The organism is Methylophilus sp. 3sh_L (assembly GCF_046766015.1).
In the GTDB taxonomy this organism is placed as follows: Bacteria; Pseudomonadota; Gammaproteobacteria; order Burkholderiales; family Methylophilaceae; genus Methylophilus.
Genome location: NZ_JBKOUF010000008.1, coordinates 57,672 through 115,342, shown reverse-complemented (window position 1 = coordinate 115,342; position 57,671 = coordinate 57,672). Strand labels below are relative to the sequence as shown.

Genomic DNA, 57,671 nt, shown 5'->3' with positions numbered 1-57,671 from the left:
TATTTAAATGCCGAACTGATTGCATCACAAGTGCAATCCGCCCTGGCAGAAGACCTTGGTAGCGGCGACCTGACCGCTGCACTGATCCCTGCAGGGACGCAGGCAAGCGCCACCATCATCAGCCGTGAGGCCGCCATTATCTGTGGCTGTGCCTGGGCACATCAATGCTTCGCCCAACTGGATGCCAGCATCGAGATTACCTGGCTGGTCAAAGATGGTGATCGCGTCAGTCCCAATCAACCCCTGGTCCATATTCATGGCGACGCTCGCGCCATGCTCACTGCAGAGCGTCCTGCCCTCAATTTTTTGCAAACGCTATCTGCCGTCGCCACGCATACCCGCCGCTATGTTGACGCGATTGGTGGACTCCCAACCCAAATCCTCGATACGCGCAAAACCCTGCCTGGCCTGCGCCTGGCACAAAAATATGCGGTCCTCGCTGGTGGTGGCGCCAATCAACGGCTGGCCTTGTACGACGGCATCCTGATCAAGGAAAATCATATCGCTGCCGCCGGCTCGATTGCCGCCGTGCTTAAAGCTGCATTCGCCATGCGCAGCACGGATAACATCCAAATCGAAGTGGAAACGCTGGATGAACTGCAGCAAGCGCTGGATGCAGGCGCAACCAGTATCTTGCTCGATAATTTCACGCTGGAAGACCTGTGCAAAGCTGTCGCAATCAATCAAAAACAAGCCTTGCTGGAAGCATCGGGCAATGTGGATTTAACGACAGTGCGGGCGATTGCGGAAACAGGCGTAGACCGGATTTCGATTGGCGCGCTGACTAAAAATATACAGGCGTTAGATTTGAGTATGCGGATACAGATGAAGAAATAGCACCTCTGAGTAAACCACTTAGATGACTCAAAAAAAGTTATCCTTTAAACATTGGCTAGATTGAATAACTATTACTTTCGCCTTTAGGCGCCCGTTCTTTCCTGTGCCACTCGATTTGCCGGACGGCTATCGAAACTCGCTCTAACAAGCCGCACACGTCGTGGCTTGTTGCGGAACTCGAACAGACGAAGGCTCCCGCCAACCCTGCGTTGCACTCTTTTAATTAAAGCGTGCGGCAGATGCCCCCCCCGAACACCAGATGAGCGTAACGGTCAGTGGCTTGAGTAAAAGAATTGGTTTTTGCAACCTTCCAAACTTCAACAGTGTGAGTTTGACGAGATAAATCCCATCCCATCACGCTGAGTAGCGCAGGTGAAGTGGGAGTTTTCTGCCATCAACTGTTTGAGTTCCGCAGTAGCTTGCGGTTTGTGCAAGCTGCCAGGGCGAGTTTTGATGGCAGCCCACTTTACCGAGCAACGCAAGGCAGCCGAAGGCCGTGATGGCTGGGTGCCCTCTTCTTTGGTTACTTTCTGTGGGGCAAGCAACAGAAAGTGACTCGCCAAGAGGCGAAACAGTCCTTATCAATAAGAGTCTTCACAAGATTCGTCGAAATAAAGAATCCACTTTCATCATAAAACACATTAAAAAAACCTTACCTAGCCATATTCTAAAATCTATCCAATGTGACCATTTCTGCCACCTCCCCATGGCATGACTCTTGCATCATCCGCAGTTAGTCTAGCCAGCATGTGACATGAATAGTCCAATCCCTGTTTCCTTGCCCAAACCCATAGAGAGCCTGCGCCTCTCTGATTTGTTACGCTTGCTGGTTTCTCATGGCCATGCCGAAAAAAACCAGGCTGAAAAGCTTTATAAGGACCGCAAGCGGGATAGCTCCAAAATCCATCCGATTGTGATTGTGGCTGAGCAAAAGTGGCCAGATCTGCAAAATCCGACTCAATTATTGACGGTGGATGTCTTGAGCCGTTTTGTGGCCGAGCAGGCTGCAGTGCCTTATTACCAGATTGACCCCCTCAAGCTAGACTTTAGTGCTGCGGCGCAAATTGTGTCGCAGGCGTATGCCGAGCGCTTGCGCATCATGCCCATTACCGTGAAAAACGGGGTGGCTACGATTGCAACTTCGGACCCGTTCCATCAGGCATGGCTGCTTGATCTGGAGCGCATGCTGAAGCTGCGGATTGAAGTGGTCATGGTGAATCCGCTGGATCTGCAGCGGTATTTACCCGAGGTCTATCAGCTGTCAGCAGCGATTCAATCGGCCAATGCGGCCAAGGCCGGGCAAATTGTCGGGGTTCAAAACTTTGAACAGTTGATTGAACTGGGCAAAGACCGTCAGCTGGATGCGAATGAGCAGCATGTGGTGAGCATTGTCGACTGGTTATTTAAATATGCGTTCGAGCAGCGCGCCAGTGATATCCACCTTGAGCCGCGCCGCAATATGGGCTTGATGCGCTTCCGTATCGACGGGGTTTTGCACCAGGTGTATCAGTTGCCGAGCAATATCATGAATGCGATCACCAGCCGCATCAAGCTGCTGGGACGGATGGACATGGTGGAAAAACGCCGCCCCCAGGATGGCCGGGTCAAAACTGTAGACAGTGATGGCAAGGAGATTGAATTACGTTTATCGACCATGCCGACCGCGTTTGGTGAAAAACTGGTGATGCGAATTTTCAAGCCGGATGTGCTGGTACAGGACTTTCAGCTACTTGGCTTTTCCAAACGCCAGAGTCAACAGTGGGCGCAATGGACACACCAGCCGAACGGGATTATTTTGGTCACCGGCCCCACCGGCTCGGGTAAAACCACCACGCTATACACCACGCTCAAGCAACTGGCGACTGATGAAGTCAATGTATGCACGGTCGAAGACCCGATTGAAATGATAGAGCCTGCCTTTAACCAAATGCAGGTGACGCAGAATATCGGGCTAGGCTTTGCCGAAGGCATACGCACGCTGATGCGTCAGGATCCGGACATTATTATGGTCGGCGAGATCCGCGACCAGGAAACCGCGGATATGGCGATTCAAGCCGCGCTGACCGGCCACCTCGTGCTATCGACTCTGCACACCAACGATGCGCCATCGGCAGTGACCCGTTTGCTGGATTTAGGCGTGCCAGCCTACCTGATACACTCCAGCCTGCTGGGGATTATGGCCCAGCGGTTGGTGCGCACACTGTGCCCGCATTGCAAAACAGAAGCCACCATTACAGAGGCGGAGTGGGCCAGCGTCACCCGCCCATTCAAGGCAACTAAACCGGCAAAAATCATGAAAGCCGTGGGCTGCAAGGAATGCCGCAACACGGGTTACCGTGGCCGTACCGGGATTTATGAAATGCTGACGCTGACGCCAGCAATACGCAAACTGATCACGCCAGAAACCGATTTGATTCAACTGCGGCAAGCGGCCGCACAAGCCGGTATGCAGCCGTTGATGTTGAACGGGGCAGAGAAAGTTGCAGCAGGCCTGACGACCGTAGAAGAAGTGCTGAAAGTAGCGCCGCCTATTGAGGTAGATTAAGCACGTCTAAACGGGCTTATTTGCCTGCATCAAAACGGCCATGCCACATTTGCCGTACCAAGTGCTGCCTGGATACGCGCCCAATCCAAAACACCGCCGCCACATGCAATACGATCACGGCCATCAGCATCCAACTCAAGCACGCATGCATCACAACCGGACCATCCTCGCCCCAAAATGCGTCTGTGCGACTGAGCCAACCGGTCAGTGCCAGTAAAGCGATCAGCGTCCAGATAACATACACCGCCCATTGACCAAGCGGGTTATGTCCAGCGTGCGCAGGCAATGTCGCTTGCTGCAAATGTTGGATATGTGCGCGTATGGCATAGAAGCCCGGCACATGGAAACGCGCACTTTGATGTGCACTAAAACAACCACCTAAAATACGGACCACAATGATTGCCAACACCGTATAACCAACTGCGCGGTGCAGCACATCCGTTTCGTACCACACATGGCTCATCAGCCACAAGGCTACGACCCCTGCGGCCACCAGCCAGTGACTCAGGCGCACCCACCATGGCCAAAGAATTTTGGGCGGCTGCACCATCCGCCGCTTAGTCTTTCAAGCCAATGGCTTTGACAATCGCCAGTGTTTTCATGTCGAAATAAATCTCGACCTTTTTACCCTCTTTGTTGCGGCCATAAATTTCGTAACAATTACCGTCTACTTTAAATTTTTTGATGGTATAGCCTTCTGCTTCCAGTGCTTCTTTGAGGGTATCTTCCGAAGCCCACTCCTCTTTGGGATATGACTTGCAATCTGCCGCAGCCAACGCAGCTTGTGCATGCAGCAGGCCGATTGCCAACAGGAGTGAAAAACCAATTCTTTTCATTTGTATGTCCTTTTCTTTATTCAAACAAACCAACTTGGCGAAGCTCTGACAAATTCGAGACGCCGGTCAATGCCATGGTCATTTCCAGTTCATCACGCAAGGTACGGATGACTTTTGCCACCCCCATTGCACCTTCTGCAGCCAGGCCCCAGATATAAGGGCGACCAATGCAAACCGCATCGGCGCCCATCGCCAGCGCTTTAAATACATCCTGTCCGGAGCGGATGCCACTATCAACCAGCACTTTGCATTGGCTACCTACAGCCGCCACGACTGCAGGCAACACGGCCGCCACAGAAGGCGTGCTATCGAGCACACGGCCGCCATGATTGGAAATGACCACGCCATCACAGCCGTACTCTACCGCTCTTTTGGCGTCATCTACATGCATCAGGCCTTTCAGTAGCAAAGGGATGGGCACTTGCTGCCTGAGCCAGGCGACATCCTCCCAGGTCGGGGCCTGCGTCATCCAGCCATCAAACACTTGGCTTTGACCCATGTGCACAGGACGCATGCTGAGTGGCTGCGCCAGATTGACTGCCGAAATCCCGTCGGGTAAATCAATTAAAGCTTGCTTGACTGGCGCATCGACGGTAAACACAACTGCACTGACACCCGCTGCCAAGGCTTTTTGCAATAACGCCGCGGTCCGCTCGCGGTCACCTTGCCAGTAAAGCTGAAACCAGAGCGGTTGTTGTGCCTGTGTCACAATCTCACTGATCGGTTGACTGGCCAGGCTGCTCACCATCATCTGCCCCTGTTGGGCGTTGCAGGCAACCGCACTGCCAATCTCGCCATCGGCATGAAACAATCGTTGATAAGCGACTGGTGCCAGCAGGAGTGGGTGTGCCCACTGCTCGCTAAACAATTCACAGCGGGTATTGGCTTGCTGCAAAGCGCGCAACGGCCGCGGCAGCAGTTTTTTGCTTTGCCAGCCGAGTTCGTTGACCTGCAGTTGCAAGCCACTCCCGGCATCCGATTGCAGATAATGCCAGACATCCGCTGGCAGCTTGGCTTGCGCCTGTTGGGCAAAATAGGAGAGCAACGGTAAGGGCTGCATGCGCTTAGAGCGCCCACTTGCGCAACAGGTTATGGTAAATGCCGGTTAACTGCACCACTTCAGGCGTTTCCCCATGTTGCTGGCGCAAGCGGACTAACGCCATATCCATATCAAACAGCATGCGCCGTTGTGCGGCATCGCGCACCATGCTCTGGATAAACATAAAGCTGGCCAAACGCTCACCGCGCGTGACAGGCGTCACCGCATGCACAGAACTGGAAGGATAAATGACGATAGCACCGGCTTTAAGCTTGATGCGCTGGTCACCAAACACATCCTGCACCACCAGCTCGCCGCCCTCATACTCTTCTGGATCGCTAAAAAACAGGGTAGCCGAGACATCTGCCCGTACCCGCGCACTGCCATCCGGCATATTACGCATCGCGCTATCGACATGAAACCCGTAGGTATTGGTCTCACCGGCATAACGATTCACAAGTGGCGGCAGGATTTTGTCAGGCAAGGCAGCCGAAAAAAATAAAGGATCGCGCTGCAATGCCTGCATCACGATCCTGCGGATTTTTGCCAGCAACGGGTCGTCTTCGGCCAGTTGCTGGTTATTTTTAACGCTGGCGGCCTGAATACCGGCGGTTGTACGGCCATCCACCCATTGCGCTTGTTTTAGCAAGCTGCGGATAGTGCGCAACTCATCTTCAAGCAAAACCCCCGGTAAACTTAACAGCAAATTAACTCCTAGAACTTGTACTCGGTCGTGACGATGGCTTGACGACGGTTGCCTGGCGTCAAGAAAGCACCGTTATCATAAATCGCATCATAATACGTTTTATCCAGCAAGTTCTTGATATTTAAACGCACCGCCCATTTTGGTTGTTCGTAAGCTGCCATCATATCTACACGTGCATAGCCAGGCGCCGTATTCGGTTTAAACTGACCATTTACAAATGCTGTACTTGTCGTCACTGTAGGGTTATATCCGTAGCGATCCGCTTTGGCCTCAACCCCGCCACCGATTTTCCAACCATTACTCCAGTCGTAAGTTGTCCACAGATTAAAAGTCGTACGCGGCGTGTTTCTAGCGCGCTCACCTGCAAATCTTGGGTCAGCAGCATTAACTTGGCCAATCGTTGAACATGTATTCGATGTTTGCGCACAAATATTTACTGCCGGATTAATAATTGTGGCATCAAGGAAAGCAACACCAGCAAAAATATCCCAATTCTCTGTTACTTTACCAGTGAGTTCGACTTCTAAACCATTTGTACGACGTCTCTTAGTAAGGATTGGCGTATTACCAAAGGAAGCAATATCTGTATTACGCTCCCAATCTTTAGTCGTTGTAAAAATAGCGGTTCTTAAGGCTAAGTCGCCATCTAAGAACAACCATTTGGACCCAATCTCAAGGGTTCGACTACGCTCAGGCGGTTGTTTGACTGTCGTTAACTGATACAAATCCGCTGTTGGGCTGAAGGAGTTGCTGTAAGTGATGTAGTAATGCTGGTTAGCATCTGGTTGCCATGACAAACCACTGCGGTAGCTATTTTGCCCATAATCCAAACTAGAGACTGCAGAAGTATTGTAATCAGCCTTCATTTCATCTCGACGCAGACCTGCCAAAACTGTCCAGTGTGGAATAAACTCTATACTGTCTTGAACATATACAGCATAGTTATCGGCAGAAAACTTCGCAGGCGTTCCAGTCATTGCCTCAAACCCACTAGAGTATGACACACCGTTCGCGGTAATCGCGTTATTCAGTGCATTACCCGTCTGCGTGTATGGAAGCCCTGTATTAGGATTGACTGGTTGCAAAGAGTTTCTATATGAATGCTCATGCAAATATTCAACACCGCTCAGTAGTGAGTGATGCATACCAGCTAAATCAAACTTAGTCGTAAAGTCGGATTGGAGATTATATGTTTGATAAGACTGAGTCCTTGTAACGTTACCACCAGCGCTTTGATTGGCGGTTGGCAATAATGTTGAACTTGGCGTTTTCGCCCAGTATGCGCGTTCATAATCCCCATGTCTTAATTGAGTACGCAGTTGTGTGTCTTCAGTAAACTTGTGGGTGAAAATGGCGGTAGTAATATTGGTATCACTATTGTCAAAATTATTACTACTACCATAGAAGGTCTTATCGTCTACTTTGGTCCCATTAATCGTAGTGTTAATAGGCCGCTCATTTACAAAAGAAACGCCAAAATCCGGGACATCTCGAGTGCGCAAATATTGATGATTTAAGAAGACCTCGTTTTCAGTCCCGATACCAGCCCCAAAACTGACTGCAATCCCCTGACGATCAAACTCGGGATGATCCCCGTTTGCCGGGTTTTTGCGGTAGGTTTCTTCGTGCCTATCCATGACATTGACACGAATCGCCGCCGTGTCTGTGAGCTTTTTATTAAAGTCCCCCGTCGCTTGATGATAATCATAATTACCTAGGCTACCTGTCACGACATTCTTATCGTTTAACTCAGCCATCTTGGTGACCTGGTTAATCACACCACCCGCCTGACCACGCCCAAACAACATCGCCGCAGAACCACGCAGTACATCCACCTGCTCCAAGTTAAATGTCTCGCGGTTGTACTGTGCGGTGTCACGCATGTTATCCAGGTAAATATCGCCAAAGGTATAAAAACCGCGCAGGTTAAAGTTATCGCCAGCACGGCCCCCTTCAGCCGCATTGACTGATAAGCCAACCACATTCCGCAAGGCTTCACGTAGTGAGCTCACTTGCTGATCATGCAGCAATTCTCTGGTTAGCGTAGTGACTGCCTGCGGCACATCTTGCGGATCCTGATAGGTTTTACCGACGCGGGTCTTGGTCGCTTGATAGCCTTTGTTAGGCGCATCTTGAATTCTTTGCGTTTTGACCTTCACTTCGGTCATGGTCTGGGTCGCATCAGCTGTTTTCTCTTCATCTGCCGCGATCGCAATTGCTGGAAGCGCCATCAACAGCGCCAAGGTCATTGTTTTTTTATTAAAGCCGGATGGCATATTTTTTCCCTAATTCAATCTTGTTAAATGAGTTGCTGGCTACTGGAAACAATACTCGTTGGCTTGCAAAATAGAATAAGCACGAATGATAACAATTCTCATTTTTACAATCAATGAAACATAGCGTGAACATTTATTTGTACAAATACAAATAGTCCTCAGGCCTAAGCAAAAAAACTGGCCGTGACCATGCATGGGGAAAGAATTGACGTGTAGCTGGCGGTGGCCCTTAGCACAAAGTGGGCCCAATAAGGGCTAGCGCTTTGATCTTCGTCTCAAAGCGCTAGCATATGAAGAAGTAAGTATTTAAAAATCCAGGCGCAGATTGGCCTGCAAGGTCCTTGGCCGGCCGACGCCCAGTAGGCTGTTGCCTGCGGTACTCCAGTAATCTTTATCTGTGACATTATCGACTACGACCTGGAAGGTTGCTTTTTGCTTGCCAAGTAGCGTCTTGTAGCGTGCCCCCACTGACCCAATGGTGTAGCCTGGGATGCTGGCCTGGTTAAATGCGTTTACCTGTTGTTTACCGCTATAAAACACACCAGCACTCAAAAACAGGCCAGGGATTTGCGGGATCTGGTACTCGCCAAACAAGCTGGCTGTTTTTTCTGGTGTATTTTCTGGCGTATTACCATTGCTGGCTGCATCAGGCGTTTTCAAGGTTGCGTCCATGAGTAAAAATGAGGCTGCGACAGACAGTCGATCAGTCAACTCGCCTGTAGCAGCAAATTCCAAGCCTTGATAATTCGCGTCGCCATTGATCTTAAAAGTATTGGTCACCGGGTTGGTAAACGCAGCAGCACGCTCAATATCAAAATAAGCCAGTTGCAGCAAAAAGCGATTAAACACTTGGGTTTTTACGCCAATTTCTTTTTGTCTGGATTTTGCCGGGTTGAGCAATTCGCCTGCATTCGCACGGTTGGCTGGCGCCTGCCCACTGTCCTCAAAGCCTTCTATATAGCTGGCATACAGTGAAATATTAGGCTGAACCTTGTACATCACTGCCACCGAAGGAATCACTTTTTTAGCGTTGAACCGTGTCGTGGTCTCAGTGCCCGCATTGGTGGCAATGGTCTCGGTATCGTAGCGGCTCTGGCGTGCGCCCATCATCACGGTCCATTGATCTGTCAGTGCCATTTGATCGAACACATACAGCCCGCGATCCAGAATCGTCTGGTCAGAGGAGCGGTTGTTAGAGACCGCGGCAAGCACAGGAACGACTCTGGGGTTGAAATAGTTCTGAGTAACAGAGGTACTGGCAAACATGGGTGTCACCCCTTCGCGCTGATTACTGGTGTAGCCCACGGTCAGCTGATGCTTGATAGGACCCGTTTCCAGCAAACCCAAGAGCTCAGTTCTGAAGTTTGTGTTGGTAAAGACCTGGTTACGCACAAACGAAACCTGTAGCTGTCCTTCACCCGTAAGCGGGTTAAAGTTCTGAAACTGTGAAAAATTACGGTCGCGCTCTGTCTTGGCGCGGCCAGCTTCAAACAGCCAACTCCAGTTATCGCTGATGGCATAATCCGTGCGGAACAGCATATTGGTTGCTTCAGCATCATAGTGTTGCCATTTGCCTGCCAGGTTTTGTGTGGCGGCTGGCACAGGTGGCAGTGTGATTTTACCGTTGACGGCTGCCGGGACAGCAATCGCAGCTTGCTCCGAAACATCTTTGCGGTAATGCTCTAGGTCCAGCTTGAAAGACAGCTTGTCGTTTGCACGCCAGTCCAATGCGGCTGAAACCAAGCCACGGCTGCCGTCATAATGGTCAATGCCAATATCTTCGCTGCCGGTGACCACGTTAAAGCGTGCGCCAAACTGTTGTTCACTGCCAAAACGCTTGCCATAGTCGACATGAGCGCTACGCGCGCCAAATTGATTGGTGGAGAGGGTGAGGCTTTTGTTTGCAACTTTTCCAGCGCGCTTGGTCACTAGGTTGATAATGCCAGAAGGCGGCACCAGGCCGTAATACAGAGATGAAGCCCCTTTGAGCACCTCTACGCGTTCTTTGTTTTCTAGCGGTGTATCAATCAGGTTAATAATTGGCAACGAACCATTGAGCCGGTAGTTGCCACGGTTCTCGACCAGAATGCCGCGGATCGCAATATTGTCATAGGTTGAGCCACTCAATTGCGAGCGCGAAACGCCCGCGGTGTTCCGCAATGCGCCAAACAACGAATTGGTCGCTTGCGCATCCAGCACCTCACGGGTCACCGTATTCACGGTTAAGGGCACATCCAGCGGATCCATATCCCGGAAGGTGCCGACTTGTACGGTGTTGGAATGAAAACTTTGGCGGCGGTTGGTTGAAACCTCAACCTCGCCCAAGGTTTGCTGTTCATCCTGCGTTGTTTTAGACGCAGGTACAGTCGCAGAATTTACTGAATCCCCCTGGGCCCAGGCTGACGACAGCGGCAGGGCTAACAATAACGATAAATAACTGGTTTTTAATCTAAACGGCGTCACACAAGGCTCCCATTAAACAAAGCTGGCTACTGGAGTGCATGACTCGATGGCTGGCAAAAAACGATCAATCTGATTTTATTTTTAAATCCCCGGCCGCCCCTCCCACTCAGGGGCCAGTCAAAGCACGACATTGACTAGGGATGATTGATTAATAACGCCACGTCACGGTGGCTAAGGCACTGGCGGGCGCGGCATAGTAAGCCTGCCCCGCATAGGCATAACGCAAGCTGGAAAGATACTTCTCATTGGTCACGTTATACAGATTCAAAGCCGCATCCCAGTGCGCATCAATCTTGTAATTTGCAACCAGGTTAAGGGTCGCGTAACTGTCTTGGCGATAGCGGAAAGTACCGACATTTTGCAGCGCGATATCGACATGCGTTTCGCTTTGCCAGTACAGATTGGCCCCCAGCTTGAGGTTTTGCACATAGGGCACTTTATACATGGCCGCCACATGGAGCTGATGCCTCGGGGTATAGGGATTCACATTCTGGCCCGCTGAGTTTTTAAGGCTCATCAACCGCGTATACCCGGCATTCATACTCAGCCGCTCGCTCACCTCCCCGGCAATGTCAAACTCATAGCCTTTGCTAATCGCCTCAATGCCCTGGTAAATCGCAGTGGCTCCCTGGGTGCCTACTTGTTGTGGCAAATGTTCTTGTTCAGTTTTAAACACTGCAAAGGTGCTGTTTAATTGGCCATTTAACCATTCACTTTTGAGCCCCGCCTCATAATTCTTGCCTTGCAAAGGCGGCAAGACTTTAAAATCCCGGCCTAGCTCGGCTTGCGGTTTGTAGATGCCGGTATAACTGGCATAGACTGAATGCTGGTCACTGACATCGTATACGGCGCCCAGATAGGGCGTGAGCTTGTTATCCTCTTTGGCCGACTGCGGCACACCATAACTGATCCCCTGCAAGTCATAACTGAGCAAGCTGCCGCCCGCGGTCACTTTCAGGTCATCTCTGACATTCATTTTGGCGGCAAAGTAGGTATTGAGCGTGCGGGTAGAAAAATCAGCGACCTTGCTCTGCGGCCCAAAGGTTGGCAGCGGAAAATCGGCGGCACTGTCAAAGCTTGCCAGTGGCGTACCGATTGGGCCGAATCGTGAGTAATCACGCACATCCGCCTTGCTCCAGGTCGTTCCCAAAACCATTTCGTGTTTGCGCCCGGCCAACTCCAGCGGACCATTCACATAAAAGTCGGCAACATTATCTTCAGTGCGCGTGTGGTACATGCCTGGATAACTTAAAAGCCCCAAGCCAGTCGCTCGCACTTCGTTGCCGTAAATATAGTGAAGCCGTGCGTCAGAGTCCGTTTGCTTATGAGTCATCTGACCTTTGGCCTTCCAGCCATTGTCAAACACATGAGTCAGCTCAGCAAAACTAATATTGGTCCCTGCATCCCAATAACTCCATTTGGCAGCAGTGCTATCAGATCGTTTGTAATGCCTTTCACTTCCATCGGCATACAGCAAGGGCAAGCTCCCCCAGTTATTGCCATTGGAATTATTCTGCTGATAAGTGTGACCCACTGCGAGACTGGTTCGCTCAGAAAGATCTGCCTCAATCACGCCATAAGCCACATTGCGTTCATTGCTATACAGGTCAAGATAGGAGTTCTTTTCCTGATGCGCCATGACCAGACGGCCGCGCACACTGCCATCGGCGTTTAGCGCACCTGACACGTCTGCATCCAGCCGGCGGTTATCCCACGAACCCACCGTGCCATTCAGCTTGGCTTTAAATTCTTTGGTCGGACGCTTGCGGATAAAGTTAATCGTTGCCGAGGGGTTACCGGTAGAAGTGAGCAAGCCATTGGCACCGCGCAAGACCTCTATCCTATCGTAAAGAGCGACATCCAAATCGCCATATTGCGTGCCATAGGTAATCGGCGTACTTAAGCCATCAATTTGAAAGTTAGTAATATTAAAACCGCGCGCCGTGTATTCGCTGCGGTCTGTCTCAAATTGCTCAACACGCACCCCCGTAGCGAGAGATAACGCATCATTGACCGATAGCGCACGAAAATCATCCATCAACTGCCGGGTGATGACCGAAATAGATTGTGGGGTGTCCCGGATACTGGCATTGAGCCGTGTTGCAGTTGCCGTGGCATTCACAGTGTATGACTTGGTTTGTTCGGACGATTGTTTACTGTCCGCTTTGGTAGTCACTTTGACTTCTGGCAGCGCTTCAACTTCAGTATTGATTTGCTCTCCAGCCACCCCCTGGTCGTTGAAAGCACACAATAAGGCGATGGCAATGTAGCGGTAACGCTGACGGTGTATAGAATTTAATTGAGACATGCGATTCCCCTGGCAAACAATTGCTGGCTACAGGAGATATCACTCGGTGGCTTGCATTAAAGCATCAAATGATAACAATTATCATTAACTAAATCAACCTTAGAGACTGGCTAGCAGCCGTGGTGACGATCGTTTGCCCAGTCGCGGTGATGGCACTCACCAGGTTGACCTCGTAGAGGCTTTCTAGCTTGGAGAGGGAAATTTGCGTGCACAAATCATCCCCCATCAGACGCCCGTTTTTAATGAGTAGCAGCCGGTCAAAGCCTTGCAGTGCTTGGTTAATGTCATGCAAGATGGCGATAATCGTATGGCCGCGCTGACGGGCAAATTGATCCATGGCCGCCATCAGCTGCCATTGCAAGCCAGGATCGAGCGCCGCCATCGGCTCATCCACCAGTAACAGGCCTTGTTCGATATCCCACAATTGGGCAAAGACCCTGGCAAGGTGGACGCGCGCTTTTTCACCCCCAGAAAGGGTATCGAACCGCCGTGGCAGCAAGTGCCGGGCGCATGCCAGCTCTGCGGCCTGACACACAATCGTGTTCAAGTCAGGATCGATGCTCCTGGCGACTCGGCCAAGACCAATCACCAGCGCAACCGGTAAACCAAAAGCCACCTCATGTGATTGCGGCAAAACAGCACGTTGCCGGCTTAAATCGGCCAGAGACCACTGCGTTAAACAGCGCTCACGAAGCCGGATCTGACCACTGCCAGGCTGATACTCGCGTGCCAGCAATTTGAGCAGCGTCGACTTACCTGCACCACTGGGCCCCAGCACGGCAATCCGCTCGCCAGCTTGCACCACCAGTGAGAATGGCCCGAAACAATGACCACCCAGGCTGAGCGTGACATTTTCCAGGTCAAGCAAGCTTGAATTGCGCGTAGTCAGAAGCTGCCCCCTTTTCTGAGGCGACCAAGAAGCAGCAGAAAAAACGGCGCCCCTAGCAATGCGGTAAATATGCCTACCGGAATTTCTGCGGGGATCGCCAGCGTTCGGGCGGCTGTATCTGCCAATAGCAACAGAATGGCGCCAACCAGCATGGCGAGTGGCGCCAGACGACGCTGGTCAGGCCCCACCAGCAAGCGCACCAGATGTGGGGCGACCAAGCCAATAAAACCAATCATGCCGCACCAGGCCACCGCGAAGCCGCTTAACAAGGCGACCAGCACAATCACACGACGGCGTAATTGGCGCACGTGTATGCCCACATGCGCGGCGGCAGCCTCACCCAATGCCAGTGCATTCATGGCATTCACCAACCGCTGCATATAAACCAAGGCGACAATTAATAACACCGATAACAAAGCCACCAACTGCCAACTGGCACTTGCCAATGACCCCAAAGTCCAAAATGTCAGGCTACGCAATTGTTCATCGGTCGCCAGATAGGTGCATAAGCCGATGACGGCAGTGGCCAGCGCATTGAGCGCGATCCCGGTCAACAGCAAGCCGGCAATGGAATCTGCGGTCAGCCAGCGCGCCACGCCATCCAGTAAAAAGCAAACGCTGACCGCGCCCACAAACGCTGTCAGTGGTAACAACCAATAACGTAAAGTGATGGGGAGCTCAATGCCCGAGCCAGCCAGCAATACGATCGTTAGCGCCGCTGCACAGGCTGCGCCACTGCTGACGCCCAGCAAACCTGGATCGGCCAGTGGGTTACGAAACAAGCCTTGCGTGAGCGCCCCCGACACGCCCAAGGCAGCGCCAACCAGTGCCGCAAACAGGATACGCGGCAGGCGTAGATTCCATAGCACATAGGCCCCACCCGTGAACGGTTGATCAGCGTCCTGCCACCAATGCGCCGCAAAGTCAGCCAGCGTCACTGGCACGGCGCCGGCACAGGTCGCCAAGGCCATGATCATCAATAACAGCCCCAGCAAGCTCCAGGCTGGATAAGTTGCAACACGATAGACTAGGCGCTGGCCTACCGCCTGACGTGAAAGCGCGGCTGTCATGTCATCATGGCCTTGTTTAACAACTGATCCAGCGCAGTCACTGCTTGAGGCAAGCGTGGCCCAAAACCCAACATAAACATCGCTTCCAGCGCCACAATCCGGCGATGTTGTCCGGCTGGCGTCTGTGCCAGTCCTGGCAACTGCAATGCACCGTCAACGCCCCCGACCACGGTCAAGCCTTGCGCAGTGAACAGCACAACCTCTGGCTGTGCCGCAATCACCGCCTCTGGTGTCAAGGGTTTAAAGCCATGAAACCCCTGCACCGCATTCTGTGCAGCGACATAATGCAACATCGCCTCGGCGCTGCTGCCTTGACCACCGACCATGACTTGGCCCGGCACATGTGATAACACAAACAGCACACGCGGCCCCGAGGCTTTGCGCGCCAAAATGGGTGCACGTGCACGCTGCCAGTCAGTCTTGAACCTCTCTATAAACATGGCCGCCTCTGAATCACGACCGAGTAAACTGCCCAGGCGCTGAATCCGATCTACCACGCCTTCAAATCGGTCATTGGCTGCCAAGATGTGGACTGGCACGCCTGCAGCCTGAATTTGCCGCAATACGGCTGGCGGCCCCGCATCCTCTGTGGCCACCACAAGCGAGGGTGCCAGGGCCAGAATGCCCTCGCTCGATAAGGTGCGTGCATAACCGACACTGGGTAATTTGGTCGCCGCCTCCGGGTAAAGGGAGGTCGTATCCACCCCGACCAAGCCCTGACTGCCGCCAAGGGCATAAATAATCTCGGTTAAGGCGCCACCAATACTCACCATGCGCTTAGCCGGAGCCGCGTTTTCTGCCGCCCACAGTTGTGGCATTGGCCAGGCGGCAGCCATTGCAAGCACACTGGCCTGGCGTAAAAAAACCCGCCTTGCCGCGGGCGAGGACAAAACAGGAGGTGTTTTTTTCATCACGAATGCATCTCTTCCATGTGTTTATTCGAGGCTTGCAACCAAGCACTTACACCAGCTCATCCATGGCCGCCTGACTGGCTTTATCCAGCGGCCGATGACCTTGTTCGTTACGGTGTGCGACCTCTGACAAATCTTGCCCGGTCAAGCGGTAGGCTTTGGCAAAACCAGCCACATAACTGCCCTCGACCGGCGTCAAAGCATACAAATGGAAATCCGTTAGCCTGGCGATGACGTCCATAAACTGGCCAAACTTGTCATGAAACTTGTCCATCACCTGGGTAAAGGTCGCTGAGTCCCGGGGGACTTCCTGCGCGGTGCATTGCAACACCAACCGCTTTCTAGCAAACGGATGGCTGGCTTGCTGCTCGCTTTCAATAAACATCACCGAGCCACGCCCTTGCTGCTGCAAGTTTGCGCAATGTGCCGCTAACTCGCTGACATAAATATAAAAATGGTGCTCGTGTTCAACAAACGTGGCATAACTTGCCTCTGGCATGCCTGCTGCGCTCACTGTTGCTAATTGCAGTGACTGAAATTGACGGTGAAAAGCATTCGCCTCACTGCCCACTGCCTGTAGTTTTTGCGTCTCTTGCATCGTATTCTCCGCTTAAAGATGGATTTTTTTCACTGAGGCAGCCGCGTCGCCCTGATGCGTCTGGGACACAAAAAAAGCGACTGCCTGCGGCTACCCCTCAATGACGTTTGAACCTGCCTTGATTGCCTAGTTGCAATCCTCTGGCTCTGAACCAGAGGGGTCTGCAACCAGCAGGGTCTGCACTGATTAAATCAGCTTGAGGGTGCCTTTCATCATTGAGGCATGGCCGGGGAAAGAGCAGAAGAAGACATAACTGGCTGACGCATCCAGCTGTTTGGGAACCAGGCTGGTTTCAGCGGTTTCGCCGCCCCCAATCACCGGAGTAGAGGCCAATACGCGGCTATCTTGCGGCTTGACAAAGGACTTGGTCACGCCCACTTTCATACCGTCTTGCAGCACGCCTTGCTCATCCGCCTGCTTGCTGACGACCAGGTTGTGGCCCATGATATTTTTTGCCATGGTGCCGGTATGCTTCAAGTGAATGGCGAATGTCGCGCAGCTTTTGGGGACAGCAATTTCCTTGACGTTATAGGTCATGGCATCGGTCGCCTCGACAGTCACCTCACAACGGTCTGCTGCATAGGCCGTGGATTGACACAGCAATACGCCCGCCAGCAATGCCAACGGAGTGGCCTTGAAAAAGGCAGGGACTGAGATAAAACGGGTTGCGCCTGAAGCACGGAAGGTACGGGTGAGTTTCATTGGTTCTCCAATCATCCAATTTAAAAACTGGCTGGCTACTGGAGTGACAACTCGGTGGCTGGCTAAACAAAATATTGCCCGGCAGCCTGCCGGGACAATCAAAAAACAGATTACTTGCGGGATGTGCTCACACGCACTGGCTTTGCTACAGGCCGCTTGCAGAAGTAATAATAAGCGCTGATGAGGATGGGCAGTGCCACGGCGCCATCAGACAGCAGCTCGCGTGCATCATCTACCAACAGGGCGGTGACCAGCCCCAAGCTAGTCACCAGGCCGATGACCAGCGGCCATAAAAAAATTTGTGTGAGAGATTTACTTTGCATAAACAGGTGCGTCACCATGATTCATCTTCGCCTATTGAAACATCGCCGATTAAAAAACGTCTGTTGCTAGACACCTAAACAGCCCGTTAACTTATGAAGCGATGGACAGGCGCTTAACTTGCCTCGCTCAGTAAGATGCGCGTTTGAATATCCGGCACATATTGATGGCGCTTTTTCCACCAGAGCTTGAGCCCAGTCCACAACACGACAATGCTCAACACATCCAGCACCGCCCAAATCCACTTCAAGGTCATGCCGCCATAATCGCCAAAGTGCAAAGGCTGCGACACCAGCAAACCCACCAGATACCAGGGCAAAGGCCGGCTGTCGGTCAGCTGTGCAGTCTGTGCATCCACCAGCACAGGTTTAAACAAGCGCTTGGTAAGCGGACTGTCGCCACGCATAAAAATGCCGTAATGATGCTGGCTGGTGTAAGGCGTCCCCGGAAAAGCGATAAACCCTAATTCCATGTCCGGTTCGGCACGCTGCGCCACCTGCAAGGACTGCTGGAGCGAGGCAAACGCCGTCGGTGCAGGCAGATTTTTATAAGGGGCGACCATTTGCGCCATTTGGTCGAATTGCCAGTATTTGATCAGCAGGTCAGACCAGGCATTAATCACGCCGGTCGCCCCAACCACCAACAGCCAGCTCAGGGTAACAATACCGAGAAAATTGTGGATATCCAGGCGCTTGAGTTTTTCACCTCGCTGATGGCGGATTTCACCAAACGGCAGTTTGCGCATGAATGGCGCATACAGCACTACCCCGGAAATCAGGGCGATCAGCAATAAAAAGCCCATCAAGCCCAAAAACAACATGCCGGGCAAGCCTGCAAACAGGTCCACGTGCAACTTGAACATCACATACAAAAAGCCTTCGTCATCCTTGGGCTCCCCCAACACTTGGGCCGTGCGCGCATCAAGTACCACGTTGTGGGTATTCGCGATGTCAGTCGGCGTCGCACCGAGGCGCACCACCCACTGCAAAGGCTCATCCTCTTCACGGTACATGTATTGTGGCACCAGCTTGGGGTAACGGGCTTTTGCTGCAGCCATCAGGCTATCCATGCTGGCATTGGGGCCAGCATGGCTGATCACCGGGGTTTCAATCTGGTCTCCCAGCAGATGATGCAGTTCATGCATGAATATCAGCGGCAAGCCTGTCAGGCATAACAACAGCATGAAGGCTGTGCAGACCAGGCTGCTCCACTTGTGTATCCATGCCCAGCGGCGGATGGTGAGCTGTTTCATAGGTGGCAATCAGTCAAGTTGTTCACGCACGCACATCAAGGTTGCGGTTGGCTGACAAAGCCCACTTTTTTCATGCCAGCGGTTTGCGCTTTGGCCAAGACCTCAGCCAGGACTTGATAGCGGGTATTTTTATCGGCACGAATCTGCAGTTCAGACTGTTGCTGCTTTGCTGCTTCTTCTTGCAACTTGACAGCGAGGTCAGCCGCCTGAATTTCAGCATCGTTCCAGAACAACTTACCTTCCGCATCCACGGCCAGGTCAATCACCTCTGGTTTTTCTTCAAGCGGTTGCGAGGTCGCCTGTGGCAAATCGATTTTGACCGCATGCGAGAGCAAGGGTGCGGTAATGATGAAAATCACCAGCAACACCAGCATAACATCCACCAGCGGCGTGGTGTTGATTTCACTCATAGGCTGGGTGTGTTCACCCGCGCTAAAGGGATTCTGGCCCATCATAAGTTGCCACCTTTGCTCGCCACTTTAGCGTGCAACTCAGTCACGTTGGCTGGTTTTTGACCCGGTTTAATCATGAGCGGTGCGCCGGTGGTCAACAAGGTATGCAAATCTTGTGCAAAATTCTCCAGCTCAGCCATGATGCCGCGATTCGCTTTGATAAACGCGTTATATGCCAATACTGCCGGAATCGCTACAGCCAAACCAATGGCGGTCATGATCAAAGCCTCACCCACGGGGCCAGCCACTTTATCAATGGTCGCCACGCCAGACTGGCCAATCGCGGTCAGCGCATGATAAATGCCCCATACCGTCCCAAACAGGCCGACGAAAGGTGCCACACTACCAACCGAAGCCAGCACAGACAAGCCACTTTCCATGCCAGCCTGCTCTTGGGACAAGGTACGGCGCAACTGACGTGCAACAAACTCATCCTGGCTGCAAGCGGCCCCCAGAGACTGGCTGGCATGCTGTTGATGGTGCTGGGTAGACTCGACAGCGGTCAGCGCCAGGCGGAAAGCAGGTGATTGCATTTGCGTATCCTGCAAGGCTTCTTGCAAGGTCGCCTTACGCCAGAACTGGCGCACATAGGCCGTCACTTCTCGCTTGTGTTTGAACACTTGCCAGGCTTTCACCACGATAAAATACCAGCTCATGACCGACATGGTGAGCAGCACCAATGCCACGATCACCGAGACGACCCCACCCTCGGTAATAAATGCCAAACCATTAGTTGATTCCATCAAACGTTCCTTTCAATAAAAACTGATTTAATTTTGTGTGAGTGAGAATGACAATGGCACATTCACGTAAGCGCTCAGTGCCTTGCCCCCCTTGCGGGCAGGCTCAAAACGCCATTGCTTGACCGCATTCAGTGCCGCTTTATCCAAACGTTCGTAACCACTGCTTTTAAAGATTTCCACCGACTCAGGATGGCCCTCGGCCGAGACCAGCACCCGCAGCAATACCCGGCCCTCTTCGCCAGCACGCTGCGACAACCTGGGATATTCAGGCGCAGGATTATTCAGGTAAGCCACCCCAAATTTTGGTGGCTCTTCTTTTTCTTCTACCTCTTGCTTGGGCGGTGCTGCAGGTGCAGGTGCCGGCTTGCTGGGTGCGGCCGCTTGCGGCGCTTCTAGCGGGGGTGCCGCAGGCTGCGTGCTGGCCTCAAACTTCGGCTGATCTGGGGCCGCTTCCGTAATACGCTCCACCACGGGCGCCGGGCGCTCTATGGGTTTGACTGGCGTTTCCTTAGGCTTGACCACTGGTTTTACAACAGGTTGCTGCTTGACGATGGGCACCACTTCAGGCGCAGGTGCCTCTTCTTTTTTTGCAGGCAAAGTAATCAATGACACCGTGATAGGCTCCGGCTTGGGCAGCGTGATCAACTCTTCCTCGTACAGCAAAAAACTGGCAATCACCAACGCATGCAAGGCAACCACCAGCAACATGCCCACGGCATGCCATCCCTGACGGCGGTCACGCATGAGCCACTGCTCAGTTGCCAGCCCAGACCAGCGGAACACGCCCGCCAGCTCACCCAATTGCCGCCTGTGCAAGCTTAGCTCCGGCAACTGCGGGGCGGATATACGGTCAGGTTTCAACGACAACCCCCGTAAAAAATCACGTTGCACCATTAGCATCCATCTCCTACAAAAATTCTGTTTCTTAAAGCATTGAAGGCAACCCACCGGTTGCCTGCTTCATCCTGCCCTACATCCACCAATCTCACTACGGTCATGAAGAGAGCCCCTGACTCAAGCCGTCATGGCATTTGGTCAATAACAATTTATTCTGCCTGGTCCGGGTCAAGCGGTATTCATCACGGCCATGCATAATGGCAACCACGCCATGCTTACCCAGCAATTGATTGGCATCCACCACAGGCACGCCAGCATGGGCCTCGGCGGCTGCATTCTGCACTTGATTCAGCTGCGGCTGCAAGCGATTCGTCATTTACCATCCAGTCCAAAAAAAAGCCGACTTACATGCTTACGCACTGCGGCATCAGATTTCAAGGAACACCCTTACCAGGGGTAATTTGGCGCATAAAAGCACGCCCATTTGAGCAGTGACATGTTGGGGTTAGGAGCACCACTCAAATCTGTTAGCCTGCAGGCTTACCAACCTGCACGCAAAATTAAACACGGTTAGCGTAATATTCAACCACTTGCTGCACTTCAATCGGGAACGGCACATCCTCAATCGATGGCAAGTGGCCAAGCTTTGCCGAGGCCGCCCCCGCATCCACAGACAACCATTCGGGGATGCTCAGACTGGGCGTTGCCATCGCCTCTACCACCATCGGGATTTTGCGGCTCTTCTCTTTGAGCGAGACCACATCGCCCACTTTCAAACGTACAGAAGCAATATTGACCGGCTTGCCGTTTAACAACACATGCCCGTGATTCACTAGTTGCCGCGCCGCAATGCCGGTCGGCGCAAAACCCGCCCTAAACACCACGTTATCCAAACGGCGCTCAAGCAAAGACATCAGTTTGTCACCGGTCGGCTCAGTGCCTTTACGCGCTTCCAGCATTAGCTTGCGCATCTGCTTTTCACTCACGCCATAGTTAAACCGGATTTTCTGTTTTTCAACCAACTTGACAGCAAAATCTGAGCGGCGGCGGCGCGAAGCCTGCTGACCATGCTGACCGGGCGGGTTAGGCCTATCTTCAATCGACTTACGCGACAGGCCTGGCAACTCTACGCCCAGGGCGCGCATAATCTTGAGTCTAGGTCCGGTGGTTCTTGCCATTTGCTTACTGCCTTTCTTAATCTTATGCTTATATATCTGTTCTATTAAATGCGGCGGATATACAGGATTTTCATCCGCACTGCCTCGCCAATTACTGCAAGGTGGCCGACGGCGTTACAAACTCTGACACCGCCTGCTGCATGGCAAAGGTTTGATGCGCTTGCAGCAAATCCCGCCACTCGCGCAATAACTGCCTGGCAGCAGAGGTAATCAAGCCACTCTCTGCATATTCCGGCGCATTCAAGGTTTGAGCCAAGCTGCAGCCCAACAAAGCCAAATCTTCAGAGGGATTCATGGCATAACGCGTCGCCACACAACTCAGCGAAACCAGCACCGCGCTTGCGGTTGGCAGGTCAGGATCGAACAACTGACTGGGTGATGCGCCGTGTGAGCTTTGCATGGCGTGAATGTCTCTCGTTAACTGTTATGCAAATGATAATGTTTCTCATTTATAAAGTCAACCATTGATTACAGAGATTTTGTCATTCATATCATTGGGGCCGAATCAAGGGCGCCGTCAGCGCGAAATCTTGACCAAATTAGTAAAGCAAGTTAATGTATAGGGTTCAACATTTATTAGTCGAAAAATCAAGGTTTTATGGACGCCTCAGCCCACTCTGCGACAGACACCCACGCCAAATCCATGACAGGTGCGGACATTGTTGTCTCCTGCCTGAATGAAGAAAAAGTCAAATTCGTGTTTGGCTACCCAGGTGGCGCGGTCTTGCATATTTATGATGCCTTATATAAACAGAATGGCTTCAAGCATATTCTGGTGCGTCACGAGCAAGCGGCTGTCCATGCGGCAGATGCGTATTCGCGTGCAACAGGGGATGTGGGCGTTGCCTTGGTGACCAGTGGCCCAGGCGCCACCAATGCCATCACCGGCATTGCTACCGCTTATATGGACTCTATCCCATTGGTTGTGATCAGTGGACAGGTACCCGTCCCCGCCATCGGCATGGACGCCTTCCAGGAAGTCGACATGGTTGGCGTGACCCGTCCATGTGTAAAACACAACTTTTTGGTGAAGCACGTCAAAGACATTGCACCTACCATCAAGAAAGCTTTCTTTATTGCCAAAACCGGCCGTCCAGGTCCGGTGGTCGTAGATATCCCTAAAGATATCACTGCGCACGTGGCTGACTTCATCTACCCTAAAACGGTAGAGATGCGTTCTTACAACCCGATCCTTAAAGGTCACAACGGCCAAATCAAGAAAGCGGTCAAACTGCTGGTGGGCGCCAAGCGCCCGATGATTTACACCGGTGGCGGCCTGGTATTGGGTAACGGCGCAGCCGAGCTGGTAAAACTGGCCAAAGCCTTGAATTTCCCAGTGACGAACACCTTGATGGGTTTGGGCGGCTACCCTGCCACCGACAAACAATTTGTCGGCATGCTGGGCATGCATGGTTCTTATGAAGCAAACATGGCGATGCAGCACTGTGATGTGTTGCTGGCGGTGGGCGCGCGTTTTGACGACCGCGTGATTGGCAACCCCAAGCACTTTAGCAGCCACAAACGCACCATCATTCATATTGATGTCGACCCCTCCAGCATCTCCAAACGCGTGAAGGTAGACGTGCCGATTGTCGGCGACGTACAGTCCGTGCTGTCCGACATGAACGAGATTCTGGCACAAGAAGAAAACCAGACTACGGATACGGCTGACTGGTGGTCACAAATCAATGAATGGCGTGGCATCCAGTCACTGGATTATGCGTATTCGGACAGCGTGATCAAGCCACAGTACGTGATTCAGAAATTATGGGAAGTCACCAAGGGTGAGGCCTATGTGACCTCTGACGTCGGCCAACACCAGATGTGGGCTGCGCAGTACTACAAGTTTGACAAGCCACGTCGCTGGATCAACTCCGGTGGCCTGGGCACCATGGGCGTCGGCTTGCCATACGCCATGGGCTGCCAGTTTGCCGACAAGCACGCGCAAGTCGCCTGTGTGACCGGCGAAGGCAGTATCCAGATGAACATCCAGGAACTGTCGACCTGTGCGCAATATGGCCTGCCGATCAAGGTGATCCTGCTGAATAACCGTTACCTGGGCATGGTGCGCCAGTGGCAAGAGTTCTTCTATGAGAACCGCTACTCAGAGTCTTACATGGACAGCCTGCCTGACTTCGTCAAGCTGGCAGAGTCTTATGGCCACATTGGCATGCGCATCACCAACCCGGCAGATGTAGAAGGCGCCCTCAAAGAAGCGTTTGATAGAAAAGATAAATTTGTATTTATGGACTTTTTAACCGACCAAACAGAAAATGTCTTCCCGATGGTTGAAAACGGTAAGGGCCTGTCAGAAATGGTATTGAGCCCCCGCACCGCCAGCCGCCTGAAAGGGGAAGAATAATGCGTCACATTATTTCACTACTGATGGAAAACGAAGCAGGCGCCCTGTCACGCGTGGCTGGCCTGTTTTCTGCGCGCGGTTACAACATTGAATCACTCACCGTGGCGGTCACCGAGGACCCTACCCTGTCGCGCATGACCATTGTGACGACAGGCTCTGATGATGTGATTGAACAAATTATCAAGCAACTCAACAAGTTGATTGACGTGGTCAAAGTGCTGGACCTCAACGATGGCAAGCACATTGAACGCGAACTGATGCTGGTTAAGGTTAAAGCCACCGGCGTTTACAAAGACGAAATGAAGCGCATGTGCGACATTTTCCGCGGCCGTATTATCGATGTGGCCGACAATAGCTACACCATTGAGCTTACCGGCTCTTGCAGCAAACTGGATGCGTTTATTGAAGCCATAGACCGCAGCGCGATTCTTGAAACCGTGCGTACGGGTGCTTCCGGCATTGGTCGTGGTGACCGCATCCTCAAGGTTTAACCGGGATTATTTTTTACAGACAAAAGCATTTGTATTGAAAGGCAAAAGCAGAGATGAACGTTTATTACGACAAGGACGCCGACTTAAGCATCATTAAAGGCAAAAAAGTGACGATTGTGGGCTACGGTTCCCAAGGTCACGCCCACGCAGCTAACCTGCGCGACAGCGGCGTGAATGTCACCATCGGTTTGCGTAAAGGCGGCGGTTCCTGGGCGAAAGCTGAAGGCGCTGGCCACACTACTTTAGAAATCGCAGCAGCGGTGAAAGAAGCTGACGTCGTGATGGTATTGCTGCCAGACGAAACCATGGCAGAAATCTTCAATGCAGAAATCGCCCCAAACCTGAAAAAAGGCGCGGCGTTGGCATTTGCTCACGGCTTTAACATTCACTACAACCAGATCGTGCCACGCGCAGACCTGGACGTGATCATGATCGCCCCTAAAGGCCCAGGCCACACTGTGCGTTCTGAGTACCTCAAAGGCGGCGGCGTGCCTTCATTGATCGCTGTTTACCAAAACACCTCCGGCAAGGCCAAAGACATCGCATTGTCTTACGCTGCAGCCAACGGCGGCACCAAAGGTGGCGTGATCGAGACTGACTTCCGTGAAGAAACTGAAACTGACTTGTTCGGCGAACAAGCAGTGTTGTGTGGTGGCGCGGTTGAGCTGGTTAAAGCCGGTTTCGAAACCTTGGTTGAAGCGGGTTATGCACCAGAAATGGCTTACTTCGAGTGCCTGCACGAACTGAAACTGATCGTTGACCTGATGTACGAAGGCGGCATCGCCAACATGAACTACTCCATCTCCAACAACGCGGAGTACGGTGAGTACGTAACAGGCCCACAAGTGATCAACAGCCAGTCTAAAGAAGCCATGCGTCAGTGCCTGGCCAACATCCAGAACGGTAACTACGCAAAACAGTTCATCCTGGAAGGCCGTACAAACTACCCAGAAATGACTGCACGCCGTCGTTTGAACGCTGCTCACCCAATCGAGCAAGTGGGTAACAAACTGCGCGCCATGATGCCATGGATTGCGAAAAACAAACTGGTTGACCAGTCTAAAAACTAATTGCCATAATCGCGGCCCGAGATCAGCCTGTGCTGATCTCGCCAACGATAAAAGCACAGGTAGGCTTGCCCTCCTGTGCTTTATTTTTTATGCTTTGCAAAAAGTCGCCCACAAAGGATATCCAGAGTGAAACTCGCCATTCTGTTGCAATACATCGCCCCTAAACAATTACTAACCGCCGCGGCAGGCAAACTGGCACACTGGCAGGCTGGTGGCCTGACCACAGCCTTTATCGGCTGGTTCGTGAACAGATATCACGTCAACATGGAGGAAGCGTTAAACGGGGATATCAGCAGCTATAAAACGTTCAACCTGTTCTTCACGCGCCCACTTAAGCCTGATGCCAGGCCACTCGCAAACAATGCTTTTGTGTGCCCGGTTGACGGCGCCATCAGCCAGTTTGGCAAGATTGAAAACGGCCAGATTTTTCAGGCCAAAGGGCACCAATACACCGCACAGACCTTGGTAGGTGGCGATGCCAAATTAGCAGCCAATTTTGACCAAGGCAGTTTCGCCTGCCTGTATCTCAGCCCGAAAGACTATCACCGCATCCATATGCCATGCGACGGCAAGCTGCTAAGCATGACCTATGTGCCTGGTGATTTATTCTCGGTGAACCCGCTGACTGCCGCCAACGTGCCCGGCCTCTTTGCGCGTAACGAGCGTGTCGTCTGCACCTTTGAATCTGCCCAACATGGCAAGTTTGTGTTGGTTCTGGTCGGGGCCACCATTGTCGGCAGCATGGCCACCGTCTGGCACGACACCAAAGATCACATCATCAACCCGCCACGTCCTGGCAAAGTCATCCATTGGGATTACAGCGACCGCAACATTACCTTGAAGCAAGGCGAAGAAATGGGCCGCTTCCTGTTGGGTTCTACGGTGGTGATGTTATTTGAAAAAGACGTGCTGGATTTTAATGCCAGTTGGCATCCAGGGAAGCCGATACGCCTGGGCGAGGCAATGGGACGCTAAGTTTTTTACCAATCAAACACCGCTCAAAAGAAAATCCATCGCGGTAATAATTTCAAGCCTCGCATCAGCGAGGCTTTCTATTTCTTCACCCAATTCACGTTTGGCAATACCGGCAAGCTGAGGCGTCATCATCAGATACTGACTCCCCTGTACGGTCAACTCTGGCGTCAATCTACTCATGGCATGATAACCAACCTTGGAAGCCGCAGTTAATGGCACCACAACGCAAGTTTGCAATGCCTCCAATAAATCATTCTGCACATTCAACAAATACGGGAATTGATCACGCGTCGCAGCATTCTGATTGGCATATACACTAAACTGCGCCATCAGAACGCCCTCAGGGTATCACCAAACACGCCATTCGCCTCAACCTGTTGGTTGTATACCTCAATGGCATGCTTGTTTTGTTCAAGCCAGGCTTGTTGCTTTTTTTCGACCACTAGCGCAGAAAGTGTTTCTTCAAAGGCCGCAGACAAATTGATATCAAGCTCACGCGCCTGACGTAACAAATCGCTGTTCACACTCAGATTCGTAGCACGTTTTGGTGCTTGTGGATTGAATAACATGATCACTCCTCACCATTATTGATGCGCATAATATATGCGCATCAATAATGCATGTCAACCGGGCACGCAATCATACAAATACTTAAGCATTCAGACTCTTGCTGACGATCTCAAACACATCCCCAGACAAATCAGGCGTGGCTAAAATCGCTTCCAGCGCCGCTTTCATATGTAACTGTAGTTCTGGCGTATAACGCTTCCACTCACGTAATGGCGTCACCATGCGGGCGGCGATTTGCGGGTTGATGGTATTCAGTTCAATAATCACATCACACAAGAAAGCATAGCCTTTGCCGCTGGGGTCATGGAACTTGACCGGGTTGTTAATGGCAAATGCTGAGTACAGCGAACGCACACGGTTAGGATTCTTGATATTGAAATCGGGGTGCGCGCGCAACAAGGCAAGGTCATCAAAAATCTGCTCGCGGTTGGCAATCGCCTGTAGCGAGAACCACTTGTCGACCACCAGCGGATATTTTTCAAAGCGGGTATAAAAGTCGGCAAACACCTCAGCCCGTTGCGGCTGTGTACTGTCAGACAGGCACGACAATGCAGTGACCCGATCCGTCATATTATCTGCTGCGTCGTAATGGGCCTTGGCGCGAGCGGCGCAACCGGTGCCATTGGTCACAGTGAGGATCTCCAGCACTGCATGCTGCAAGGCCCTGCGACCCATGGCTTCCGGCGTGATAGAGAAGCTGCCTGTGTTGCGGTTCGCGTCATATAACGCTGCCAGTGCTTCTTTATGCGTACTCTTAATTTGCTTGAGCACCGCCGTGCGTGCAGCATCAATCGCAGCCGGGTCAATCACCGGCAAATGCTGACCAATCACACCTATCATCGGCAAACTTAACGCTCGTGCCAACAAGGCTTTATCGCCCTTGCCTGTCAGGCCTTGTTGAACCAAGGTGCCCACATCTGCCACAAACTGCGAAATGTCTGCTGCCGGGTTTTCCATCACGCGCTGTATGGTCCGCAACGCCAAGGTCTGGCCTGCTTCCCACTTGTTAAAACCGTCGGTATCGTGCACTTGCAGCAAGCGCAAATCATCGTCGCTTAAATCTGTTTCGAGCTTCACTGGCGCTGAGAAACCACGCAAAATGGAAGGCACAGGCTTGGCGGTGATGCCATTAAAAGTGAATGTTTGCTCACGCGCAGTCACTTCCAGCACGCGGGTGGGCAGTATCTCTTTACCGCTCGCATCCAGCAAACCTAGAGCGACTGGAATATGCAGTGGCTGCTTGTCGGTTTGCCCTGGGGTATCTGGTTGCGATTGCTTAAAGGTCAGCGTATAGCTTTGCTGAGCAGCATCGTAATGGCTGCTCACTTGCAGCGTGGGCGTACCCGCCTGTTTATACCAGCGGAAGAATTGCGTCATATCACGGCCAGACGCATCGGCCATACATTGCACAAAATCATCACACGTCACGGCGTGCCCGTCATAGCGGTCAAAATACAAATCCGTTGCTTTGCGGAACGTCTCCGCACCCAACAAGGTATGCTGCATGCGGATCAGCTCGGCGCCTTTATCGTAAATGGTCTTGGTGTAAAAATTACTGATCTCGATAAACTGGTCAGGCTGCACGGAGTGCGCCAGCGGGCTGCCATCTTCAGGGAACTGCAAGCGGCGCAGGCCGTTCACATCGTCAATGCGCAGCACGGCGCGCGAGTTTAAATCGGCGCTGAACTCCTGGTCGCGGAACACGGTAAAGCCTTCTTTGAGCGAAAGCTGGAACCAGTCCCGGCAGGTCACGCGGTTACCGGTCCAGTTGTGGAAATATTCGTGACCAATCACACCTTCCACACTCATAAAATCGCTATCGGTCGCAGTTTCCTGATGCGCCAGCACCAGCGCCGTGTTAAACACATTGAGCGAGGTGTTTTCCATCGCGCCCATATTAAAGTCGCTCACCGCCACGATATTGAACAGCTCCAGCTGATACTCGCGGCCATACACCTCTTCATCCCACTTCATCGATTTTTTCAGTGATTCCATCGCATGGTCGCACTGCTTTTCATCCCCTGCCCGCACATAAATATGCAAGTCCACCTTGCGGCCCGTCATGGTGGTAAACGTATCGGCCACGCGCTGCAAATCGCCCGCCACCAGCGCAAACAGGTAACAAGGTTTGGGGAAAGGGTCATGCCAGACACGGTAATGCCTGCCATCAGGCAAGCTACCTTCTTCCTGCAAATTGCCGTTAGACAGCATCACCGGATACGCCTTGGCATCCGCCTCAATGCGCACAGTGAACACACTCAATACATCCGGTCTATCCTGGTAATAAGTAATGCGCCTAAAGCCTTCCGCCTCGCACTGTGTGCAATAAGTGCCTTGTGATTGATACAAGCCTTCAAGTGCTGTATTCGCGGCAGGGTCAATCTCGCTGACGATGGTTAATGTGAATTCATGGCCTGGGTTCACTATCGTCATTTGCCCATCCGCCACCGTGTAGCCTTCAAACGGCTGACCATTCAAAGCCACGGAAACAATGGTTTGATCTTCACCATCCAGCACCAAATCATGCGAAGCCCCCGCTGGGTTTTTCACATACCTAACTTCAGAGGTGACAATCGTTTTGCCCGGCAACAGGTTAAAACTCAAGTTCACCTGCTGCGCCAGATAAGGCGCTGGTGTGTAGTCTTTGAGGTAGATGGTTTTTGGTGCAACAGCGTTTTCGGTTCGCATGGATTTACCTGAGAATTTTTAGAGTTAAGTAAGGATTATATTTGAGAGTAGGCATTGGAGGATTGGTTTAATAATTGTTTCACCACATATCCTTATCACATGTTAAATTAATTATGCAAATTAACGATATTGACATGCGTAACGCTACACACTACACTCATTAAAAATGATCAAATCATTTAAACACAAAGGTTTAAAACAGTTCTTTGAAACTGGCAGTAAAGCAGGCATTCAACCACATCATGCTCAAAGACTAAGTCGACAACTGCTGCGCCTCAATGTTGCGAAAAACGCTGATGACATGAATGTACCGGGCTGGCGATTGCACTCGTTGGAAGGCGAGCTCGCTCAACATTTTTCAATCGTAGTGAATGGCAACTGGAGAATGACATTTATGTTTGAAGGCGAAGATGTGATTTTGATCGATTATCAAGATTACCACTGAAAGAAAACTTATGAACCACATGCATAACCCACCTCATCCAGGTGAAACACTACGCGACGATATCTTGCCTGCACTAGGCTTATCTGTGACTGAAGCCGCCGAGCAATTAGGGGTAGCCCGCCCGACCTTATCCAAAGTGTTAAATGGCCGCGCTGCCATTTCCCCTGAAATGGCCATACGCCTCGAAAAATGGTTAGGGGTTGAGAACGGCGGACGTGCAGATATTTGGTTAGCTGAACAAACAGCCTATGACCTCTGGCAAGCAAGAGAAAAAGTCAGTGTTCAGGTAAAGCCGCTGAAGGACTTTTCACTCACAAAATAAAGCATTCTGACCGAGTATCAAGGATATTATCGAATTACGAATCGAAAAATGAATGGATAGTCCTAGACACCCTCAATACTAGAACCTTAGCTTTAGAGCCATCTCGTTTAAAACACATATGGCTTTTAGACGACAATGCGGACCCTCCAAATAGCGACTGGTATCCGCCTGATGATTACAATGGGATGCCTGGTGAGTTCTACAAAGCATTAGAAGCATTTTGCATGGAGAAAGATGGAATTGAGCTGGATGAAAATGAAGAGGTATCGGACTACTCCAAGAAAGATATAGATAGTTTCACCGAAGTACGAGATTTAGACCACGAACTAGTTAGAGAGCTACTTACGCAAACCCATATTCACGATATAGCTGGCAACCTACAATCTCACATTATTGAAGCAGAGAAGCTTGCTACTTTCTTATTCCATATAGAGCTCGATCCCCCAATTCTCTTGAATTTTAGTAGTTACGAACAAGGATACGAGTTATACATACCATCCAAAAACATCTCATTAATCGATATGCCAAAGCGATTTGTAGATAAGGGTTTTAGGGAAATAGTATGAGGACTGAAGTCATAAATACCTTGACTGAATACTTAACACTCATTAGTGGAGTAAGATCAGAACATAAAAAAAGAAACCACGATGTGAGACAAGACTCTGAGCCACTTTATCGCGGACAAAGCCAAGACTTTCCGTTATTGCCAAAAATTGCAAGAAATAATGAGTCCTCTCAAATTCTGAAAAAAGAAGCTTTTATGTTAACTGAGCTCAAAATTCGAGGACGGAGACATAAAGATATTTCACAATTGGATTTGTGGGGTTTACTTACTTTAGCGCAACACTATGGACTATCTACAAGGCTGCTAGACTGGACCAGTAACCCATTGGTAGCAATTTGGTTTGCTTGTTACGAAAACAATCCCCAAAATAAACCTCATGTTTACATTTTGCTTCCCCACTGGGGAATTGACCATTTGGACAGAGAATCAGTTCGTAACACTAAAGATCATATTCAAACATCTATACTCAGAACTCGCTTGGAAGACTCAAGAGTCATAGCTCAAGATGGATGGTTTACAGTACATTCTCCATCTAGAAAACATGGAAAATTTATACCTTTAGGAGAACAAGAACACCACGCGGAAGGTATGGTAAAAATTAAAGTAAATTCAGAAAATAGGAATGAGATTCTCAAGGAGTTGGATACGTTTGGCGTAAGTTATCAGTCCATATTTCCTGATATGGAAGGCTTATGCAGATACATAGATTGGAAAGCTGAAGAAATTTAGCTAGTTAGTTTAGTAAGGGTAGTGAGCAACCCTGGATTTAGGAATTAAATATCGATAATAAGAACCGCCTCCACAAGGCGGCTTCTTATCAAATGATATACAAATTGTACTAAGCCTTCTTCACAAACTCCAACTTCAACTTCATCGCGCCAAAACCATCAATCTTGCAGTCGACATCATGGTCGCCATCGACCAGTCTCAGATGTTTTTCACTTTGGTACCAACCTTCACCACTGACGAAGAGCCTTTCACTTTCAGGTCCTTGATCACCTTAACGGTATCGCCATCTTGCAGAACGTTGCTGCTCAGTCCATCAAAGCACTTGTAGGCCTGATACTGACTTTCTTATTTCCCAACTTCAGCTACACTGCGGCCATTACTCATCATGGCTTTTGTCCTGACTCATGATTCTCACAAATTCGTGTTTGATGGCAAACAATTGCACACCTTCCAGGCTCACCCCAATAATCATATGGCTGATGAGTTTGTTGCTCTCAAACTGTGCGGTGATCCCGGATCACAAGCAAACCTTTGAGAACATTGAGCCGCAGCAAAAAGTGGAAGTGGTTGGGGCAAAAAAAGAGCTGCCTCCCGGTAAAGTTTCCAAGGCATTGCAAAAGCTCTCTCCCGATGAAAGTATCCGGGCTTCACTAGAGGCGCACTTAAAGGTCGAACAGGCAATTTCTGACAATCATTTATTTGCCGATAATGCGTTCACCCTGCTGTTTAATGGTCAGTCGACCTTTAGCAAAATGAAGGAGTTGCTTGGCAGTGCCGAGAAAAACATTCACCTGGAATATTTCACTTTTGAAGATGTCGATTTAGGGGGTGTCACGCTCAAGGCTTTGCTACTTGAGAAGCTTGCCAAGGGGGTTGAGGTTCATGTGATTTATGACGCCTATGGCTCTCAGCAAACACCCCCTGAGTTTTTTGAATCCCTGAAAAATGCGGGGGCCAAGATCACGGTGTTTCATCCTTTAAATGAAGGCTCACTTACACAGAGGAATCAGCGCGATCATCGGAAAATCATGGTAGTGGATGGCAAGGTGGCAATCATAGGTGGCGTGAACCTGAGCAAAACTTATCAAAGCAAAGGCTCGTTCAAGACTTATAAAAAAGAGACGGTGAATCCGTTAACCGATTCGAACTGGCGGGACACGGACGTGATGGTGCAAGGGCCGATTTTAAGTGACATTCAACGCATCTTTTTATCCAACTGGGATAAAAAGCAGCCACTCGACGAATCCAACTTTTTTCCGAAACTAAGCAAACAAGGCAACCAGTTTGCACGTGTGATTGCCACACCTGCCACCAAACAAAAAAACACTGACTCACCTTATTACCTGACCCTGCTCTCGGCGATTGATAGCGCAGAAGACCGGATCATGATCAATGCCGCCTACTTTGTACCGACCAAGGCGCAGTTACAGGCGCTCATCAATGCGGCCAATCGTGGCGTGCGTGTGCAGTTGTTAGTGCCGAGTTTTACAGACTCAACCTTGTCGCTGCTGGTACAACGCTCTAGATATAGCCTGCTGCTTGAAAACCAGGTTGAAATCTATGAGATGCAGGGGCAAGTACTGCATGCCAAAACCATCACGATTGATGGCGTATGGTCGTCTATCGGCAGCTCAAACTTTGATTACCGCAGCGCCGGGATTAATGCCGAGGTGGATATGGTGATTTTAGGCAAAGAGGTTGCCAAGGCGCTGGAGGATAGGTTTAAAGAGGACACGACCTCTGCCAAAAAAATCGAACTGGAAGAATGTAAAAAGCGTGGTCTGCTGGAGAAAATGAAACAATTGTCAGCGAGAATGTTTGAAGGCTTTTTATAATGAGCCGGGCAATAAAAAACGCCTCTAACTGAGGCGTTTTTTATTGTTGGCGGTTAGGCTTTTTTCACAAACTCTGATTTGAGTTTCATCGCACCAAAGCCATCAATTTTGCAGTCGATATCATGGTCACCATCGACCAGGCGGATGTTTTTCACTTTGGTGCCAACCTTGACCACTGATGAAGAGCCTTTGACTTTCAGGTCTTTGATCACCGTAATGGTGTCGCCATCTTGCAGCACATTGCCGTTGGCATCACGCACGACTTTCACTTCTTCTGAATCTGTTGCAGCAACCTTGCTCCACTCATGCGCGCATTCCGGGCAGATGTAGTTATCACCATCTTCGTAGGTGTATTCGGATTGGCATTGTGGGCAGGCGGGTAATGTAGACATGGGGACTTTCTTGGGACAAACAATAAAACCATATATTTTACAGGGTTATTATTGAATACCCTAGCTCACTTGTCGCGCAAAGCAATTGACTAACGGCAGGCGTAAAAAAACCGCTTCACAAGGAAGCGGTTTTTTTATGCAGCAATCTGGTCTAAATTACAGAACAGATTTGTTCAAAGACGTTTTGGCTTCGGCCGCTACGCTTAACATCGCCTTGATAAACAAGGCGAGTTAGCCTACGCCGAAATGTTGTGAATAATTACAAAACGCTTTTTACGGTATTCACAACATTTTCAACTGTGAAACCGAAGTGTTTGAACAGTGCGCCGCCTGGTGCGGATTCGCCGAAGGTATCGATACCAACAACAGCACCTTCAATACCTACATACTTACGCCAGAAGTCTGGGTGAGCAGCTTCAACAGCCACGCGTTTAACGCCTGGAGTCAATACGCTGTCTTTGTAAGCTTGGTCTTGACGGTCGAATACGTTGGTGGATGGCATGGAAACCACACGCACTTTAGTACCCGCAGCGTTCAATTCAGCAGCCGCTTGAATCGCCAGATCCAACTCGGAACCGTTAGCGATGATGATCACATCCGCTTTACCAGCAACGTCGGAGAATACATAGCCACCCTTACGGATCAGGTCGAAGTCTTTAGCATCGTGCTTGATGCCTGGCACAGCTTGACGGCTCAATACCAAGCTGGTTGGGCCTTCAGTACGCTCTACTGCAGCAACCCAAGCAACGGTTGTTTCTGTAGAGTCAGCTGGACGCCATACATCCATACGAGGAATCATACGCAGACCAGAAGTGTTTTCTACTGGTTGGTGTGTAGGACCATCTTCACCTTGACCGATAGAGTCATGGGTCAGCACGTAGATCACACGTTGATGCATCAACGCAGACATACGCATGCCGTTTTTCATGTAGTCAGAGAACATGTGGAAAGTACCGCCGTATGGCAACAAGCCACCGTGCAATGCCATACCGTTCATGATCGCAGCCATACCGAACTCACGTACACCGTAAGAGATGTAGTTGCCTGGCTCTTTGCCGCTTACGTGTTTGAAGTCTTTAGAAGCTGTCAGGTTAGAACCTGTCAAGTCAGCTGAACCGCCCAGGAATTCTGGCAAGATTGGCGCCAACGCAGTAATGGCTTTTTGTGAAGCCTGACGAGTGGCCAATTTCTCAGCTTTTTCGTTGGTTTCAGCGATGATTGCGTCAGTCAGTGATTTCCAGTTCGCTGGCAATTCACCGGCCATACGGCGTTTGAATTCTGCAGCTTCTGCTGGGTAGGCTTTAGCGTAAGCGTCGAACTTGGCGTTCCAGTCAGCTTCGCGTTTTGCGCCTTTGTCTTTCTGGTTCCAGCCTTCGTATACGTCAGCAGGAATTTCGAATGGCGCGTGTGGCCAGCCGATGGCTTCACGAGTAGCAGCAACTTCAGCTTCGCCTAATGCAGAACCGTGGCAGTCGTGTGAACCGCACTTGTTAGGAGAACCTTTACCAATGATGGTTTTGCAGCAGATCAGTGATGGTTTGTCAGTCACTGATTTAGCTTCGTCGATGGCTTTTTGAATCGCAGCCTGGTCGTGACCATCTACTGAAACAACGTGCCAGCCGTAAGCTTTGAAGCGGCCTGCAGTGTCGTCTGTGTACCAGCCTTCGATGTGGCCGTCGATAGAAATACCGTTGTCATCCCAGAAAGCGATCAGTTTGCCCAGGCCCCAAGTACCAGCCAGTGCACAAGCTTCGTGAGAAACGCCTTCCATCATACAGCCGTCGCCCAAGAACACGTATGTGTAGTGGTCAACGATGTCGTGGCCTGGCTTGTTGAATTGGTTAGCCAGCAGTTTTTCTGCCATGGCGAAACCAACACCGTTCGCAATACCCTGGCCCAATGGACCTGTAGTGGTTTCAACGCCTGGTGCGTAACCGTACTCTGGGTGGCCAGCACAGCGGGAGTGCAATTGACGGAAAGACTTGATGTCGTCCATGGTCACATCGTAACCAGTCAGGTGCAACAAAGAGTAGATCAACATAGAGCCATGGCCGTTGGACAATACGAAACGGTCACGGTTAGCCCATTGTGGGTTAGTTGGGTTGTGGCTCAGATTGTGGTTCCACAATACTTCAGCAATTTCAGCCATGCCCATAGGTGCGCCTGGGTGGCCGGAGTTTGCTTTTTGTACAGCGTCCATGCTCAGAGCACGGATGGCGTTGCACAAGTCGACACGAGTTGCCATTGTTTTCTCCCTAGAGTGAAAGTGAGCGGTCTTACACAAAAAGCTGCAAAACCTTGATTGAATTCTTTAAAAAGGCGCAACAACCCGCCTTTTACGGAAAGGCTAGATTATTCCCTAGAACCCGTTTTTCTTCAAGCGTTAATGGCTATTAAATTCATGCCGCTGCCTGATGTCTCGCGTTGCAAAACCGCGGTGTCGAGTGCATGAAACTAGCCATGGTGGGAGAATTCCCCTACCATGTTGCAATACATTGATAGCAAAGGAGCTCCAACGATGTCTGACGATCGAATTATTATGCGTGTGGGTGAAGCATTGGTTGCAGGCGGCCCGCCTGGGACAGCAGCCGAACCCGAAGTCGCCATTGGTGAAATGAACGGCCCCATGGGCACGGCGTTTGCCAACTTACTGGGCGACCAAGTCAAAGGCCATACCCGCGTACTGGCGATTATGAACACCGATATCATGGTGCGCCCGGCCACATTGATGGTGAGCAAGGTGACGGTGAAAGACCCACGTTATACCAATATCTTAATGGGCACCGTGCAAGGCGCGATTGCCAATGGCGTGCTCGATGCAGTGCGTAGCGGCGACATCCCGAAAGAGAAAGCCAATGATTTGGGGATTATCGTCTCAGTGTGGCTGAGCCCGGCGATTCTGGAACAAGAGAAAATCGACCATAAAGCACTGTTTGATATTCACCGTGAGGCGACTTTCAAGGCGATCCGGAAAGCCTTGCGCAACGAACCGAGCATAGACTGGCTGCTGGAAAACCAGGAGAAGATTGTGCATAAGTATTACCAGATGGGCCTAGATAATAAGATTTAATCATCAATGGCTGCGCGGGCAAATTGCGGCGTTACGCGGTACTCGAAATCCTCATGTACTATATGTACATTCCGGTTTCTGCGTTCCGTGCGCCTTACACTTTATCCCGCTCGCACATTGATCACCGTTATGAATAAATAAAAAAGGATGCTCAAAGCATCCTTTTTTATTACGCAAAGCCTTAGCGTTTCAACGCCGCAATCACCGCTTCAATCGCTTTGCAATTACCGCGTGCGTCCTCAAAAGTGAGCAAAGGCGCTTTGCCATTGAGCACGCAATCACCAAAGTGCTCGATCTCAAGGTTAAAGTGGTTGGCCTTGGGCAAAACGATGGTTTCTGATTTGCCGCCCGCTTCCCAGCTAATCACCGGATCATCGCCGGGGTAAGACCACATATTGTGGCACTTGATCCAGCCTTTATCACCAATGAGCTCATACTCGGCTTTGCGGCCACGCTCGAAGCTCACGTCAAAATTGCCAAACCGCGCACGGCCTTGCGCATCCGGCCCGAAATCAAGCACACCGCTGGCGACCACATCGGCGCCATGCTCGTTAAGCTTGCCATAGGCCACCACATTGACCGGCTCGGCTGGCGCATCACCGCCACCAAAACACCAGCGCAAAGCATGGATGGCGTAAGGCCCAATATCCCACATGGCACCGCCGCCATGCGCCATATCGCGGGTAATGCGGTACATACGCGCAGGTGCCATCAGGAAAGAAAAACTGGCACGGCAAGACAGTACATCGCCGATCAGCCCGCTGTCGATTAATTCTTTAACCTTTGCATGCTGCGGATGAAAGCGGTACATAAAGCCTTCCATCACGGTGACGCCCTTGGCTTTGGCGGCAGATTCAATCGTATTAATATCTGCCAACTTGGTCGTCATCGGCTTTTCAATCAGCACGTGCTTGCCTGCCGCAATCGCCTTGAGCGCCCACTCTGCATGCTCTTCGTTGGCCATCGGGCAATACACCGCCTCAACATTGCCGTCTGTGAGCAGGCTATCCATGTCGTCATAACAGCTGACACCGCCTACGTTTGGCGCGTATTTTTCCAGCGTGGCCTTGGCAGCGCCAGGACGGCGGCTGGCGATGGCGACCAGTTGTGCGTTGTGCGCCTCTAAAATGGCAGGCAGCAATCGCTCATTGACGCGCGCAGCGCCGAGAATGCCCCATTTCAGTTTTGTAGTCATTGTGCTCTTCCCATGTTTTAATTGGGCCGATTATACCTTGCAGAAAATGCCGGAGTAATCAGCGCTTACATGAAGGAAGACAAAGTAAGGACTGCGTAAGTGCCCTAAAAGATTAAATCAGGCCCATCTTCTGTGCCGTAATGGCGGCTTCAGCCCGTGAAGAAACGTTTAGTTTGCGGTAGATTTCCTTGACGTAACCAGCGACTGTATTGCGCTTAAGCCCCAATAGATTGGCGGTTTCGGCCATGGTCATGCCTTTGGCAATAATTGATAACACCTCTTTTTCACGCTCGGTTAACAGGGCTTGCGCCGTGTCCTCAATATAAGGCTCATGAAAATGGCGTAGTAATTTGCGTGCAATGGCGGGTGACAGTGGCGGCTGACCGGTCACAATGCCGTTGAGTGCCTGCACAATAGCTGCTTGCGGTTGATCCTTGAGTAAATAGCCATGTGCGCCTGCCCGCAAAGCCGGGAAAATGTGGCTATCATCATCAAAAATGCTGGCAACCACACAGATTGTTTGCGGTGAGTGGCGATTTAACCACTCAATCACCGCAACACCGCTACCATCTGGTAGACTCAAATCTATGAGGGCAATATCCACGGCAGGTAATTGACTCAATGCTGTGATGGCTTGTGCGACGTGATTAGCAGCGTGTATCTGGATACCCGCAAAACTCTGGCATAACACTTCAGACAGCCACACTTGCGACTCTGGGGTATCCTCAAGAATAAACGCTGTTTTCATGATAGAGCAGTGGCTGAACTAGCAGTTAGGTTGAAATAAAAACTATATACGAAATTCAACGTATGACACCCCCGCAAACAGGGGGCTCCGATCAAAAAATAATTCGAATACACTTATGACTCAAACTCTTTTGTATTTGCCTGCTTTGTTGCCGAATTCATGGATACCGTTTTTTCGCCTTGGCGCAATGCTCGGGCTAAGCTTAAGCTTTACGCAATGGGCTTGGGCCATGGATGAAATACCGACCCCAACCGCATTTGGACTCAATACCATGGCGCCTGAAAGCAGTTGGGGCGTCCGTTTTGAGCAACGGGATAACGAATATCACCAGCGTTACGATCAGAACGGCCGCCTGCAAGCCCTTGGTGCCAGCTTTGATAATATTCAGTTAAACAGTAGCGTTTTTAACGCGCTTGCGCCACTGGGCGCAGGCGCTTCGCTTGGAACCACCCAGTTCGATAGCCGCGTGCGCAATCAAATCAGCACATTGACTTTAGGCTATGGCCTCACTGAAGACATCACGCTAGGGGCCATTATCCCTTATGTAAAATCACGCACTCGCGTCAGTTTTGATGTCACAAGGGGCACAGTGGGGGCCAATCCGGCATTTGACGCGAGCCAACCGATCAGCGCAGGCAACTTCCCGTTTGCACCAGCTGGCGGAGGCGTAGCGCCGCTGGATACAGCTGGCGTCCAGAATGTGCTGACCAACCCGGCCTATGATTACCAGTACAAGCGGATTGCTTCTCAACAGTCAGAAGGATTTAGTGACCCGACTATTGGCGTGCTCTGGCGGGCCTGCAAGGCGGCAGATCAAAGCCTAATTGTAGGCATAGGCTGGCGCATTGGTCTGGCTAAAAAAGACGACCCCGATAACTTGCTGGATACGCCGCCCGGCGATGGCAGCGACGACATCCGCACCCGCATTGAATACTTCAAGGATTTAGGCAGCCATATAGACTTGCGGTTACTGGCTGATTACAACTGGCAAACCCGCGACAAAGCTAGCATGCGTGTTCCGCAAGCCGGGCAATTGTTGGCCCTGGCCAGCAGCAAGCAACGCTTGCAGCGCAACTTGGGAGACTTTTATGAAACCGATATCGAGTTGGGATATCACTGGTCAAACTGGCGCTGGGCAGCGACCTGGCATCGGTATGAAAAACAATCAGACAACTACCACTCTGCGTTAGGCACAGACACCAGTAGCCTGGAAGCCTATACTTACACCCGCGCAGACCAATACCGATTGAGTGCAACCTGGAGTGGCATCCAAGCCTGGCAACAAGGCAAGTTACCCCTGCCTCTCATCGTCAGACTCGAAATGCAGGATACTTTCTCCGGGCGCAATTTTGTTGATGTGCGCGATCTGTATATTCAGGTCACGGCCCTGTTTAAATGATGTTTGCGTCCATCTTGGTCGGACCGTTTCGCCACCTCTGCCTGTGGCTGGCACTGGCGATACTGAGCACCTTTGCGCATTCAGCGCCAGTCAATCCCAACCTGATCAGCATGGTGCAAGGCGAGTTTGTCGAGACTACCGCACCGCTCCCGCCTGGCGAGCAGGCCGACTGGCGGCCCGTCACATTACCCGATGTATGGAAAATCAACCATGCCTCTGCAGATGGAATAGTCTGGTACCGCTTCCGGTTTGATTACCCTGCGCTAGATCAACAGGCCTTATACGGCCTGTACCTTTCCAGACTGAGCCTGAATGCCGAAGCTTTCTTGAATGGCGAAAAAATAGGTTCTGGCGGGGCGTTTGCAGAGCCCGTGGCCAGGCACTGGAACCGCCCTTTGTTGTTCGCCATTCCGCCCCACTTGCTCAAGCCGCGCGACAACCTGTTAATGGTGAGGGTCATTGCCCCCTCTCACTCGCAAGGCATGCTCTCTCCACCGCAAATAGATAGATTGGAACATCTACAGCCGCGCTTTGAAGAAGCCAGATTTGTCCGCATCACCCTTAACCAGACTTCAAGCTTATTGATTGTGGGCATCGGACTGCTGATGCTGAGCCTGTGGTGGCGCAGAAAGCAGGATACGGCTTATGGCCTATTTGGACTGGCGGCCTTTGTCTGGGCACTGCAGTCCCTCAACTTTTACATTATCACAGCGCCATTACCGACCCCGCAATGGGAGTTGTTTGTGAATGCGAGTTTTCAGGCGATTGCCACGCTGTGGCTGATTTCATTGCTGGACTTTGTTGGCATCCGGCTCAAGCGCTTTAACCAGCTGTTATGGGGCATCCTCATTCTCTCCCCGTTGACGCTGCTGTGCATCCCCGCCCCCTACTTTACTGACGTGACAGATTTCTGGCACTTGGTGACCATGGCAGTGGTCATGGTCGGGCTGGCTTTACTGGCAAGGGAAGGCTTCGTGCACCGCAACAAAGACGCCCGACTATTGTTAATGACACTGAGCATTATTCTGCTGTTTGCTTTTCACGACTGGCTGATCCACACCAACCTGACAGGCCTGACCCGACTGGTCAGCGGTGAAGAATACCTGATGCAGTTTTCCGCTCCTGTGCTGTTTCTGATTGTCGGCCTGATGATGACCTCGCGCTATGTGGGGGCGCTTAATAACTACGAGCTCCTCAACCAGCAACTTGAACAGCGCGTGATCTCCAAGCATGAGGAGCTCAATAAAAACTTTGAACAACTACAGGCCATCCTTAAGGAACAAGCCACCTTGGAAGAACGCGAGCGGATTTACCAGGATCTGCATGACGACTTGGGGGCCAAATTGCTGACGCTGGTATACCGCGCCCAAGACAGCAACAATGCTGAACTTGCCAGGTCTGCCCTGCAAGACTTGCGCGATGTGGTTTCAAGAGCAGGGACAGAACATATCCCATTGACGGATGCGATGGCCGACTACCGCATAGAGTGCGAAAAGCGCTTGAGTGATGTGCATATCCAGCTGGCTTGGCTGATTGAGATGAAGGCAGATCACCTACTCCTGACACAACCGCAAGTGCTCAACCTGGGCCGCATTATCCGCGAGGCGGTTTCAAATGTGATTCGCCATGCACAGGCGAGCCAGGTCACGGTCACCCTAAGCAATCACGAAAGCCAGCTGTCATTGACCGTGAGTGACAATGGCATAGGGCTGCCAGCTGAGTCAGCCAGAACCAAAGGTCGGGGGTTGAACAATATTCAAAAACGAGCAACCTTGCTGGGTGGTGAAGTGCACTTTGAGGCCTTAGCCACAGGCGGGCTCAAGCTTTGTCTGCAACTGCCGTTGCAAGCATTTGCGCAAGCGTCTCATTGACACCCCCCATACTGGGGGTGCAAGCAGCATGGCAAACGCTCTAAGATGACTGCTCCAATCATCAGGAGGAGAGAGACATGCATAAATTAACCATCATAACCGCACTCACTGGCTGTTTACTTGCCAATGCCAATATAGCCCACGCCATGAGTAGTACCGCGATCTTCTGGGGACCCACGCCCTACCTATCCTCGAGTGACATCCCAGCTGGCTTTTACCTGGGAGGCAATCCTGTCCTACTGGATAATCTGGAAGATGGATCGCTGGATGCGTCTATCAGTGCCAGTAACGGTTCAGTATATGGTCCCACCAGCATTGCCGACTCGGTGGATGCCGATGATGGCAACATTGATGGTTTTGGTACCGCAGGACGTAGCTGGTTTTCAGGCACAGTGACATTTACTTACGCAGGCAATGGCCCTCTGCCAACGGCCTTTGGGGTGGTTTGGACGGATGGCTCTGGCACCATTACGTTCAGCGCAACAGATGCACTCGGGCAATCACTGGGTTCACAGTCCTTTACGGGCATTCCTGATAGCACGTTTGGCGGCACCACGGGCGATGACAGCTTCTTTGGTGTGCAATTTGCCGGCGGCATAAAATCGATCACTATTGGTACTGGCGGAGGACTGATCGAAGTCGATCACATACAGTATGGGCAAATGGTGAGTAGCGTGCCAGAGCCCACCTCGACGCTCATGCTCAGCCTGGGCTTGCTGGGTGTGGGTGGATACAGACGCATGCGCAAAGCTATCGAAGAATAAAGGCTGTGTCATGGGCCGGAATCCTATAAAAAAATAAAACGACTGTTTCACTACTTGAGTGGCAATGAAGGCACCCCCTGAACAGGGGGTGCATTTTTTGTAAGGATTCCACTAGTCTAGGCACATTCTTAATATCGTGCCCAACCAGGGCAAAGGGTTTGTCATGTTGACCATGCAGCGCTACGCTAAACCATCTGCCGCCATCATTCTGTTGGCTGCTTGCCTGCCTCTACAGGCGCTCGCCTCTGAAATCGCGACCAATATGCGGCTAAACTTTAATGAATTAGCCATTATTACCAGAACCACCTCAATGTCTGTAGACGGCGTTGATCTCACAGGTTACAGCGATCACATTGACAAGCTTTTGACCTTGGACCCAAGTATTGCAAACGCTAGATTCTTGAGCAACAGGCTAGGCACATTCACCAGTGGCAGCATGACGGTTGATCTCAGGGGTAATCAATTTATTTCACTCAACGACCCCGGTGTTTCAGTATTGCCAGATAGCCAACGCACCCTGACGCGGATAGAAGCAGGCGCCACATTGAGCGGCGGCCTGCTAACCACCACCGAATCCCTCAACCTCGATGCCACCTGGTTTTGCCGTGCAACCGCGCTTTCCTGCACCCGCGATGAAGTCTATAGCAGCTTAAAATCTACCCCCACCCTTTCAAACGCAGCGACTAATGCCGCTGCACTGGTGCAACCGATACGCTTGCAAGCCAGTGGCGCCACTACATTCACCGCAGATGGCGTCACCATTAATTATGCTGGACTATCGTTATCCGGCACGATCAATGTCAACGCCACCTTTACCGCAAAAACACCTGGCCAATATGTCGCAGATGCCCTCTCTGCAACCGCTGGCAGCGGTGGCGGAAACGCTTCAGTGCGCTGGGGAGCCGCCGCAGCCGATGTCAAAACCCTGCGCGATGCGGTATGGACAGACATTGCTGTCGCAAATAACCTCAAAGCCAGCCGCACGCCAGAACTGGAAAGTGCACAGAGTTTTCTCACAGCAGCGCGTGACAGCGCAACGCTTCTGGCAACCGGCAACAGTACTGGCAGCAGCTTTAACTCAGCGTTTGAACTCAATAGGGAACTCTGGAATGTGGTAGCGACTGTAGACCCCAGTTTAGGCAGAAACAGGGCCGGCTTTAGCAGTGAAAATGTCTCAAGCAGCGACTTGGCCGCGCAAATCGCCATCATGCGCATGGTGCGAGACGGTAGCAATGACACAGCCTTTGTCACAGGCCTGGAAGACGCACTGGCAAATCCGCTATCGACTGGATCAAACCCTGCACTGACTTTAGATGGCGCGCTGCTTGGCCTGGCTGATGCCACGCTCTCTGTTTACTACCTGGGCAATGCAGGTACAGGCCAGGTAGAAATAGACTTGGCGGGTGCGTCTCGTTATGCGCTTTTACGCAATGGATTATATGACCGCATCAGTTTGCTGGAGGGAAATGGTTTGACAGTGATTGGTGCCAGCGATTATGCCGGAGCGGCAGTGTTGCAAGGTGAGGGGGAAGTGTATATCGGCGAAGCCTCAAGTGGCTTGCTAGAACTCAGTGGTCAGAGCACGGCCTCACGCTTGCAACTCAACAATATATACAGTAACCAGCTTTTGGTCGTCGCCAGCTGGGCGGTGACCCCGGTGCCAGAGCCAAGCAAGGCCTGGCTACTGATCATGGGATTGCCAATGATATTGCGGCGGCGCCAGGCTCATTAATACACCCATGCCTGATAAAGATAACCCCGCTTATCGCGGGGTTTTTTTATAGCATTTTTGCATGCATCATGTTTGCGTCAGCGCAATAAGCGAGCACCTCGGCTCCGTTATTGTTCGCTACACACTTATGAGGAGGCAGGTATGCAACCACTCACCATTTCGCCGCCTGGGCGTAAAGTACCGGCGAACCAGTTCGCTTTATTCAACCTGGGGTTCAGGGCTTTTTTCTTACTGGCCGCCGGCTTTGCAGCGCTCTCGATCGGCCTCTGGGTATGGAAATATGTCACCTCATCGGCGCCAGCGTTAACCACCGTTTCAGCCTCACAGTGGCATGCGCATGAAATGCTGTATGGCTTTGCTTTTGCAGTGATTGCCGGTTTTTTACTCACCGCAGTCAAAAACTGGACCGGGATACAAACCCTGCAAGGTCGCCCACTCATGGGGCTAGTAGCATGCTGGGCGCTGGCACGCAGCGTGATGTTGTTTATCCCCTCGCAGGTCGCTTTGGCTGTACTGTTTGATGGCGCGTTTAACTTATGGCTGCTGCTTGCGGTGGCAAGGCCCATTATTCTGGCCAAACAGTGGCGTCAACTCGGTGTGTTATCAAAAATCGTGCTGCTCACCCTGGGCAATATGGCTTTTTATGCCCAGGCGACTGGCTTGAGCACCCAAGGTGCGCATGCAGCCATCTGGATGGGGCTATTGCTGAATGTCAGCTTGATTCTGGTGATCAGCCGCCGCATTTTGCCGATGTTTATCGAGCGCGGTGTCGAAGAAGAAGTGACGCTTAAAAACGCACTTTGGATTGATCGCCTGCTGATGGTGGGGCTGGCGGCCTTATTGCTTAATATCTTGACCATTAACATGGACACATTGAATATTGTGTTAGGACTCACTATCGCCATCAGTGCCGGTTTTAGGTTATGGCGCTGGCATACGCCAGGCATTTGGCAAGTGCCTCTATTGTGGAGTTTCTATTTGGGGCTGTGGCTCATCAACCTGGGCTTTTTACTCTATGCACTGAGTTTTATGGCAACCAATATTTCTGTTATTTTAGCCATCCATTGCTGGGCCATTGGCGGCATCGGCGTGATTACGCTGGCGATGATGGCGCGGGTCTCACTAGGACATACTGGCCGCAATATCCATCAACCACCGCGTAGCGTGGTCTGGATATTTAGCCTGATCATTTTGGCGGCCCTGAGCCGGGTGTTATTGCCACTCGTGCTGCCAGACTTTTACCGTTTGTCAGTCATGCTGGCGGCGAGCGGCTGGATCGCCGCATTCACATTATTTACGATTCTCTATTGGCCGATACTGACTAAACCGCGTATTGACGGCACGCCAGGTTAACGCTCACTCTTTCCACTTGATAGAACAACCAATACTTGCAATCTGTTCCTGCGGGCCATGACCTGTTTCAGCCACTAACTTCATGGCTTTGAACAATTCACGGGTACTCTCAGGAGCGGTTTCCTTGCGGCTCTCGTCAAACCGACCCCGGTATTGCAATGCAAAATCTTTATTAAAGCCAAAAAAGTCTGGCGTACACACAGCATCATAAGTTTTGGCAACTTGCTGAGTTTCATCCAGCAGGTAGGGAAACGGAAACGCCATCTCGGTGGCGATTTTGCGCATATTTTCGGGGCTGTCTTCCGGGTAATCAGAAGGGTCGTTGGACATAATCGCCAGCGTATTCACGCCCAGCGCCTTGAGTGCTTTTACGTCAGCGATCAGCCGCGGCAAGATCGCTTTCACATACGGGCAATGGTTGCAGATAAACATGACCAGCAACCCATTCGGACCCATGCTGGCTTCCAGGTTGACCAGGTTACCATCCACATCTGGCAAATTGAATGCCGGTGCTTTCCAGCCAAAATCACATACGGGGGGGCTAATACTTGCCATCAGCGTTGCTCCTACTATTAAATCAAACCAGTATGGTACGTGATTAAGACGCCAAGGTGAATCTTGTGACCACCGTGCCCGCACAGGGGCATTTTGGTTACAATGCCAGTCATGAGTAATTTACGATTTCATAGCCCGACAGCATTGTCTGTCGGCCAATCCGTCCCACTCAGCGATAACGCCATGGTGCATGCAGTCAGGGTCATGCGACTCAAAGTGGGCGATACGTTGATTCTGTTTTGTGGCGATGGTTTTGACTATCTTTGCGCGCTGACGCAGATTGAAAAAAAATCCGCCACCGTCGAGGTGCTGAGCCGCACCCAGGTTGGCAATGAATCGCCACTGAACATCCGCCTGCTGCAAGGCATATCCGGCGGCGACCGCATGGATTACACCATCCAGAAAGCGGTAGAGCTTGGCGTGACAGAGATTTATCCGCTCAGCACCGAGCGCTGCGTGACCAAGCTCAGTGGTGACCGTGCCGAAAAGCGGGTCGAACACTGGCAAGGCGTGGCGATTGCCGCCTGCGAGCAAAGTGGTCGCGCCTTAATTCCGTTAGTGCACGCGCCTCTCACGCTCGCACAATGGCTAAGCCAGCACGCGACCGCTGACAGCCTTAATCTGTTATTGAATCCTGTTGGTGCACAAAGGCTGGCCACTCTGGACACGCCAAAAAACGCCATTCATTTACTGATTGGCCCGGAAGGCGGCTTGAGTGCGTCAGAAATTGCGCTCGCATCGCAACATCACTTCCAGTCTATCGTACTTGGCCCACGGATTTTACGTACTGAAACCGCAGCATTGACTGCCATCAGCGTGATGCAGTCGTTGTGGGGAGACTTTTAAGCAGGTTGGATACTGCATTCTCAGAAACGCAAGGAGCCTTTATGGAAACCCGCCCACCGTTACCGCCCTTTACCCTGGAAACAGCCATACAAAAAGTACGCATGGCCGAAGATGCCTGGAACAGCCGCGACCCGGATCGCGTGATCCAGGTCTACACAGAAGATACGGTTTGGCGTAACCGTGCCGAGTTTCCGGTGGGGCGTACAGAGGTACATCAGTTTTTAACCCGCAAATGGGCGCGCGAGCTGGATTACCGTTTAATCAAGGAAATCTGGGCGTTTCTGGATAACAAGATTGCCGTGCGTTTTGCTTATGAGTGGCATGACGACGCGGGCAATTGGTATCGCAGCTACGGCAATGAAAACTGGCTGTTTAACGAAGCCGGGCTGATGATGCAGCGCCACGCCAGCATTAATGACCTGCCGATTAAAGAAGCAGAGCGCAAGTTTTTCTGGCCCTTGGGTAGACGCCCGGATGACCATCCGGGGCTGACCGCGCTCGGTTTATAAGGCGAAAGATGCTGCAAGTCATGCTGCAAATGGCCCTGCTGATTCTAGCGGGCATGCTTTGGCAACGCTGGGCGCCTTCCCATATCACGGCCCTGTCACATCGCCGTGCGCTGACCGACTTGGTGTTTTATATTCTGCTGCCAGCGCTAGTACTCAATATTTTATGGCAGGCGCCGTTCGATTTGAGTGCAGTCAAAATTGCGCTGACGGCGGTGTGCCGCCTGATCGTGGCAGCTTCTTGCATGTGGCTGGTGCTGCAATTATTGCAACGTCTGATGACCGTGACCCGTGCCCAGCAAGGTGCACTGATGCTGGCGGCGACCTTCCCGAACGCGACCTACCTTGGCCTACCGGTGACCAGCGAGGTATTGGGCGACTGGACGCATGAGATCGTACTCAAGTTTGACCTGTTTGCCTGCACGCCTATCCTATTGAGTCTGGGCATGCTGATGGCGCAACAGTTCGGTCATGCCGAGCAACGCTCACACCCGCTCAAAGAGCTGATGCGCGTACCACCACTCTGGGCCTTGTTTTTGGCAGCTATTCTCAACCTATGCCAGATCCCGCAACCAGTCATGGTTGCCCATGCCTTGCATACCCTAGCGGGGGGCGTGGTGCCGCTGATGCTAATTGCATTGGGCATGAGTATCCGCTGGGATACCTTTAAACTCAAATTCATGCCCTTGTTGTTGCCGGTTTGCGCCATTGGCCTGTGCGTTGCACCACTGGTGACCTGGTGTTTTGCGCAATGGCTGGGCATTTCAGGGGATATCCTGACTGCGTGCATTTTGCTGGCCGCCATGCCCACCATGGTGTTTGGGATTATTATCTGCGAGCGCTATCGGCTGGATGGCGCACTCTATGCCGCGGCGGTGTTTTTGAGCACTCTGCTGAGTATCGCGAGCCTGTCAGTCTGGTTCTCGTGGCTGCATCCTTAAGTCTCCCCTCTTCAACCCCTTTGCTTTACAAATATAAAGCTGCCGGCGGCGATTGAATCTTTCTTGCCGGGAATGTCATACGTCATATGACGAGTTGTATGCAAGCGCAACTGTTTTTATGATGCATACATCATCGTTGCCTCTGTGAAGTGTTATTAGGGATTATCAAACGATCATGCCGAAAACCACCACCAATCACTACGTTTCCGCGCAGCCGGCGCCGCCGGATACACTCGCCAGCTTGCTGGCGGCGGCAGGCATTACCATCAATGGCAACGCCCCCTGGGATATCCAGGTCTATGAAGAGAGTGTTTACCGTGATGTGTTGACCAAAGGGTCACTCGGACTTGGCCAGGCATTCATTGAGGGCCGCTGGGGCTGCAACCGGCTGGATGAGTTTTTCCACCGTGTGATGCGCGCTGACCTGGATGAAAAAATGGGCGGCACCGCCAAGCTGAAATTGCTGGGTGAAATCATCCGCCATACCTTGTTTAACCTGCAAGCACCGCACCGCGCTTATCAGGTGGCACAACAACACTACGATATCGGCAATGATGTGTTTGAAGCCATGCTGGACTCGAGCATGAGCTACTCCTGCGGTTACTGGCAGCACGCGCACAGTTTGGAAGAAGCGCAGTTTAACAAGCTGGATATGATTTGCCAGAAACTGGATTTGCAGCCCGGCGACCGTGTCCTGGAAATCGGCTGTGGCTGGGGTGGCCTGGCCAAACACATGGCGCAGCATTATGGGGCGCAAGTCATCGGCATTACGGTGTCCGTGGAACAGCAGGCACTGGCGAGGGAACGCTGCGCGGGCCTGCCGGTGGATATCCAGCTCAAAGACTACCGCGAGTTGCATGGCCAATTCGACAAGATTGTCTCGGTCGGCATGTTTGAGCATGTCGGCCAAAAGAACTACGAAACATATTTCGCCACCGCACAGCACTTGCTAAAGGATAACGGACTGTTTTTGTTGCATACCATAGGCAACCATAAAACCGCTTTGCATACCGATGCCTGGATAGACCGCTATATTTTCCCGAATGGCAAATTGCCCTCGGCCAGCGAAATCACGCAGGCGATAGAAGAAAAGTTTTTAATTGAAGACTGGCACAACTTCGGCCCGGATTATGACCGGACATTAATGGCCTGGTGGGACAAGTTCAACCGCGCCTGGCCTGAATTGCAGTTTAAGTACGATGAAAGTTTTTACCGGATGTGGAAATACTACCTGATGTGTTGTGCAGGGTATTTCCGCTCCCGGCAAGGGCAACTCTGGCAGCTGGTATTGAGCAAACGGCAGAGCAACCGGATGTACCGCTCAATCCGCCCGCAGCCAGTCAGTTGATGTTGACGTAGTCTCTCTGTGTTCTTGACCTTATATGACGGCCTTGGCCGTCATTTTTTTGTGTTGGTCACGCCTTAGAATACATAACCAAAAACTTTTTTCCGCCGATACACGCCGATGAACGCGGATAACTCCCACTCAATTTTATTGATTGTGACACCATGCATACTTCCCACCCTGTTATGTCATATCGGCGTTTATCTGCGTGTATCGGCGGAAAAATAAAATCTTAAATATTTGCAATAAAAACCATTTTTATTTAATATTTTGCAAAATAAACTTTAATTTAAGACAAATGCTTGGATCAAATATAAGAGATTTGCGCAAATCGCAAAATTTAACCTTACAGCAACTAGCTGCCCGCATGGGCACGGATGCCAGTAATTTGTCACGCATTGAACGCGGTGAAATAGGCATCTCCGAGACATTGCTACGGGCTGCTGCGCAAGCGCTGCATACCACGCCTGGCCGCCTTTATGATGCCAACCTGACGCCAATCTCGCTGACCAACACCCCGCCAGCCATCCTGTCGAGCGCCAACAGCAAAGAGTTTGTACACTGGTTCCGCTCTGCGGCACCTTATATACACGCCTTTGGCGGCAGCACCTTTGTGATTGCATTTGGGGGCGAAGTGGTCAGTGAGCAGCAGTTTGTGGCGCTTTCGCACGACCTCAACCTGCTGGCCAGCCTCGAAGTCAGGCTGGTGCTAGTCCATGGTGCACGGCCGCAAATCGAGCAACGCCTCAAGCGTGACCACCTCACGCCAAAACTGCACAACGGCTTGCGGATTACCGATGATGCCGCCATGGAGGCGGTGAAAGAAGCGAATGGGGCTATCCGGGTAGAGATTGAATCACTGTTATCCATGGGCATTGCCAACTCGCCGATGGCAGGGAGCGATATCCGTGTCGCCAGCGGTAATTTTGTCACTGCCAAACCCTTGGGTGTACGCGACGGTGTGGATCTGCAACATACAGGCGAAGTGCGCAAGATTGATGCGGTCGGCATCCAGAAACGGCTGGATGATGGCGAAATGGTGTTGCTGTCACCCATGGGTTACTCGCCCACCGGCGAGACCTTTAACCTGACCTTGGAAGATGTGGCAGTAAGCGCCGCCATTGCGCTGGATGCCGAAAAACTGATTTTCCTCATGGATTCAGAAGGCATCCAGAACCTGCGCGGTGAATTGTTGCGCGAAATGACCTCTGCCAAAGCACGCAATCTGTTGCGCAATGTGCAGGAAAGTGATGACCCGATTTTTTATTCAGAGGACGTCAATTATTACCTGCCCGCTGCCGTGCGTGCATGCGAGCATGGCGTGGCCAGAACCCACCTGATCTCGCGCCATATTGATGGCGCCATCATCCAGGAGCTGTTTACACGCCAGGGCATAGGCACCATGATTACCGAGCTGGCGCTGGAAACCATGCGCCAGGCGAATATCGAAGATGTCGGCGGTATTTTGCGCTTGATTGAACCCTTGGAAAACGAAGGCATCCTGGTGCGGCGTGGCCGCGAGCGCATAGAGATGGAAATCAACTATTTCTATGTGATGGAACACGATAACCGCATCATTGGTTGCGCAGCGTTATACCCGTTTGCAGAAGAGAAAATGGTAGAGTTCGCCTGCCTGGCTATAGACCCCGCATACCGCGGTGGCGGCCGTGGCGACAAGCTGTTCAACTATTGCCAGCAACAGGCCAGCCAGAAAGGCTTTAAACAGCTCTTCTGCCTGACGACGCGTACCGAGCACTGGTTTTTGGAGCGCGGCTTTAGTGAAGAAAGCGTGGAGCAACTGCCGCAAGAAAAACTCAAGCTTTACAACTTCCAGCGCAAATCCAAGGTGTTTGTGAAACCTTTGTAAGGCGGCAGCCAAAAGGCTGACCCTTTTATGGTCCTAAAAAACAAACAATGGCCTTAGCTTCTTGAAATGCAACCATTTCATGCCCACTTAAGTTACATTGGATATCCGATTGCCATGCAAGCGCTCTGGCAATCAAGCATTTATTTAAAACACAGAAACAAAAAGGAAAACATGAAACAGTTTTGGAAGCTATTGATGGTGTTGATGGTCTGCATGAGTTTATTGTCTGGCGTAGCCGAGGCCAAACGCTTTGGTGGCGGCAGCAGTTTTGGTAAAAATCGTCCTGCGCCCGCCAAACAAATGCAACGTGCGCCTGAAGCCGCGCCACAACCAGCCCCTGCGGCTGCACCACAGAACGGGATGAGTAAATGGATGGGGCCATTGGCCGGTCTTGCCATTGGTGCCGGCTTGGCAACCCTGTTTTCACACGGCGGATTGGGCGATTTTGCCAATAATTTCAGCACATTATTGATAGTGGTTGCAGGCTTTGCCTTGCTGATGTTTTTAGTGCGCCGCTTTCAAACTGCACAAGCCTCGCCGCCGCAATATGCAGGCGCAGGTGCCCCTTATGCACCAGCCGCCTTTCAATCTGGATCCGCATCCCAACCTAGTGCTGCCGCACCAACTTATGCAAACATTCCAGCTGACTTTCCGGTGGACAGTTTTTTACGTGGAGCCAAAGCTTCATTTATCCGCCTGCAAGCTGCCAACGACCGCAAAGACATCAACGACATTCGTGAATACACAACGCCTGAGGTCTATGCTGAAATCAGCCTGCAATTGCACGAGCGCGGCGATGCCCCACAAACTACCGAGGTATTAAACATTGAGGCTGCACTCGTTGAGGTCGTCACTGAAGGGGCTTATACCATTGCCAGTGTGCGTTACTCGGGTCAGCTGCGCGAAAACAATGGCGCCATTGAGACCATAGATGAAATCTGGCACTTGCAAAAAGCCCTACAGCCTAGCGATGCACCATGGTTGTTGGCAGGTATCCAGCAAGTTTAATTTGGATAATGCATCTCGCTTAAATCCCCTGCCCCCTCTAAATTCGCATGCTATGAAGCGCTGTTTTTTTAATCAGCGCTTCACATTTCTGCGGTAAAATTCACGCTGTTTTGAACTCAATACGGACCTCCAATGATGCAACATGCCACTGCCTCGCAAAAGGCAAAAACCCTGTCCGAAGCGCTGCCCTACATCAAACGCTTTTTTGATAAAACCATTGTGATCAAATATGGCGGCAACGCCATGACAGACGACCGCCTCAAAGAGTGTTTTGCGCAGGATGTGGTGCTGTTAAAGCTGGTGGGCATGAACCCGGTGGTGGTACATGGTGGTGGTCCGCAAATCAATGAAATGCTGGACAAGCTGGGCAAAAAAGGCGAATTCATTCAGGGCATGCGCGTCACCGATGAAGAAACCATGGACGTGGTGGAAATGGTGTTGGGTGGCCAGGTGAACAAGGAAATCGTGAACCTGATTAACCGTCACGGCGGTAAAGCGGTGGGCTTAACCGGCCAGGATGGTAATTTTATCCATGCGCACAAACTGCTGATGGAAGACCTCAAAGACCCGAGCAAAATGATTGATGTGGGCCAGGTCGGTGAGATTTCAGGCATAGACCCCAGCATCATCACCTTTCTGGATAGTGGCGATTTTATTCCGGTGGTTGCGCCGATTGGTGTTGGCAAGGATGGCGAAACCTACAACATCAATGCCGATGTTGTCGCCGGTAAACTGGCTGAAATCCTCAATGCAGAAAAACTTATTTTGTTGACCAACACGCCAGGCGTGCTGGATAAAAATGGCCAACTGCTGACTGGCCTGACACCCAAGCAAATTGACGACCTGGTGGAAGATGGCACGCTGAGCGGTGGTATGCTGCCAAAAATCGGCTCCGCGCTGGATGCGGCGCGCAGTGGTGTAAAGTCTGTACACATCATTGACGGGCGGGTCGAGCATGCCTTGCTGCTCGAAGTGTTGACCGACGAAGGTGTAGGCACCCTAATTAAGGCTAAATAATCCACCCGATACCTCTTGCAGTCCGTTCACCATGGCAGAAATTATTTTATATAGCAACAAACTGTCGCGTGGCCGTGCCGTCCATTGGTTGCTGGAGGAACTGGCGCTGGACTATGAAGTGGTGTGGCTGGATTTTGGCCAACCCATGAAACAAGCAGCGTACCTGGCGATCAATCCTATGGGCAAGGTGCCAGCGCTCAAGCATGGCCAGGCTGTGGTTACCGAGACCGCTGCCATTTTGACTTACCTGGCAGATACCTTTTCAGACCAAGGTTTGATTCCCGCCGCTGGCACGCCGGCAAGGGCCGCTTTTTACCGCTGGATGTTTTTTATTGCCGGTCCGCTGGAAGCAGCCACCACGGCAGAATTTCTAAACTGGCAAGCGCCCGAAAAAACACCGCTAGGCACGCCTTGCCAGGCTTTTTTGGGCTTTGGCTCACTCACACTGACGCTGGATACGCTGGAGTCGCACCTACGCCAGCAGGCTTATGTCTGCGGTGACCAGTTCACCGCTGCCGATGTTTACCTCGCGACCCACCTGGCATTTGGCCTGCGTTACACCAAAGCTTATCCGCCGCGGGCTGTTTTTGACGAATATCTAAACCGCTTGCTGCAACGTCCGGCCAAGTTGCGGGCTGATGTCCTTTAATCCGGCTGATCTGTGATGACGCGCAGGGTGTGGGTGTTTGATTTGGATGACACCCTGCACAACGCCTCTGCACATATCTTCCCGGTGATGAACCGCGCCATGACCCAATATATCCAAGACCATCTGCAATTGGATGAACCCGCGGCTTGCGCCTTGCGCCAACATTATTGGCAGGTTTATGGGGCGACACTGAAAGGATTGATGCGCCACCACGGGGTGAATCCGCACCACTTTCTCGCAGAAACGCATGCGTTTTTGACGGATGAGATGGTGCACACCACCAAACAACTCAGGCAATTATTGCAGCAGCTGCCGGGACGTAAATGCGTCTTCACCAACGCGCCGCGTCAATATGCGTTACGGGTCCTGCAAGTGCTGGGGATTGAAGATTGTTTTTCACTGGTATTTAGTGTGGAATCCAGCGGCTTTCACGCCAAGCCCAGTATGCGTGGATTCCAGTTATTGCTGCGCCAGCTCAAATGCCGCGCTGCAGATTGCACTTTGTTTGAGGACAGCCTGCCCGCCCTGATGACGGCCAAAAGGTTAGGCATGCGCACAGTGTGGATCAGCCGCAAATTACGCAAGCCGAACTTTGTGCAATATAGGTTATCGCATATGTTGGCACTTACTCACAGTAGCCTTAAAAAAGGGCCGGTTTACATTCCCGCCGCCAAGGAATAGGGTTAAAATACTGCGCAAAATAACAATTTCACGATCAGGCTAACTCTCACACATCATTATGGCTACCATCAATAAAGAAGCGCGCGCAAACCGCAAACAGCAAATTCTGGAAACCCTGGCTGGCATGCTGCAAACCCCGCGGGGCGAAAAGATCACCACCGCTGCCCTGGCGGCCAAACTCGATGTTTCCGAGGCAGCTTTGTACCGCCACTTTGCCAACAAAGCCAAAATGTTTGAGGGCTTGATTGAGTTTATCGAAGGCGCGCTGTTTGGCGTCATGAATAAAATCACCACCGACGAAACCGATGGCCTCAAGCAAGTTCAGCTCATGCTGCAAACCATGCTCAAATTTGCTGAACGCAATCCCGGCATGTCACGGGTGTTGATTGGGGACGCCCTCGTCAATGAAGATGACGCCTTGCAATTGCGCATCAACCAGTTACTGGACAGATTGGAGGCCAGCCTCAAGCAATCGTTACGCATTGCCGAAGCACAAGGCCACAAAATCAATGACGCCGGCACCGCGGCCAATACCATGATCAGCTTTGTGCTGGGCCGCTGGCACACTTTTGCCAAAAGCGGCTTCAAACGCAAACCCAGCGACAATCTTGAGCAACACCTGACCCAATTGATTACGGGTTGCCTGCAATAAGTTTCAATAGAAAGTATTAAGGATGGAAACCACTGTTTTTGGCATGAATGAGGCCCAACTCACCGAGTTTGGCATGTCCTGGGGCCTCGCTTTCCTCATGCTGTTTATTGTTTTTATTGTGGGCAACCTGGCATGGAAGTCCAAAGCCGGAAAAACCGGGACGTTTGCCTTGTTTTTGGCGCTGACGTTGGGACTAGTGGGTTTTCTGGCCAAATTTGCCATCCAGCATTTTCTAAATATCCATTAGCTGAATATCCAGCGCTTATTGCAGCCCCGCCCGCAATAAGCGACGTTTTAGCGGGAGGCGCCCCATGAGGTGAGGTGAGGTGAGGTGAAACATGCAGCAGATCCTGGTTTATTCAGACTCATTAAGCTGGGGCATCATCCCCAATACGCGCCAACGCTTGCCGTTTGATCAGCGTTGGCCTGGCGTCCTCGAGATCAGCCTGACACTCATGGGCCAGCATGTACGTGTGATTGAAGATTGTCTGAACGGTAGACGTACGGTGTTTGAAGACCCGTTCAAACCTGGCCGTAACGGCCAGCAAGGCTTGGCCCAGCGTATCGAAATCCATTCCCCGCTGGCACTGGTGATCTTGATGCTGGGGACCAATGATTTTCAATCTATGCACCCACACACCGCCTGGCACGCCGCGCAAGGCATCAGCAGCCTGGTGACAACGATACGGCAAGCACCCATAGAACCCGGTATGCCAGTCCCGCCGGTCATGATCGTGGCACCACCGCTGGTCAGGCAGCCGCAAGGACAGCTCGCGGAAAAATTCGCCGGTGCCTCGCAAAAGAGTCAGGGCTTGGCCCCAGCTTTTCGGGAAGTGAGCCAGGCCTTAGACTGCCTGTTTTTTGATGCAGGGGCTCTGGTCACCGCCAGTGATGTAGATGGTGTACACCTGGATGCACCACAACACCTGCAATTAGGCCAAGCATTGGCCCATGAAGTGAACGCTTTCCTAGTGAAACAAGCCTGAATTGGCTATTGCGATCAAAACCGCTGTCCGCTAGCCTTGATCAATTCGTCACACCTCTGTTATCGCCATGAATCACGCT

Annotated in this window: 58 protein-coding genes and 1 pseudogene (2 of these 59 cut by a window edge); 30 read left to right on the top strand and 29 right to left on the bottom strand. The window is 51.5% G+C overall.

Annotated features, from left to right (window positions below; genetic code table 11):
• Together nadC and ACIDF8_RS13605 are read left to right on the top strand one after the other, a co-directional pair.
• Positions 1–837: the 3' portion of a carboxylating nicotinate-nucleotide diphosphorylase gene (gene nadC / locus ACIDF8_RS13610; protein ID WP_412011207.1), read on the top strand. It extends 36 nt beyond the left edge of the window; only the last 837 of its 873 coding nucleotides appear in the window; its start codon lies beyond the left edge, outside the window; its stop codon occupies positions 835–837.
• A gap of 754 nt (positions 838–1,591) precedes the next feature.
• On the top strand, positions 1,592–3,382 hold the full coding sequence (locus ACIDF8_RS13605) for a GspE/PulE family protein (RefSeq protein WP_412011154.1): 1,791 nt from the start codon (positions 1,592–1,594) through the stop codon (positions 3,380–3,382).
• 16 nt (positions 3,383–3,398) lie between these two features.
• Here ACIDF8_RS13605 and ACIDF8_RS13600 read toward each other — a convergent pair whose 3' ends face one another.
• The 20 genes from ACIDF8_RS13600 to ACIDF8_RS13505 all read right to left on the bottom strand — a co-directional run bounded on the left by ACIDF8_RS13600 (position 3,399) and on the right by ACIDF8_RS13505 (position 22,363).
• Positions 3,399–3,929: a cytochrome b/b6 domain-containing protein gene (locus ACIDF8_RS13600; protein ID WP_412011153.1), complete on the bottom strand. Its 531-nt coding sequence runs from the start codon at positions 3,927–3,929 to the stop codon at positions 3,399–3,401.
• Between the two features lie 10 nt (positions 3,930–3,939).
• Positions 3,940–4,218, bottom strand: coding sequence for a PepSY domain-containing protein (locus tag ACIDF8_RS13595; protein ID WP_412011152.1), 279 nt, complete (start codon positions 4,216–4,218; stop codon positions 3,940–3,942).
• A gap of 16 nt (positions 4,219–4,234) precedes the next feature.
• On the bottom strand, positions 4,235–5,278 hold the full coding sequence (locus ACIDF8_RS13590; RefSeq protein ID WP_412011151.1) for an alpha-hydroxy acid oxidase: 1,044 nt from the start codon (positions 5,276–5,278) through the stop codon (positions 4,235–4,237).
• Positions 5,279–5,282: 4 nt separating this feature from the next.
• Entirely contained in the window at positions 5,283–5,963 is a 681-nt protein-coding gene (locus tag ACIDF8_RS13585; RefSeq protein ID WP_412011150.1) for a Fe2+-dependent dioxygenase, read from the bottom strand.
• A gap of 8 nt (positions 5,964–5,971) precedes the next feature.
• A complete protein-coding gene (locus tag ACIDF8_RS13580) occupies positions 5,972–8,239 on the bottom strand; it encodes a TonB-dependent receptor (RefSeq protein ID WP_412011149.1) in 2,268 nt (755 codons plus the stop codon).
• A gap of 306 nt (positions 8,240–8,545) precedes the next feature.
• Positions 8,546–10,702, bottom strand: coding sequence for a TonB-dependent siderophore receptor (locus ACIDF8_RS13575; protein ID WP_412011148.1), 2,157 nt, complete (start codon positions 10,700–10,702; stop codon positions 8,546–8,548).
• 148 nt (positions 10,703–10,850) lie between these two features.
• Positions 10,851–13,010 (bottom strand): TonB-dependent siderophore receptor, encoded by a 2,160-nt coding sequence (locus ACIDF8_RS13570; protein ID WP_412011147.1) that lies wholly within the window; start codon positions 13,008–13,010, stop codon positions 10,851–10,853.
• Positions 13,011–13,098: 88 nt separating this feature from the next.
• Positions 13,099–13,878 (bottom strand): ATP-binding cassette domain-containing protein, encoded by a 780-nt coding sequence (locus ACIDF8_RS13565; RefSeq protein WP_412011146.1) that lies wholly within the window; start codon positions 13,876–13,878, stop codon positions 13,099–13,101.
• Positions 13,879–13,895: 17 nt separating this feature from the next.
• On the bottom strand, positions 13,896–14,969 hold the full coding sequence (locus ACIDF8_RS13560) for a FecCD family ABC transporter permease (protein WP_412011145.1): 1,074 nt from the start codon (positions 14,967–14,969) through the stop codon (positions 13,896–13,898).
• Complete coding sequence (locus ACIDF8_RS13555) at positions 14,966–15,880, bottom strand: heme/hemin ABC transporter substrate-binding protein (RefSeq protein ID WP_412011144.1); 915 nt, start codon at positions 15,878–15,880, stop codon at positions 14,966–14,968. The genes ACIDF8_RS13560 and ACIDF8_RS13555 overlap by 4 nt, the downstream gene beginning before the upstream one ends.
• A 49-nt stretch (positions 15,881–15,929) precedes the next feature.
• Positions 15,930–16,478, bottom strand: a complete 549-nt coding sequence (locus ACIDF8_RS13550) for a HugZ family protein (RefSeq protein WP_412011143.1) — start codon at positions 16,476–16,478, stop codon at positions 15,930–15,932.
• A 186-nt stretch (positions 16,479–16,664) separates the two neighbouring features.
• A complete protein-coding gene (azu, locus tag ACIDF8_RS13545) occupies positions 16,665–17,180 on the bottom strand; it encodes an azurin (protein WP_412011142.1) in 516 nt (171 codons plus the stop codon).
• Positions 17,181–17,290: 110 nt separating this feature from the next.
• The gene (locus ACIDF8_RS13540) at positions 17,291–17,521 is read right to left on the bottom strand and encodes a hypothetical protein (RefSeq protein WP_412011141.1); all 231 of its coding nucleotides are present in this window, start codon (positions 17,519–17,521) and stop codon (positions 17,291–17,293) included.
• A gap of 95 nt (positions 17,522–17,616) precedes the next feature.
• Entirely contained in the window at positions 17,617–18,753 is a 1,137-nt protein-coding gene (locus ACIDF8_RS13535) for a PepSY-associated TM helix domain-containing protein (protein WP_412011140.1), read from the bottom strand.
• Positions 18,754–18,788: 35 nt separating this feature from the next.
• Complete coding sequence (locus ACIDF8_RS13530; RefSeq protein ID WP_412011139.1) at positions 18,789–19,208, bottom strand: ExbD/TolR family protein; 420 nt, start codon at positions 19,206–19,208, stop codon at positions 18,789–18,791.
• Complete coding sequence (locus tag ACIDF8_RS13525; RefSeq protein ID WP_412011138.1) at positions 19,205–19,948, bottom strand: MotA/TolQ/ExbB proton channel family protein; 744 nt, start codon at positions 19,946–19,948, stop codon at positions 19,205–19,207. Before ACIDF8_RS13525 ends, ACIDF8_RS13530 begins: the two co-directional genes overlap by 4 nt.
• A gap of 27 nt (positions 19,949–19,975) precedes the next feature.
• Positions 19,976–20,842 carry an energy transducer TonB gene (locus ACIDF8_RS13520; protein WP_412011137.1) on the bottom strand — a complete coding sequence of 289 codons (867 nt, stop codon included), beginning with the start codon at positions 20,840–20,842 and terminating at the stop codon, positions 19,976–19,978.
• A 100-nt stretch (positions 20,843–20,942) separates the two neighbouring features.
• Entirely contained in the window at positions 20,943–21,161 is a 219-nt protein-coding gene (gene hemP / locus ACIDF8_RS13515; protein WP_412011136.1) for a hemin uptake protein HemP, read from the bottom strand.
• Between the two features lie 184 nt (positions 21,162–21,345).
• Positions 21,346–21,963, bottom strand: a complete 618-nt coding sequence (rpsD, locus tag ACIDF8_RS13510) for a 30S ribosomal protein S4 (protein WP_412011135.1) — start codon at positions 21,961–21,963, stop codon at positions 21,346–21,348.
• A 91-nt stretch (positions 21,964–22,054) separates the two neighbouring features.
• Positions 22,055–22,363 carry a hypothetical protein gene (locus ACIDF8_RS13505; RefSeq protein ID WP_412011134.1) on the bottom strand — a complete coding sequence of 103 codons (309 nt, stop codon included), beginning with the start codon at positions 22,361–22,363 and terminating at the stop codon, positions 22,055–22,057.
• Between the two features lie 198 nt (positions 22,364–22,561).
• On the opposite strand from ACIDF8_RS13505, the gene ilvB reads away from it, so the two are divergent.
• The 4 genes from ilvB (at position 22,562) to asd (ending at position 26,861) form a co-directional block, all read left to right on the top strand.
• Positions 22,562–24,325 (top strand): biosynthetic-type acetolactate synthase large subunit, encoded by a 1,764-nt coding sequence (gene ilvB, locus ACIDF8_RS13500; protein ID WP_412011133.1) that lies wholly within the window; start codon positions 22,562–22,564, stop codon positions 24,323–24,325.
• Positions 24,325–24,816, top strand: a complete 492-nt coding sequence (ilvN, locus tag ACIDF8_RS13495) for an acetolactate synthase small subunit (RefSeq protein WP_055828089.1) — start codon at positions 24,325–24,327, stop codon at positions 24,814–24,816. Before ilvB ends, ilvN begins: the two co-directional genes overlap by 1 nt.
• Positions 24,817–24,869: 53 nt before the next feature.
• On the top strand, positions 24,870–25,886 hold the full coding sequence (ilvC, locus tag ACIDF8_RS13490) for a ketol-acid reductoisomerase (RefSeq protein ID WP_018987331.1): 1,017 nt from the start codon (positions 24,870–24,872) through the stop codon (positions 25,884–25,886).
• Between the two features lie 126 nt (positions 25,887–26,012).
• Positions 26,013–26,861, top strand: a complete 849-nt coding sequence (asd, locus tag ACIDF8_RS13485; RefSeq protein ID WP_412011132.1) for an archaetidylserine decarboxylase — start codon at positions 26,013–26,015, stop codon at positions 26,859–26,861.
• A 12-nt stretch (positions 26,862–26,873) separates the two neighbouring features.
• On the opposite strand, the gene ACIDF8_RS13480 is transcribed toward asd, so the two are convergent.
• The 3 genes from ACIDF8_RS13480 to pepN all read right to left on the bottom strand — a co-directional run bounded on the left by ACIDF8_RS13480 (position 26,874) and on the right by pepN (position 30,119).
• On the bottom strand, positions 26,874–27,191 hold the full coding sequence (locus tag ACIDF8_RS13480) for a CcdB family protein (RefSeq protein WP_412011131.1): 318 nt from the start codon (positions 27,189–27,191) through the stop codon (positions 26,874–26,876).
• Positions 27,191–27,430: a type II toxin-antitoxin system CcdA family antitoxin gene (locus tag ACIDF8_RS13475; RefSeq protein WP_412011130.1), complete on the bottom strand. Its 240-nt coding sequence runs from the start codon at positions 27,428–27,430 to the stop codon at positions 27,191–27,193. The genes ACIDF8_RS13480 and ACIDF8_RS13475 overlap by 1 nt, the downstream gene beginning before the upstream one ends.
• Positions 27,431–27,512: 82 nt before the next feature.
• Positions 27,513–30,119: an aminopeptidase N gene (gene pepN, locus ACIDF8_RS13470; RefSeq protein ID WP_412011129.1), complete on the bottom strand. Its 2,607-nt coding sequence runs from the start codon at positions 30,117–30,119 to the stop codon at positions 27,513–27,515.
• 166 nt (positions 30,120–30,285) lie between these two features.
• On the opposite strand from pepN, the gene ACIDF8_RS13465 reads away from it, so the two are divergent.
• From ACIDF8_RS13465 to ACIDF8_RS13450, 4 genes are all read left to right on the top strand, one after another.
• A complete protein-coding gene (locus ACIDF8_RS13465) occupies positions 30,286–30,564 on the top strand; it encodes a type II toxin-antitoxin system RelE/ParE family toxin (RefSeq protein ID WP_412011128.1) in 279 nt (92 codons plus the stop codon).
• 10 nt (positions 30,565–30,574) lie between these two features.
• Positions 30,575–30,886 carry a HigA family addiction module antitoxin gene (locus ACIDF8_RS13460; protein WP_412011127.1) on the top strand — a complete coding sequence of 104 codons (312 nt, stop codon included), beginning with the start codon at positions 30,575–30,577 and terminating at the stop codon, positions 30,884–30,886.
• Positions 30,887–31,071: 185 nt separating this feature from the next.
• Complete coding sequence (locus ACIDF8_RS13455) at positions 31,072–31,452, top strand: hypothetical protein (RefSeq protein ID WP_412011126.1); 381 nt, start codon at positions 31,072–31,074, stop codon at positions 31,450–31,452.
• A complete protein-coding gene (locus ACIDF8_RS13450; protein WP_412011125.1) occupies positions 31,449–32,180 on the top strand; it encodes an FRG domain-containing protein in 732 nt (243 codons plus the stop codon). Before ACIDF8_RS13455 ends, ACIDF8_RS13450 begins: the two co-directional genes overlap by 4 nt.
• 109 nt (positions 32,181–32,289) lie before the next feature.
• Here the strand turns inward: ACIDF8_RS13450 and ACIDF8_RS13445 are convergent.
• Positions 32,290–32,480: pseudogene (locus ACIDF8_RS13445) on the bottom strand (zinc ribbon domain-containing protein YjdM); the annotation flags it as partial.
• 179 nt (positions 32,481–32,659) lie between these two features.
• Between ACIDF8_RS13445 and ACIDF8_RS13440 the strand changes: the two are divergent.
• On the top strand, positions 32,660–34,015 hold the full coding sequence (locus ACIDF8_RS13440; RefSeq protein WP_412011124.1) for a phospholipase D-like domain-containing protein: 1,356 nt from the start codon (positions 32,660–32,662) through the stop codon (positions 34,013–34,015).
• A 53-nt stretch (positions 34,016–34,068) separates the two neighbouring features.
• On the opposite strand, the gene ACIDF8_RS13435 is transcribed toward ACIDF8_RS13440, so the two are convergent.
• Both ACIDF8_RS13435 and tkt read right to left on the bottom strand, forming a co-directional pair.
• Positions 34,069–34,407: a zinc ribbon domain-containing protein YjdM gene (locus ACIDF8_RS13435; RefSeq protein ID WP_412011123.1), complete on the bottom strand. Its 339-nt coding sequence runs from the start codon at positions 34,405–34,407 to the stop codon at positions 34,069–34,071.
• A 259-nt stretch (positions 34,408–34,666) separates the two neighbouring features.
• Complete coding sequence (gene tkt, locus ACIDF8_RS13430; protein ID WP_412011122.1) at positions 34,667–36,652, bottom strand: transketolase; 1,986 nt, start codon at positions 36,650–36,652, stop codon at positions 34,667–34,669.
• A gap of 273 nt (positions 36,653–36,925) precedes the next feature.
• Here tkt and fae point away from each other — a divergent pair, with 273 nt between their 5' ends.
• Positions 36,926–37,477, top strand: a complete 552-nt coding sequence (gene fae, locus ACIDF8_RS13425) for a formaldehyde-activating enzyme (protein ID WP_412011121.1) — start codon at positions 36,926–36,928, stop codon at positions 37,475–37,477.
• A 181-nt stretch (positions 37,478–37,658) separates the two neighbouring features.
• Here fae and ACIDF8_RS13420 read toward each other — a convergent pair whose 3' ends face one another.
• Positions 37,659–38,672, bottom strand: a complete 1,014-nt coding sequence (locus tag ACIDF8_RS13420; RefSeq protein ID WP_412011120.1) for a Gfo/Idh/MocA family protein — start codon at positions 38,670–38,672, stop codon at positions 37,659–37,661.
• A 112-nt stretch (positions 38,673–38,784) separates the two neighbouring features.
• Positions 38,785–39,420 (bottom strand): response regulator, encoded by a 636-nt coding sequence (locus ACIDF8_RS13415; RefSeq protein ID WP_412011119.1) that lies wholly within the window; start codon positions 39,418–39,420, stop codon positions 38,785–38,787.
• A 229-nt stretch (positions 39,421–39,649) separates the two neighbouring features.
• On the opposite strand from ACIDF8_RS13415, the gene ACIDF8_RS13410 reads away from it, so the two are divergent.
• The 5 genes from ACIDF8_RS13410 to ACIDF8_RS13390 all read left to right on the top strand — a co-directional run bounded on the left by ACIDF8_RS13410 (position 39,650) and on the right by ACIDF8_RS13390 (position 46,539).
• Entirely contained in the window at positions 39,650–40,819 is a 1,170-nt protein-coding gene (locus ACIDF8_RS13410; protein ID WP_412011118.1) for a hypothetical protein, read from the top strand.
• Positions 40,816–42,690: an ATP-binding protein gene (locus ACIDF8_RS13405; protein ID WP_412011117.1), complete on the top strand. Its 1,875-nt coding sequence runs from the start codon at positions 40,816–40,818 to the stop codon at positions 42,688–42,690. Before ACIDF8_RS13410 ends, ACIDF8_RS13405 begins: the two co-directional genes overlap by 4 nt.
• A 77-nt stretch (positions 42,691–42,767) precedes the next feature.
• The gene (locus ACIDF8_RS13400) at positions 42,768–43,454 is read left to right on the top strand and encodes a PEP-CTERM sorting domain-containing protein (RefSeq protein WP_412011116.1); all 687 of its coding nucleotides are present in this window, start codon (positions 42,768–42,770) and stop codon (positions 43,452–43,454) included.
• Between the two features lie 163 nt (positions 43,455–43,617).
• Positions 43,618–45,186 (top strand): hypothetical protein, encoded by a 1,569-nt coding sequence (locus ACIDF8_RS13395; RefSeq protein WP_412011115.1) that lies wholly within the window; start codon positions 43,618–43,620, stop codon positions 45,184–45,186.
• Positions 45,187–45,327: 141 nt separating this feature from the next.
• A complete protein-coding gene (locus ACIDF8_RS13390) occupies positions 45,328–46,539 on the top strand; it encodes an NnrS family protein (protein WP_412011114.1) in 1,212 nt (403 codons plus the stop codon).
• Positions 46,540–46,542: 3 nt separating this feature from the next.
• Here ACIDF8_RS13390 and ACIDF8_RS13385 read toward each other — a convergent pair whose 3' ends face one another.
• Positions 46,543–47,094 (bottom strand): thioredoxin family protein, encoded by a 552-nt coding sequence (locus ACIDF8_RS13385; protein WP_412011113.1) that lies wholly within the window; start codon positions 47,092–47,094, stop codon positions 46,543–46,545.
• A gap of 111 nt (positions 47,095–47,205) precedes the next feature.
• Between ACIDF8_RS13385 and ACIDF8_RS13380 the strand changes: the two genes are divergently transcribed.
• The 13 genes from ACIDF8_RS13380 to ACIDF8_RS13320 all read left to right on the top strand — a co-directional run.
• Positions 47,206–47,940 (top strand): 16S rRNA (uracil(1498)-N(3))-methyltransferase, encoded by a 735-nt coding sequence (locus tag ACIDF8_RS13380; protein WP_412011112.1) that lies wholly within the window; start codon positions 47,206–47,208, stop codon positions 47,938–47,940.
• Positions 47,941–47,981: 41 nt separating this feature from the next.
• Positions 47,982–48,449 (top strand): DUF1348 family protein, encoded by a 468-nt coding sequence (locus ACIDF8_RS13375; protein ID WP_412011111.1) that lies wholly within the window; start codon positions 47,982–47,984, stop codon positions 48,447–48,449.
• A gap of 8 nt (positions 48,450–48,457) precedes the next feature.
• Positions 48,458–49,387, top strand: coding sequence for an AEC family transporter (locus tag ACIDF8_RS13370; protein ID WP_412011110.1), 930 nt, complete (start codon positions 48,458–48,460; stop codon positions 49,385–49,387).
• A gap of 175 nt (positions 49,388–49,562) precedes the next feature.
• A complete protein-coding gene (cfa, locus tag ACIDF8_RS13365) occupies positions 49,563–50,735 on the top strand; it encodes a cyclopropane fatty acyl phospholipid synthase (protein WP_412011109.1) in 1,173 nt (390 codons plus the stop codon).
• A gap of 295 nt (positions 50,736–51,030) precedes the next feature.
• Positions 51,031–52,599, top strand: coding sequence for an amino-acid N-acetyltransferase (gene argA, locus ACIDF8_RS13360; protein WP_412011108.1), 1,569 nt, complete (start codon positions 51,031–51,033; stop codon positions 52,597–52,599).
• 171 nt (positions 52,600–52,770) lie between these two features.
• The gene (locus ACIDF8_RS13355) at positions 52,771–53,607 is read left to right on the top strand and encodes a Tim44 domain-containing protein (RefSeq protein ID WP_412011107.1); all 837 of its coding nucleotides are present in this window, start codon (positions 52,771–52,773) and stop codon (positions 53,605–53,607) included.
• A 135-nt stretch (positions 53,608–53,742) separates the two neighbouring features.
• A complete protein-coding gene (argB, locus tag ACIDF8_RS13350) occupies positions 53,743–54,624 on the top strand; it encodes an acetylglutamate kinase (protein WP_379073761.1) in 882 nt (293 codons plus the stop codon).
• A 31-nt stretch (positions 54,625–54,655) separates the two neighbouring features.
• Positions 54,656–55,273, top strand: coding sequence for a glutathione S-transferase family protein (locus ACIDF8_RS13345; RefSeq protein WP_412011106.1), 618 nt, complete (start codon positions 54,656–54,658; stop codon positions 55,271–55,273).
• A gap of 15 nt (positions 55,274–55,288) precedes the next feature.
• On the top strand, positions 55,289–55,954 hold the full coding sequence (locus ACIDF8_RS13340; protein WP_412011105.1) for a pyrimidine 5'-nucleotidase: 666 nt from the start codon (positions 55,289–55,291) through the stop codon (positions 55,952–55,954).
• 58 nt (positions 55,955–56,012) lie between these two features.
• The gene (slmA, locus tag ACIDF8_RS13335) at positions 56,013–56,606 is read left to right on the top strand and encodes a nucleoid occlusion factor SlmA (RefSeq protein WP_412011104.1); all 594 of its coding nucleotides are present in this window, start codon (positions 56,013–56,015) and stop codon (positions 56,604–56,606) included.
• Between the two features lie 22 nt (positions 56,607–56,628).
• On the top strand, positions 56,629–56,853 hold the full coding sequence (locus ACIDF8_RS13330) for a DUF2788 domain-containing protein (RefSeq protein ID WP_412011103.1): 225 nt from the start codon (positions 56,629–56,631) through the stop codon (positions 56,851–56,853).
• Positions 56,854–56,944: 91 nt separating this feature from the next.
• Positions 56,945–57,592 (top strand): SGNH/GDSL hydrolase family protein, encoded by a 648-nt coding sequence (locus ACIDF8_RS13325; RefSeq protein ID WP_412011102.1) that lies wholly within the window; start codon positions 56,945–56,947, stop codon positions 57,590–57,592.
• A gap of 67 nt (positions 57,593–57,659) precedes the next feature.
• A protein-coding gene (locus ACIDF8_RS13320) for a GGDEF domain-containing protein (protein WP_412011101.1) crosses the window boundary here: on the top strand, positions 57,660–57,671 show its 5' end (the start). 930 nt of this gene lie beyond the right edge of the window; 12 of the gene's 942 nt are visible here — the first part of the coding sequence; the start codon lies at positions 57,660–57,662; its stop codon lies beyond the right edge, outside the window.

Coding starts and splice junctions, on each gene's coding strand:
- ACIDF8_RS13605 (WP_412011154.1), top strand. CDS start 1,592: ATGAATAGTCCAATCCCTGTTTCCTTGCCCAAACCCATAGAGAGCCTG.
- ACIDF8_RS13595 (WP_412011152.1), bottom strand. CDS start 4,218: ATGAAAAGAATTGGTTTTTCACTCCTGTTGGCAATCGGCCTGCTGCAT.
- ACIDF8_RS13590 (WP_412011151.1), bottom strand. CDS start 5,278: ATGCAGCCCTTACCGTTGCTCTCCTATTTTGCCCAACAGGCGCAAGCC.
- ACIDF8_RS13580 (WP_412011149.1), bottom strand. CDS start 8,239: ATGCCATCCGGCTTTAATAAAAAAACAATGACCTTGGCGCTGTTGATG.
- ACIDF8_RS13570 (WP_412011147.1), bottom strand. CDS start 13,010: ATGTCTCAATTAAATTCTATACACCGTCAGCGTTACCGCTACATTGCC.
- ACIDF8_RS13560 (WP_412011145.1), bottom strand. CDS start 14,969: ATGACAGCCGCGCTTTCACGTCAGGCGGTAGGCCAGCGCCTAGTCTAT.
- ACIDF8_RS13555 (WP_412011144.1), bottom strand. CDS start 15,880: ATGAAAAAAACACCTCCTGTTTTGTCCTCGCCCGCGGCAAGGCGGGTT.
- ACIDF8_RS13550 (WP_412011143.1), bottom strand. CDS start 16,478: ATGCAAGAGACGCAAAAACTACAGGCAGTGGGCAGTGAGGCGAATGCT.
- azu (WP_412011142.1), bottom strand. CDS start 17,180: ATGAAACTCACCCGTACCTTCCGTGCTTCAGGCGCAACCCGTTTTATC.
- ACIDF8_RS13540 (WP_412011141.1), bottom strand. CDS start 17,521: ATGGTGACGCACCTGTTTATGCAAAGTAAATCTCTCACACAAATTTTT.
- ACIDF8_RS13535 (WP_412011140.1), bottom strand. CDS start 18,753: ATGAAACAGCTCACCATCCGCCGCTGGGCATGGATACACAAGTGGAGC.
- ACIDF8_RS13530 (WP_412011139.1), bottom strand. CDS start 19,208: ATGATGGGCCAGAATCCCTTTAGCGCGGGTGAACACACCCAGCCTATG.
- ACIDF8_RS13525 (WP_412011138.1), bottom strand. CDS start 19,948: ATGGAATCAACTAATGGTTTGGCATTTATTACCGAGGGTGGGGTCGTC.
- ACIDF8_RS13520 (WP_412011137.1), bottom strand. CDS start 20,842: ATGGTGCAACGTGATTTTTTACGGGGGTTGTCGTTGAAACCTGACCGT.
- hemP (WP_412011136.1), bottom strand. CDS start 21,161: ATGACGAATCGCTTGCAGCCGCAGCTGAATCAAGTGCAGAATGCAGCC.
- rpsD (WP_412011135.1), bottom strand. CDS start 21,963: ATGGCAAGAACCACCGGACCTAGACTCAAGATTATGCGCGCCCTGGGC.
- ACIDF8_RS13505 (WP_412011134.1), bottom strand. CDS start 22,363: ATGCAAAGCTCACACGGCGCATCACCCAGTCAGTTGTTCGATCCTGAC.
- ilvB (WP_412011133.1), top strand. CDS start 22,562: ATGGACGCCTCAGCCCACTCTGCGACAGACACCCACGCCAAATCCATG.
- ilvN (WP_055828089.1), top strand. CDS start 24,325: ATGCGTCACATTATTTCACTACTGATGGAAAACGAAGCAGGCGCCCTG.
- ilvC (WP_018987331.1), top strand. CDS start 24,870: ATGAACGTTTATTACGACAAGGACGCCGACTTAAGCATCATTAAAGGC.
- ACIDF8_RS13480 (WP_412011131.1), bottom strand. CDS start 27,191: ATGGCGCAGTTTAGTGTATATGCCAATCAGAATGCTGCGACGCGTGAT.
- ACIDF8_RS13475 (WP_412011130.1), bottom strand. CDS start 27,430: ATGTTATTCAATCCACAAGCACCAAAACGTGCTACGAATCTGAGTGTG.
- pepN (WP_412011129.1), bottom strand. CDS start 30,119: ATGCGAACCGAAAACGCTGTTGCACCAAAAACCATCTACCTCAAAGAC.
- ACIDF8_RS13465 (WP_412011128.1), top strand. CDS start 30,286: ATGATCAAATCATTTAAACACAAAGGTTTAAAACAGTTCTTTGAAACT.
- ACIDF8_RS13460 (WP_412011127.1), top strand. CDS start 30,575: ATGAACCACATGCATAACCCACCTCATCCAGGTGAAACACTACGCGAC.
- ACIDF8_RS13455 (WP_412011126.1), top strand. CDS start 31,072: ATGCCTGGTGAGTTCTACAAAGCATTAGAAGCATTTTGCATGGAGAAA.
- ACIDF8_RS13450 (WP_412011125.1), top strand. CDS start 31,449: ATGAGGACTGAAGTCATAAATACCTTGACTGAATACTTAACACTCATT.
- ACIDF8_RS13440 (WP_412011124.1), top strand. CDS start 32,660: ATGAGTTTGTTGCTCTCAAACTGTGCGGTGATCCCGGATCACAAGCAA.
- ACIDF8_RS13435 (WP_412011123.1), bottom strand. CDS start 34,407: ATGTCTACATTACCCGCCTGCCCACAATGCCAATCCGAATACACCTAC.
- tkt (WP_412011122.1), bottom strand. CDS start 36,652: ATGGCAACTCGTGTCGACTTGTGCAACGCCATCCGTGCTCTGAGCATG.
- fae (WP_412011121.1), top strand. CDS start 36,926: ATGTCTGACGATCGAATTATTATGCGTGTGGGTGAAGCATTGGTTGCA.
- ACIDF8_RS13420 (WP_412011120.1), bottom strand. CDS start 38,672: ATGACTACAAAACTGAAATGGGGCATTCTCGGCGCTGCGCGCGTCAAT.
- ACIDF8_RS13415 (WP_412011119.1), bottom strand. CDS start 39,420: ATGAAAACAGCGTTTATTCTTGAGGATACCCCAGAGTCGCAAGTGTGG.
- ACIDF8_RS13410 (WP_412011118.1), top strand. CDS start 39,650: ATGGATGAAATACCGACCCCAACCGCATTTGGACTCAATACCATGGCG.
- ACIDF8_RS13405 (WP_412011117.1), top strand. CDS start 40,816: ATGATGTTTGCGTCCATCTTGGTCGGACCGTTTCGCCACCTCTGCCTG.
- ACIDF8_RS13400 (WP_412011116.1), top strand. CDS start 42,768: ATGCATAAATTAACCATCATAACCGCACTCACTGGCTGTTTACTTGCC.
- ACIDF8_RS13395 (WP_412011115.1), top strand. CDS start 43,618: ATGTTGACCATGCAGCGCTACGCTAAACCATCTGCCGCCATCATTCTG.
- ACIDF8_RS13390 (WP_412011114.1), top strand. CDS start 45,328: ATGCAACCACTCACCATTTCGCCGCCTGGGCGTAAAGTACCGGCGAAC.
- ACIDF8_RS13385 (WP_412011113.1), bottom strand. CDS start 47,094: ATGGCAAGTATTAGCCCCCCCGTATGTGATTTTGGCTGGAAAGCACCG.
- ACIDF8_RS13380 (WP_412011112.1), top strand. CDS start 47,206: ATGAGTAATTTACGATTTCATAGCCCGACAGCATTGTCTGTCGGCCAA.
- ACIDF8_RS13375 (WP_412011111.1), top strand. CDS start 47,982: ATGGAAACCCGCCCACCGTTACCGCCCTTTACCCTGGAAACAGCCATA.
- ACIDF8_RS13370 (WP_412011110.1), top strand. CDS start 48,458: ATGCTGCAAGTCATGCTGCAAATGGCCCTGCTGATTCTAGCGGGCATG.
- cfa (WP_412011109.1), top strand. CDS start 49,563: ATGCCGAAAACCACCACCAATCACTACGTTTCCGCGCAGCCGGCGCCG.
- argA (WP_412011108.1), top strand. CDS start 51,031: ATGCTTGGATCAAATATAAGAGATTTGCGCAAATCGCAAAATTTAACC.
- ACIDF8_RS13355 (WP_412011107.1), top strand. CDS start 52,771: ATGAAACAGTTTTGGAAGCTATTGATGGTGTTGATGGTCTGCATGAGT.
- argB (WP_379073761.1), top strand. CDS start 53,743: ATGCAACATGCCACTGCCTCGCAAAAGGCAAAAACCCTGTCCGAAGCG.
- ACIDF8_RS13345 (WP_412011106.1), top strand. CDS start 54,656: ATGGCAGAAATTATTTTATATAGCAACAAACTGTCGCGTGGCCGTGCC.
- ACIDF8_RS13340 (WP_412011105.1), top strand. CDS start 55,289: ATGACGCGCAGGGTGTGGGTGTTTGATTTGGATGACACCCTGCACAAC.
- slmA (WP_412011104.1), top strand. CDS start 56,013: ATGGCTACCATCAATAAAGAAGCGCGCGCAAACCGCAAACAGCAAATT.
- ACIDF8_RS13330 (WP_412011103.1), top strand. CDS start 56,629: ATGGAAACCACTGTTTTTGGCATGAATGAGGCCCAACTCACCGAGTTT.
- ACIDF8_RS13325 (WP_412011102.1), top strand. CDS start 56,945: ATGCAGCAGATCCTGGTTTATTCAGACTCATTAAGCTGGGGCATCATC.